This is a genomic window from Microbacterium sp. P26, from assembly GCF_023712585.1.
Lineage (GTDB): Bacteria > Actinomycetota > Actinomycetes > Actinomycetales > Microbacteriaceae > Microbacterium > Microbacterium algihabitans_A.
This window is the reverse complement of the sequence record NZ_JAMAXZ010000002.1, coordinates 57,540-114,022: the sequence shown is the minus strand read 5'-3', so window position 1 is coordinate 114,022 and position 56,483 is coordinate 57,540. Positions and strand designations below refer to the sequence as shown.

55 protein-coding genes and 1 tRNA gene (2 of these 56 cut by a window edge) are annotated in these 56,483 nt (G+C 70.6%); 31 read left to right on the top strand and 25 right to left on the bottom strand.

Going from position 1 to position 56,483, the window contains the following annotated elements; translation table 11 throughout:
* Positions 1–1,573, top strand: the 3' portion of a protein-coding gene (locus M3667_RS04135) for an FdhF/YdeP family oxidoreductase (protein WP_251505328.1). It extends 749 nt beyond the left edge of the window; only the last 1,573 of its 2,322 coding nucleotides appear in the window; its start codon lies off the left edge, out of view; the stop codon is at positions 1,571–1,573.
* A 125-nt stretch (positions 1,574–1,698) separates the two neighbouring features.
* On the opposite strand, the gene M3667_RS04130 is transcribed toward M3667_RS04135, so the two are convergent.
* Together M3667_RS04130 and M3667_RS04125 are read right to left on the bottom strand one after the other, a co-directional pair.
* Positions 1,699–1,953: a hypothetical protein gene (locus M3667_RS04130; protein ID WP_251505325.1), complete on the bottom strand. Its 255-nt coding sequence runs from the start codon at positions 1,951–1,953 to the stop codon at positions 1,699–1,701.
* Between the two features lie 308 nt (positions 1,954–2,261).
* Positions 2,262–3,257, bottom strand: a complete 996-nt coding sequence (locus M3667_RS04125; protein ID WP_251505322.1) for a glycerate kinase — start codon at positions 3,255–3,257, stop codon at positions 2,262–2,264.
* A gap of 225 nt (positions 3,258–3,482) precedes the next feature.
* On the opposite strand from M3667_RS04125, the gene purL reads away from it, so the two are divergent.
* Complete coding sequence (gene purL, locus M3667_RS04120; RefSeq protein ID WP_251505319.1) at positions 3,483–5,822, top strand: phosphoribosylformylglycinamidine synthase subunit PurL; 2,340 nt, start codon at positions 3,483–3,485, stop codon at positions 5,820–5,822.
* Positions 5,823–5,875: 53 nt separating this feature from the next.
* Positions 5,876–6,013 (top strand): hypothetical protein, encoded by a 138-nt coding sequence (locus M3667_RS04115; protein ID WP_164481587.1) that lies wholly within the window; start codon positions 5,876–5,878, stop codon positions 6,011–6,013.
* A gap of 71 nt (positions 6,014–6,084) precedes the next feature.
* Here M3667_RS04115 and M3667_RS04110 read toward each other — a convergent pair whose 3' ends face one another.
* The 3 genes from M3667_RS04110 to M3667_RS04100 all read right to left on the bottom strand — a co-directional run bounded on the left by M3667_RS04110 (position 6,085) and on the right by M3667_RS04100 (position 9,208).
* Positions 6,085–7,155, bottom strand: a complete 1,071-nt coding sequence (locus M3667_RS04110) for an epoxide hydrolase family protein (protein WP_251505316.1) — start codon at positions 7,153–7,155, stop codon at positions 6,085–6,087.
* A gap of 63 nt (positions 7,156–7,218) precedes the next feature.
* Positions 7,219–7,917 (bottom strand): TrkA family potassium uptake protein, encoded by a 699-nt coding sequence (locus M3667_RS04105; RefSeq protein WP_251505313.1) that lies wholly within the window; start codon positions 7,915–7,917, stop codon positions 7,219–7,221.
* On the bottom strand, positions 7,910–9,208 hold the full coding sequence (locus M3667_RS04100) for a potassium transporter TrkG (RefSeq protein ID WP_251505310.1): 1,299 nt from the start codon (positions 9,206–9,208) through the stop codon (positions 7,910–7,912). Before M3667_RS04100 ends, M3667_RS04105 begins: the two co-directional genes overlap by 8 nt.
* A 218-nt stretch (positions 9,209–9,426) precedes the next feature.
* On the opposite strand from M3667_RS04100, the gene M3667_RS04095 reads away from it, so the two are divergent.
* Together M3667_RS04095 and M3667_RS04090 are read left to right on the top strand one after the other, a co-directional pair.
* Positions 9,427–10,416, top strand: coding sequence for a hypothetical protein (locus M3667_RS04095; protein ID WP_251505308.1), 990 nt, complete (start codon positions 9,427–9,429; stop codon positions 10,414–10,416).
* A gap of 33 nt (positions 10,417–10,449) precedes the next feature.
* Entirely contained in the window at positions 10,450–11,223 is a 774-nt protein-coding gene (locus tag M3667_RS04090; protein ID WP_251505305.1) for a hypothetical protein, read from the top strand.
* A gap of 100 nt (positions 11,224–11,323) precedes the next feature.
* Here M3667_RS04090 and M3667_RS04085 read toward each other — a convergent pair whose 3' ends face one another.
* A complete protein-coding gene (locus M3667_RS04085) occupies positions 11,324–11,584 on the bottom strand; it encodes a DUF3253 domain-containing protein (protein ID WP_251505303.1) in 261 nt (86 codons plus the stop codon).
* Between the two features lie 47 nt (positions 11,585–11,631).
* On the opposite strand from M3667_RS04085, the gene M3667_RS04080 reads away from it, so the two are divergent.
* Entirely contained in the window at positions 11,632–12,363 is a 732-nt protein-coding gene (locus M3667_RS04080) for a DUF2071 domain-containing protein (protein WP_251505300.1), read from the top strand.
* A gap of 52 nt (positions 12,364–12,415) precedes the next feature.
* Here the strand turns inward: M3667_RS04080 and M3667_RS04075 are convergent, their stop codons facing one another.
* From M3667_RS04075 to M3667_RS04060, 4 genes are all read right to left on the bottom strand, one after another.
* Complete coding sequence (locus M3667_RS04075; RefSeq protein ID WP_251505297.1) at positions 12,416–13,321, bottom strand: glycine betaine ABC transporter substrate-binding protein; 906 nt, start codon at positions 13,319–13,321, stop codon at positions 12,416–12,418.
* Positions 13,322–13,458: 137 nt separating this feature from the next.
* Positions 13,459–14,433: a proline/glycine betaine ABC transporter permease gene (locus M3667_RS04070; RefSeq protein ID WP_251505294.1), complete on the bottom strand. Its 975-nt coding sequence runs from the start codon at positions 14,431–14,433 to the stop codon at positions 13,459–13,461.
* Positions 14,430–15,740 (bottom strand): glycine betaine/L-proline ABC transporter ATP-binding protein, encoded by a 1,311-nt coding sequence (locus M3667_RS04065; RefSeq protein ID WP_251505290.1) that lies wholly within the window; start codon positions 15,738–15,740, stop codon positions 14,430–14,432. The genes M3667_RS04070 and M3667_RS04065 overlap by 4 nt, the downstream gene beginning before the upstream one ends.
* A gap of 427 nt (positions 15,741–16,167) precedes the next feature.
* Complete coding sequence (locus M3667_RS04060; RefSeq protein WP_251505288.1) at positions 16,168–16,473, bottom strand: chorismate mutase; 306 nt, start codon at positions 16,471–16,473, stop codon at positions 16,168–16,170.
* 80 nt (positions 16,474–16,553) lie between these two features.
* Here M3667_RS04060 and M3667_RS04055 point away from each other — a divergent pair, with 80 nt between their 5' ends.
* Complete coding sequence (locus M3667_RS04055) at positions 16,554–17,678, top strand: AI-2E family transporter (RefSeq protein ID WP_251505285.1); 1,125 nt, start codon at positions 16,554–16,556, stop codon at positions 17,676–17,678.
* Between the two features lie 28 nt (positions 17,679–17,706).
* Here the strand turns inward: M3667_RS04055 and M3667_RS04050 are convergent, their stop codons facing one another.
* Together M3667_RS04050 and M3667_RS04045 are read right to left on the bottom strand one after the other, a co-directional pair.
* Complete coding sequence (locus M3667_RS04050) at positions 17,707–18,906, bottom strand: beta-propeller fold lactonase family protein (protein WP_251505282.1); 1,200 nt, start codon at positions 18,904–18,906, stop codon at positions 17,707–17,709.
* Positions 18,906–20,192: an adenylosuccinate synthase gene (locus M3667_RS04045; RefSeq protein WP_251505281.1), complete on the bottom strand. Its 1,287-nt coding sequence runs from the start codon at positions 20,190–20,192 to the stop codon at positions 18,906–18,908. Before M3667_RS04045 ends, M3667_RS04050 begins: the two co-directional genes overlap by 1 nt.
* Before the next feature lie 109 nt (positions 20,193–20,301).
* Between M3667_RS04045 and M3667_RS04040 the strand changes: the two genes are divergently transcribed.
* From M3667_RS04040 to M3667_RS04015, 6 genes are all read left to right on the top strand, one after another.
* Positions 20,302–21,000, top strand: coding sequence for a Pr6Pr family membrane protein (locus tag M3667_RS04040; protein WP_251505266.1), 699 nt, complete (start codon positions 20,302–20,304; stop codon positions 20,998–21,000).
* A gap of 35 nt (positions 21,001–21,035) precedes the next feature.
* A complete protein-coding gene (locus tag M3667_RS04035) occupies positions 21,036–21,704 on the top strand; it encodes a peptidylprolyl isomerase (protein WP_251505263.1) in 669 nt (222 codons plus the stop codon).
* Positions 21,705–21,785: 81 nt separating this feature from the next.
* Positions 21,786–23,228 (top strand): argininosuccinate synthase, encoded by a 1,443-nt coding sequence (argG, locus tag M3667_RS04030; protein WP_251505261.1) that lies wholly within the window; start codon positions 21,786–21,788, stop codon positions 23,226–23,228.
* A gap of 257 nt (positions 23,229–23,485) precedes the next feature.
* On the top strand, positions 23,486–24,091 hold the full coding sequence (locus tag M3667_RS04025; RefSeq protein ID WP_251505258.1) for a TetR/AcrR family transcriptional regulator: 606 nt from the start codon (positions 23,486–23,488) through the stop codon (positions 24,089–24,091).
* A complete protein-coding gene (locus tag M3667_RS04020; RefSeq protein ID WP_251505255.1) occupies positions 24,088–24,702 on the top strand; it encodes a hypothetical protein in 615 nt (204 codons plus the stop codon). The genes M3667_RS04025 and M3667_RS04020 overlap by 4 nt, the downstream gene beginning before the upstream one ends.
* A complete protein-coding gene (locus M3667_RS04015; RefSeq protein ID WP_251505252.1) occupies positions 24,699–26,636 on the top strand; it encodes a YhgE/Pip domain-containing protein in 1,938 nt (645 codons plus the stop codon). Before M3667_RS04020 ends, M3667_RS04015 begins: the two co-directional genes overlap by 4 nt.
* Positions 26,637–26,747: 111 nt before the next feature.
* Here the strand turns inward: M3667_RS04015 and M3667_RS04010 are convergent, their stop codons facing one another.
* Both M3667_RS04010 and M3667_RS04005 read right to left on the bottom strand, forming a co-directional pair.
* Positions 26,748–28,217, bottom strand: a complete 1,470-nt coding sequence (locus tag M3667_RS04010; RefSeq protein ID WP_251505249.1) for an ATP-binding protein — start codon at positions 28,215–28,217, stop codon at positions 26,748–26,750.
* Positions 28,214–28,948 (bottom strand): response regulator transcription factor, encoded by a 735-nt coding sequence (locus M3667_RS04005; RefSeq protein WP_251506497.1) that lies wholly within the window; start codon positions 28,946–28,948, stop codon positions 28,214–28,216. The genes M3667_RS04010 and M3667_RS04005 overlap by 4 nt, the downstream gene beginning before the upstream one ends.
* A 122-nt stretch (positions 28,949–29,070) precedes the next feature.
* Here M3667_RS04005 and M3667_RS04000 point away from each other — a divergent pair, with 122 nt between their 5' ends.
* The 3 genes from M3667_RS04000 (at position 29,071) to M3667_RS03990 (ending at position 32,029) form a co-directional block, all read left to right on the top strand.
* Positions 29,071–30,528 (top strand): ABC transporter permease, encoded by a 1,458-nt coding sequence (locus tag M3667_RS04000; protein ID WP_251505247.1) that lies wholly within the window; start codon positions 29,071–29,073, stop codon positions 30,526–30,528.
* Between the two features lie 33 nt (positions 30,529–30,561).
* Entirely contained in the window at positions 30,562–31,269 is a 708-nt protein-coding gene (locus M3667_RS03995; protein ID WP_251505245.1) for an ABC transporter ATP-binding protein, read from the top strand.
* Between the two features lie 217 nt (positions 31,270–31,486).
* Positions 31,487–32,029, top strand: a complete 543-nt coding sequence (locus M3667_RS03990) for an SRPBCC family protein (RefSeq protein ID WP_251505242.1) — start codon at positions 31,487–31,489, stop codon at positions 32,027–32,029.
* 8 nt (positions 32,030–32,037) lie between these two features.
* Here M3667_RS03990 and mnhG read toward each other — a convergent pair whose 3' ends face one another.
* The 7 genes from mnhG to M3667_RS03955 form a co-directional block, all read right to left on the bottom strand.
* Positions 32,038–32,418 (bottom strand): monovalent cation/H(+) antiporter subunit G, encoded by a 381-nt coding sequence (mnhG, locus tag M3667_RS03985; protein WP_251505239.1) that lies wholly within the window; start codon positions 32,416–32,418, stop codon positions 32,038–32,040.
* The gene (locus M3667_RS03980) at positions 32,415–32,681 is read right to left on the bottom strand and encodes a monovalent cation/H+ antiporter complex subunit F (RefSeq protein WP_144830815.1); all 267 of its coding nucleotides are present in this window, start codon (positions 32,679–32,681) and stop codon (positions 32,415–32,417) included. Before M3667_RS03980 ends, mnhG begins: the two co-directional genes overlap by 4 nt.
* The gene (locus tag M3667_RS03975; protein ID WP_251505236.1) at positions 32,678–33,292 is read right to left on the bottom strand and encodes a Na+/H+ antiporter subunit E; all 615 of its coding nucleotides are present in this window, start codon (positions 33,290–33,292) and stop codon (positions 32,678–32,680) included. Before M3667_RS03975 ends, M3667_RS03980 begins: the two co-directional genes overlap by 4 nt.
* Positions 33,292–34,845: a Na+/H+ antiporter subunit D gene (locus tag M3667_RS03970; protein WP_251505233.1), complete on the bottom strand. Its 1,554-nt coding sequence runs from the start codon at positions 34,843–34,845 to the stop codon at positions 33,292–33,294. Before M3667_RS03970 ends, M3667_RS03975 begins: the two co-directional genes overlap by 1 nt.
* Complete coding sequence (locus M3667_RS03965) at positions 34,842–35,471, bottom strand: sodium:proton antiporter (RefSeq protein WP_251505230.1); 630 nt, start codon at positions 35,469–35,471, stop codon at positions 34,842–34,844. The genes M3667_RS03970 and M3667_RS03965 overlap by 4 nt, the downstream gene beginning before the upstream one ends.
* The gene (locus M3667_RS03960; RefSeq protein ID WP_251505227.1) at positions 35,468–38,395 is read right to left on the bottom strand and encodes a Na+/H+ antiporter subunit A; all 2,928 of its coding nucleotides are present in this window, start codon (positions 38,393–38,395) and stop codon (positions 35,468–35,470) included. Before M3667_RS03960 ends, M3667_RS03965 begins: the two co-directional genes overlap by 4 nt.
* A 96-nt stretch (positions 38,396–38,491) precedes the next feature.
* Positions 38,492–39,541 carry a LacI family DNA-binding transcriptional regulator gene (locus M3667_RS03955; protein WP_251505224.1) on the bottom strand — a complete coding sequence of 350 codons (1,050 nt, stop codon included), beginning with the start codon at positions 39,539–39,541 and terminating at the stop codon, positions 38,492–38,494.
* Between the two features lie 58 nt (positions 39,542–39,599).
* Between M3667_RS03955 and M3667_RS03950 the strand changes: the two genes are divergently transcribed.
* From M3667_RS03950 to M3667_RS03930, 5 genes are all read left to right on the top strand, one after another.
* The gene (locus M3667_RS03950) at positions 39,600–40,841 is read left to right on the top strand and encodes a sugar MFS transporter (RefSeq protein WP_251505221.1); all 1,242 of its coding nucleotides are present in this window, start codon (positions 39,600–39,602) and stop codon (positions 40,839–40,841) included.
* 9 nt (positions 40,842–40,850) lie between these two features.
* The gene (nucS, locus tag M3667_RS03945; protein ID WP_251505218.1) at positions 40,851–41,549 is read left to right on the top strand and encodes an endonuclease NucS; all 699 of its coding nucleotides are present in this window, start codon (positions 40,851–40,853) and stop codon (positions 41,547–41,549) included.
* 47 nt (positions 41,550–41,596) lie between these two features.
* Positions 41,597–42,283: an HAD hydrolase-like protein gene (locus M3667_RS03940; RefSeq protein WP_251505214.1), complete on the top strand. Its 687-nt coding sequence runs from the start codon at positions 41,597–41,599 to the stop codon at positions 42,281–42,283.
* Positions 42,276–43,463: a hypothetical protein gene (locus M3667_RS03935; RefSeq protein WP_251505211.1), complete on the top strand. Its 1,188-nt coding sequence runs from the start codon at positions 42,276–42,278 to the stop codon at positions 43,461–43,463. Before M3667_RS03940 ends, M3667_RS03935 begins: the two co-directional genes overlap by 8 nt.
* 93 nt (positions 43,464–43,556) lie before the next feature.
* Positions 43,557–45,566: a DUF2156 domain-containing protein gene (locus M3667_RS03930; protein WP_308196429.1), complete on the top strand. Its 2,010-nt coding sequence runs from the start codon at positions 43,557–43,559 to the stop codon at positions 45,564–45,566.
* A gap of 95 nt (positions 45,567–45,661) precedes the next feature.
* Here M3667_RS03930 and M3667_RS03925 read toward each other — a convergent pair whose 3' ends face one another.
* Positions 45,662–45,868, bottom strand: coding sequence for a cold-shock protein (locus tag M3667_RS03925; protein ID WP_144830844.1), 207 nt, complete (start codon positions 45,866–45,868; stop codon positions 45,662–45,664).
* Between the two features lie 332 nt (positions 45,869–46,200).
* Here M3667_RS03925 and M3667_RS03920 point away from each other — a divergent pair, with 332 nt between their 5' ends.
* Genes M3667_RS03920 through M3667_RS03905 form a run of 4 tightly spaced genes read left to right on the top strand, consistent with a single transcriptional unit; the run spans position 46,201 to position 49,274 of the window.
* A complete protein-coding gene (locus tag M3667_RS03920) occupies positions 46,201–46,806 on the top strand; it encodes a GntR family transcriptional regulator (RefSeq protein ID WP_251505205.1) in 606 nt (201 codons plus the stop codon).
* Positions 46,807–46,856: 50 nt separating this feature from the next.
* On the top strand, positions 46,857–47,285 hold the full coding sequence (locus M3667_RS03915; RefSeq protein WP_251505202.1) for a hypothetical protein: 429 nt from the start codon (positions 46,857–46,859) through the stop codon (positions 47,283–47,285).
* Between the two features lie 4 nt (positions 47,286–47,289).
* Positions 47,290–48,606: a histidine kinase gene (locus M3667_RS16970; protein ID WP_251505199.1), complete on the top strand. Its 1,317-nt coding sequence runs from the start codon at positions 47,290–47,292 to the stop codon at positions 48,604–48,606.
* Positions 48,603–49,274: a response regulator transcription factor gene (locus M3667_RS03905; protein ID WP_251505196.1), complete on the top strand. Its 672-nt coding sequence runs from the start codon at positions 48,603–48,605 to the stop codon at positions 49,272–49,274. The genes M3667_RS16970 and M3667_RS03905 overlap by 4 nt, the downstream gene beginning before the upstream one ends.
* Positions 49,275–49,481: 207 nt before the next feature.
* On the opposite strand, the gene M3667_RS03900 is transcribed toward M3667_RS03905, so the two are convergent.
* On the bottom strand, positions 49,482–49,748 hold the full coding sequence (locus tag M3667_RS03900) for a GlsB/YeaQ/YmgE family stress response membrane protein (protein WP_136586355.1): 267 nt from the start codon (positions 49,746–49,748) through the stop codon (positions 49,482–49,484).
* Positions 49,749–50,040: 292 nt separating this feature from the next.
* Here M3667_RS03900 and M3667_RS03895 point away from each other — a divergent pair, with 292 nt between their 5' ends.
* A complete protein-coding gene (locus M3667_RS03895; protein ID WP_251505192.1) occupies positions 50,041–50,919 on the top strand; it encodes an SMP-30/gluconolactonase/LRE family protein in 879 nt (292 codons plus the stop codon).
* 30 nt (positions 50,920–50,949) lie between these two features.
* Here M3667_RS03895 and M3667_RS03890 read toward each other — a convergent pair whose 3' ends face one another.
* Positions 50,950–51,459 (bottom strand): hypothetical protein, encoded by a 510-nt coding sequence (locus M3667_RS03890; protein ID WP_251505189.1) that lies wholly within the window; start codon positions 51,457–51,459, stop codon positions 50,950–50,952.
* A gap of 128 nt (positions 51,460–51,587) precedes the next feature.
* On the opposite strand from M3667_RS03890, the gene M3667_RS03885 reads away from it, so the two are divergent.
* Entirely contained in the window at positions 51,588–52,151 is a 564-nt protein-coding gene (locus M3667_RS03885) for a DUF6611 family protein (protein ID WP_251505185.1), read from the top strand.
* Between the two features lie 42 nt (positions 52,152–52,193).
* Complete coding sequence (locus M3667_RS16965) at positions 52,194–53,657, top strand: family 43 glycosylhydrolase (protein WP_308196437.1); 1,464 nt, start codon at positions 52,194–52,196, stop codon at positions 53,655–53,657.
* Between the two features lie 163 nt (positions 53,658–53,820).
* Here M3667_RS16965 and M3667_RS03875 read toward each other — a convergent pair.
* A tRNA-Leu gene (locus M3667_RS03875) sits at positions 53,821–53,904 on the bottom strand.
* 152 nt (positions 53,905–54,056) lie between these two features.
* On the opposite strand from M3667_RS03875, the gene M3667_RS03870 reads away from it, so the two are divergent.
* The 3 genes in view from M3667_RS03870 to M3667_RS03860 are tightly spaced (at most 9 nt apart) and all read left to right on the top strand, a layout consistent with a single transcriptional unit that may run on beyond the window.
* Complete coding sequence (locus M3667_RS03870) at positions 54,057–54,794, top strand: DUF3662 and FHA domain-containing protein (RefSeq protein WP_251505182.1); 738 nt, start codon at positions 54,057–54,059, stop codon at positions 54,792–54,794.
* Positions 54,791–55,327: an FHA domain-containing protein gene (locus M3667_RS03865; protein WP_251505179.1), complete on the top strand. Its 537-nt coding sequence runs from the start codon at positions 54,791–54,793 to the stop codon at positions 55,325–55,327. Before M3667_RS03870 ends, M3667_RS03865 begins: the two co-directional genes overlap by 4 nt.
* Positions 55,328–55,336: 9 nt before the next feature.
* Positions 55,337–56,483: the 5' portion of a PP2C family serine/threonine-protein phosphatase gene (locus M3667_RS03860; RefSeq protein ID WP_251505176.1), read on the top strand. It continues 92 nt past the right edge of the window; only the first 1,147 of its 1,239 coding nucleotides appear in the window; the start codon lies at positions 55,337–55,339; its stop codon lies off the right edge, out of view.

Genomic DNA, 56,483 nt, shown 5'->3' with positions numbered 1-56,483 from the left:
CACCAGCCTCGCCGAGGCGATCGACCGCGGCGCACAGGTCGTGCACGTGAACCCGCTGCGCGAGGTCGCCGGCACCCGCACGATCGTGCCGCACGAGATCGTCGACATGGCGACCTTCCACTCCACCCCGACCAGCACGATGAACCTGCAGGTGCGCCCCGGCGGCGACCTCGCCCTCATCCGCGGCATGGCCAAGGTGGTCTTCGAGGCCTCGGCGACCGACCCCACCGCGATCGATCAGGCGTTCCTCGATCAGTACACGAGCGGACTCGACGAGTACCGCGCGATGGTCGAGTCGACGTCGTGGGCCGAGCTGGTCGAGCAGGCGGGTCTCACCGAGACCGAGATCCGCCAAGCGGCGTCGGTGTACCTCGCCTCGGAGCGCTGCGTCATCAGCTGGTGCCTCGGCGTCAGCCAGCACCAGCACGGCGTCGACACCGTGCGCGAGATCGTCAATCTGCTGCTGCTGCGCGGAAATGTCGGACGGAAGGGCACCGGCCCTTCGCCCGTGCGCGGCCACAGCAACGTGCAGGGCAACCGCACGTGCGGCATCAACCACAAGCCCACCGAGGACTGGCTCGCCACGCTCGACGAGGTCTGCGGCATCACCTCGCCCCGCGAGCCCGGCCTCGACACCGTGCACACGGTCGCGGCCCTGCACCGTGGCGACCTCAGGGTCTTCCTGGGCATGGGCGGCAACTTCGTGCGGGCTGCTCCCGACACCAAGCTCACCGCCGAGGGCATGGGACGCTGCGAGTTGACCGCGCACGTGAGCACGAAGCTCAACCGCAGCCACCTCACCCACGGCAAGGCGGCGCTGATCCTCCCGTGCCTCGGCCGCACCGAGCGCGACGAGCAGGAGTCCGGGCCCCAGTCGATCTCGACCGAGGATGCCATGAGCTCCGTCATGCTCTCGCTCGGCTCTCGCAAGCCCGCCTCCCCGCACCTGCTGAGCGAGCCCGAGATCATCGCGCGCATCGCCCGCGCGACGATGCCCGAGTCGGCGACGCCGTGGGAGTGGTACGTCGGCGACTACGACCGCATCCGCGACACGATGGCCAAGGCGCTGCCCGGCTTCGAGGGCTTCAACCAGTTGGTGCGCCAGCCCTACGGCTTCCGCATCCCGCAACCCGCGCGCGAGCGCGACTTCCAGACGCCGTCGGGCAAAGCCGAGTTCTCGCACGCCGAGCTGCCGAATGTCATCCCCGAAGAGGCCGACGTGCTGGTGCTGCAGACCATGCGCTCGCACGACCAGTGGAACACCACCATCTACTCGGCCGACGACCGCTACCGCGGCGTGCGCAACATCCGCGAGCTCGTGTTCATGAACCGGCGTGACATGAAGGAGCGCGGCATCGCCGAGGGCGACCTCGTCGACATCGTCGCCACCTCCCGCGACGGCTCGGTGCGCAGCGTCACGGCGTTCCGCGCGCTGGAGTACGACACCCCGCGCGGCAGCGCCGCCGGGTACTTCCCCGAGATGAACGTGCTGCTCGGCCCCGACGACTACAGCCGTCAGAGCGACCAGCCGCTGATGAAGGACATCCGGGTGCGCATCGCGAAGACGGCCTGACGCCGCGCAGACGCAACAGGATCGGAGAGTCGCGCCGGAATCGGATGGTTTCGGCGCGACGGGCCTGCGGGCTTTTCTCCGCCGTGGCCGGTGGGCGCGCGAGATCGTCTACGTCGACGGACGCCTCAGATCGACGACAACGCGCGGGCCATGAACGAGGCCCAGATCACGATGAAGAGCAGGTTGCCCGCTGTTCCGAGCGCCCCGATGACCATGGCCCATCGGGCGAACCCCGCTCCCCCTTCGGTGTTGCCGGGGCGGCCGAGCTGATTGCGCGCGATGATGCCGATCACCAGCCCGGCGATGGGCACGAGGAACGCCGCGATGAAGCCGACCAGCGCGAGCGTGCTCGTTCGCGTCGGGGGCACAGAGGAGACCATGACGCGACACTAGCGGCCGCACGCAGCCCACGACCCCACGAGTGGTCGTCGGCGTCGCCCCGCGCTGACCGGCATCACGGCGCAGTCGGCCCGATCGGGCAAAGAGGTCCGCGGTGTCGTTCGAGGCTTCCTGACCGACCGCGCCCAAGGCCTGTCCGCCCGCCTGGTGGCGGGGGCAGTTCGAGCGCAGGACAGGCAAGCGACATCCGTCGCACACGACGGTGAGACCGGACTCGACCCCGTCCTCGCCCGCCGGGGAGCGAACCCTCACCCCGCGAACCCACCCTCGTCTCGAGCCCCCGCCCCGCTCAGAGGTCGAGCTGCCAGAGGGCCTGCGTCGTCGTGACGCGCAGCGCGTCGGCGGCGTCGGCGAGCGAGCGTTCGACGCCCACGACCTCGCTCATCGAGAAGACGCGCGAGCCGACGGCATCCGGGGCGACGTCACCTGCGATGACGACCGCCGGCACCCGGTGGCGCGCGGCGACCGAGAGCACGTGCCCCGGCCCCTTGCCCGCAAGGCTCGTGGCATCGAAGGCGCCCTCCCCGGTGAGGGCGAGGTCCGACTCGGCGAGCGCTTCGCTCAGCTCGAGGGCCTCCGCGACGAAGGCCGCACCGTCGACGACCTCGGCGCCGGCCGCGAGAAGGGCGCCCGAGAGACCACCGGCGGCCCCCGACCTCGGCACGACCGAGACGTCGAGTCCGAAGCGTTCGGCCCAGTCCGCGGCATCCGCCCGCAACCGTTCCGTCAGGCGCGCGACGAGTTCGGCGTCGGCGCCCTTCTGCGGGCCGAACACCTCGGCCGCGTGCACGAACGTCGTGGTCGTGTCGGTGAGCACCGTCACCTGCCCGGGAGCGAACGGCACATGGTCGCCGAGCGCCTCGATCGCCCCGCGGCCGCCGTCGGTCGCAGCCACGCCGCCCGTGCCCACCACGATGCGGATCGACCCCGAGTCGAGCGCGAGCCCGATGAGCTCACCGACGCCCCGCGTCGTCGCGCCCCAAGGGTCGTTGCCCTCCGCTCCTCCGGCGAGGACGAGTCCGGATGCCGCTGCCGACTCGATCACGGCGGCTCGGCCGTCGAGGCGCCAGGCCGCGTGCACGGGTTCGCCGAGCGGTCCGGTCACCTCATCGTGCACGTTGGCCCCGCCGAGCGCGTCGAGCGTTCCGTCTCCGCCGTCGGCCATCGGCACGATCGCGATCTCGGCGCCGGGCCACCGATCGCGCACGGCCAGGGCCATGGCATCCGCCGCCTCTCGCGCGGTCAGCGTGCCCTTGAACTTGTCGGGGGCGATGACGATGCGCATGGGCGTCCTCTCAGCGGACTGCTGACGGCGCAGCCCCGTCCATCTTGCCCGAGCCGCCGCATCACCTCGGCGATCCGCACATCCTCAGCCCGAATGCGGTGAACCCGGCCGACTTTCCGCGGATCGCTGAGGTTGTGCCCCCCGGCTGCCGGCGGCCCCGGGCATGTCGGCGGTCCCAACTAGACTGACTGGCGTCCGGCCCCTGCGATCTTGGAGCTCAGCCGCGTGACCACCCCGAACCCCGCCGCCCGTACCGCTCTTGCGGACACCGTCGACAACGCGATCGCCACGCCCGAGAAAGAGCAGCCCTACGGCGCCCTCGGTCTCAAGAGCGACGAGTACGCGAAGATCCGCGAGATCCTGGGTCGCCGCCCCACCAGCGGCGAGCTCGCGATGTACTCGGTCATGTGGAGCGAGCACTGCTCCTACAAGTCGAGCAAGATCTACCTCCGTCAGTTCGGCCAGAAGGTCAGCGACGAGATGAAGACCCGCCTCATGGTCGGCATGGGTCAGAACGCCGGCGTCGTCGACGTGGGCGACGGCTGGGCGGTCACCTTCAAGGTCGAGTCGCACAACCACCCCAGCTACATCGAGCCCTTCCAGGGCGCGGCCACCGGTGTCGGCGGCATCGTGCGCGACATCATCTCGATGGGCGCGCGCCCGGTCGCGGTCATGGACCAGCTGCGCTTCGGCGCGATCGACCACCCCGACACCCCGCGCGTCGTCCACGGCGTGACCAGCGGTATCTCGTTCTACGGCAACTGCCTGGGCCTGCCGAACATCGGTGGTGAGACCGTGTTCGACGCGGTCTACCAGGGCAACCCGCTCGTGAACGCCCTCGCGGTGGGCGTCATGCGCCATGAAGACATCAAGCTCGCCAACGCCACCGGCGTGGGCAACAAGGTCGTGCTGTTCGGGGCCCGCACGGGTGGCGACGGCATCGGCGGCGCGAGCATCCTGGCATCCGACACCTTCGCCGACGGCGGACCCACCAAGCGCCCCGCGGTGCAGGTGGGCGACCCGTTCGCCGAGAAGGTGCTCATCGAGTGCTGCCTCGAGCTGTACCGCGACGACCTGGTCGAGGCGATCCAGGATCTCGGGGCCGCGGGCATCTCGTGCGCCACGAGCGAGCTCGCGGCCAACGGCGACAGCGGCATGAAGGTCGAGCTGTCGAAGGTGCTGCTGCGCGACCCCTCGCTGACGCCCGAAGAGATCCTCATGTCGGAGTCGCAGGAGCGCATGATGGCGATCGTCGCGCCCGAGAAGCTCGACGCGTTCCTCGCCGTCGTCGGCAAGTGGGACGTCGAGACCAGCGTGCTCGGCGAGGTCACCGGAGACGGCCGCCTCGTCATCGACTGGTACGGCGAGCGCATCGTCGACGTCGACCCCTCGACCGTCGCGGTCGACGGACCCGTCTACGAGCGTCCGGTTGCATACCCCACGTGGATCGACGCGCTCAACGACGACAGCGCCGCGAAGCTGGAACGGGCGACGGATGCCGACACCCTCCGCGACCAGTTCACGACCCTCGTCGCGAGCCCCAACCTCGCCGACACCTCCTGGATCACGAACCAGTACGACTACTACGTGCTCGGCAACACGGCGCTGAGCTTCCCCGACGACGCCGGCATGATCCGCGTCGATGAGCAGACCGGTCTCGGCTTCGCGATCGCGACCGACTGCAACGGGCGCTACAACCAGCTCGACCCCTACAACGGCGCGAAGCTCGCCCTCGCCGAGGCGTACCGCAACGTCGCCGTCACGGGTGCCGTGCCCACCGCCGTCACCGACTGCCTCAACTTCGGCAGTCCCGAGAATCCCGAGGTCATGTGGCAGTTCAGCCAGGCCGTCGAGGGCCTGAGCGACGGCTGCCTCGAGCTCGGCATCCCGGTCACGGGCGGCAACGTCTCGTTCTACAACCAGACCGGTGACCAGCCGATCCACCCGACCCCCGTCGTGGGCGTCCTGGGCATCATCGACGACGTCGCGGCCCGCATCCCCAGCGGCTGGCAGGACGCCGGCGAGAACCTCTACCTGCTCGGTGTGACCGCCGACGAGCTCGACGGCTCGCAGTGGGCCGGCACGATCCACGACCACCTCGGCGGACGCCCGCCGAAGGTCGACCTCGCCATGGAGCGCAAGCTCGCCGAGCTGCTGCAGGCCGCAGGATCCCAGTCGTTGGTCTCGAGCGCGCACGACCTGTCATCGGGCGGTCTCGCGCAGACCCTCGCCGAGGGCGTCATGCGCTTCGGCGTCGGCGCGCGCGTCTGGATCACCGAGCTCATGGAGCGCGACGGAGTGGATGCCACGGCCGCCCTCTTCAGCGAGTCGACCGGCCGCGTGCTGGTCAGCGTGCCCCGCGAAGAAGACGTGAAGTTCCGCGGACTCTGCGACGGCCGCGGCTACCCGGTGCTGCGCATCGGCGTGACCGACATCGAGCCCGGCACCGAGGCCACCCTCGAGATCCAGGACGTCTTCACCGTCCCCGTCTCGGAACTGCGCCGCCTGTCGAACGAGACGCTGCCCGCGGTCTTCGGGCCCACCGTGTCGGAGCCGGTGGCCTGAGCCCCGGGCCCCGGCCCTGCCCCGCACCCCGCAACGACGAGAGGAGACGCGCGATGACCGACGAAGACGACGACATGACCGTGTTCAGCGACAAGCGTCAGAAGCGCGTCAAGATCACCGCGTGGGTCGTGATCGGCGCGCTCGTGCTCACCGGCGGCGGTGCCACGGTGATTTCGCTGATCCTCGGCTGAGCACCGCGATCCCCGCGTGAGGGGTCATCTCCTGTCGCCTGGCGAGCGCCGCGGCGACAGAAGATGACCCCTCACGCGTTCTCGAGCAGGGCGCGGAGGTCGGCGGCGAGCATCGCGGGGTGCTCCATCGCGCCAAAGTGCCCGCCCGAGGGGAAGCGCGTGAACCGCACGGTCGGATACCAGCGCCGGGCGAACGACTCGACCCCGTGATCGAGGTCGTGGGGGAAGAGACCGAACGCCGTCGGCACGCTCACCCGGCCGGCCGGCGGGAAGCGCCGTCGGTCGAAGTACACGCGGGCGGCGCTGCCGGCCGTGCGGGTGAACCAGTGCACCGACAGGTTCTCGAGGATCAGCTCGAGGGGGATGCGTTCGAACACGTCGCCGTCGCCCCAGGCCTGGAACTTCTCGAGGTACCAGCTCGCGAGTCCCGCCGGCGAGTCGGTGAGCGCGGCGGCGAGGGTCTGCGGCTTCGTGCGCTGCTCGGCGGCGTAGGCCCCCTCCGTGACCTCCCAGGCGGCAGCGGCATCCGCCCACTCCTTCTCTTCGGCCGACAGATCGTCGTCGTCGATCGTGTGCCAGAGCGGTACGTCGGAGAGGTGCAGACCCGTCACGCGGTCGGGGGCGAGCGAGGCGATCTGGTCGGCGATGGCGGTGCCGAGGTCGCCGCCGTGCACCGCGAACGACTGCACGCCGATATCGTCGAGCGCCGCGAGCACGCGCTCGGCGTTCCAGCGCGGGCCGCCCTCGTCGCGACCCGCCGGGTCGCTGAACCCGAAGCCGGGGATGCTGGGCACGATCACGTCGAGGTCGGCGAGGTGCTCGACCACTCCGCGGAAGCGCACGAAGCTGTCGGGCCAGCCGTGGATGAGCACGATCGCCGGCGCACCGGGCGTGCCCGAGCGCCACAGGTGCACGCGGCGTCCCGGGTCGCCGACGAGCAGGTGCTGCTCGTCACGCAGCCGCTGCTCGACGCGGCCCCAGTCGAAGTCGACCCAGGCGTCGAGTACGCGGCGCAAGGCCGAGGGACGCGTGCCGCGCGACCAGTCGTCGCCCACGTCGTCGGGCCACCGGGTCGCGGCGATGCGCCGTCGCAGGTCGTCGAGCTCGTCAGCGGAGGCGCGCGGGTCGAGGCGGCTGATCATGGGGTCCACCCTGACACGGCCAGCCCGACGACGGTCGAAGTCCGATCGGGGCCGCTCGACCCGTCAGGCGAGTGCCGCGAAGCGCTCCGTCTTCTCCACCGGGCCGATCACGATGAGCAGATCGCCCTCGTGGATGACGGATGCCGCGCCCGCAGCGTGCCATTCGCCGTCGGCGCCGCGGACCTTGACGATCGTCACGCCGTGCCGGCGCCGGACCGCGGACTGCTCGAGGCTCTGACCCACGAGCTCGCTCGGCGCGACGGTCTTGGCGACGACGAGATCCCGGTCGAACTCGACGTAGTCGAGCATCGAGCCCCGCACGAGGTGCGCGACACGGCGTCCCATGTCGGCCTCGGGGTAGACGACGTGCTCGATGCCGAGCTGCTCGAGGATCAGTCCGTGCTGCTCGCTGATCGCCTTCGCCCAGATCGAGCGGGCCCCCATGCGCTTGAGCAACGAGGTCGTGAGGATGCTCGCCTGGATGTCGGAGCCGATGCCCACCACCACGCGGTCGAAGTCGGCGACGCCGAGCTGCTCCAGGGCGACCTGCTTCGTCGAGTCGGCGCGCACGACATGCGTGAGTACGCCGTTCAGCGACTGCACGATGTCTTCGTCGGTGTCGATTCCGAGCACTTCACTGCCGCTGCGGGCGAGCTCGGTCGCCAGGGCACCGCCGAAACGGCCGAGGCCGATGACCGCGATCGACGACGCGGTGCTTCCGCGCAGTCGGCGACGGCTGAAGAACGGATTCGCGTTATCCAATGATCGGACGCTCCTTCGGGAGTTCGTACATGCGCTTCTCCCGCGACAGCGCCAGGGCGGCGCCGAGCAGGACGGGGCCGAGTCGGCCGATGAACATCAGGGCGATCAGGATGAGCTGGGCCAGCCCGGGCAGGTCCGCGGTGATCCCGGTCGACAGGCCGACCGTCGCGAACGCCGACACCACCTCGAAGAAGACGCGGTCGAAACTGAAGGGGCTCAGGAGCATGATCGCGAGGGTCGAGCCGACGACGAGGGCCACCGACAGCAGGGCGACCGTGAGCGCCTCGCGGTGGGTCGAGCGCGGCAGACGCTTGCCGAACATGTTGACCGCGGTCGCGCCGCGCAGCTCCGCCAGCACGATGAAGAGCAGCACCGCGAACGTGGTGATCTTGAGTCCACCCGCGGTTCCCGCGGGCCCGCCGCCGATGAACATGAGGATGTCGGTGACGAACCAGCTCTCGGGCATCATCTGCGAGACGTCGATCGAGTTGAAGCCGGCGGTGCGCGGCATGACCGACATCGTGAAGCCGGCGAGCACGCGCCCGCCCGGGTCGAGGGCGCCGAGCGTCGCTGGGTTCGACCACTCGAGGGCCGTCAGCACGACGGCCCCGCCGACGAGGAGCACGGCGGTGCCGACGAGCACCGTGACGGTGTTCAGCGTCCAGCGCCGGGGAAAGCGGAACCGTCGCCACAGCTCCATGATCACGGGGAAGCCGAGGCCGCCGAGGATGATCGCCCCGCAGATCGGCAGGCAGATGAACGGGTCGGTCGCGAACGAGATGAGGCTGTCGCTGAACAGGGCGAAGCCGGCGTTGTTGAACGACGACACCGCGTGGAACGCCCCCAGCCACAGCGCGTGCGGCAGCGACTGGTCGTAGGCCAGCCAGAACCGACCGGCGAGCAGCAGCGCCACGACCGCCTCGGTGGCCAGGGCGATGACCGCGACGCCCAGCAGCACGCGGCGCACGTCGCCGACGGCGACGGTGTGGGTCTCGCTCACGGCGGTGAGTCGTGTGCGCAGCCCGAGCCGGCGCGCCACGAGCAGCCCGAGCAGAGTCGCGAGCGACATGACGCCGAAGCCGCCGACCTGGATCAGCACCATGATGACCACCTGACCGAACGGCGACCAGAAGTTCGGGGTGTCGACGACGATGTGCCCGGTGACGCAAAGCGCACTCGTCGCGGTGAAGAGGGCCTCCATGAAGGTCGCCGACCGCTCCTGCGTGGCTGCGGGCAGGCTCAGCAGGCCGGTTCCGATGGCGAGGACGACGCCGAACGCGAGGGTGATCACCCGGCCCGGTGTGAGCAGGACGCGGGGTCGCGTCATCGCGGCCGGCCGGCCTGTGCGTCGTCCCTGTCTCACTGCCCCACGATCTCACATCCCCGCTGACCGTCCGTTCGGAGCGGTGGCCCTCGCGTGCTCGGGCGGCGCGACGGAGACGGGACCACTCCTGCGGATTCCGGCCTGACGCCCAGCGTGGTGTCGGAGGCCCGTCGTAGCATGGGCACGTGGAACCGCTGATGGCCCTGTTGGTCGACTGGTGGTGGATCGGCCCCGCAGCGGCCGGTGCGGGCACCGTCGGCTGGATCGGCGTGCGCCGCTCACGCCATCGCGCGCTTCCCGCCGGCACCACGACCACCACCGATCGCGCCGCCCGTGCGTGGGCCTCGCGTCCGCTGGGCAAGTCGGCCGCCCGCCGGCTCGAGCTCGACGCGGCGACGCTCGACCTGCAGACCGCCCGCACGGCGGTCATGCGCGGTCGCGCCGAGATCAAGGTCGCCGACGCCGAGGTCGTGCGCGCGCAGGCCGAGCGCGCGGCATCGCGCGTCTCGAACGACCAGGTGGCGGCCGCCCGGGCACGACTCGCCGACGCGCAGCGCGACCTGCGCGCGGCGATGGCCGAGGTGCGCGCCCGCCGCGCGGGCGTGAAGGCGGCGAAGGCGATGCTCCCGGCGATCCGCTCGGGCAGCGCGCCCCTGCCCGTCGCGCGGCTGCTCGCCGAGCACGACGCGATCCTGATGCGCTGGATGACGTACGAGACCGACCCGGCCCTCGCGATCGACTACCCCCAGATGAGCGATTCGCGCTCCCCCCTGCTCGCGGAGTTCCTCCGCGCGCACGAGCGGGCGCAGTGGCTCCGGCCGGCCTCGGTGCAGACCCGCCTGGCTCCCGCCGACTTCCTCGCCTATCGCGACGCCGTGCGCCGCACCGCCCACGCCTTCGATCGCGCGGAGCGGGCCGCGCGCCGTGGCGGAGAGCAGCCGCGGCTCGAGGCCGACGACGCGTGGGGCCGCATGGCATCCGACCTCGCCGAGACGGCGCAGCGCGCCCTCGCACGGTCGATGGAGTCGGTCGGTCGGGCAGCCGCTCGCACCTGGAGTGAGCGCGGCGCCAAGCGCGCGCAGAAGAAGACTCCGGATGCCGAGGCCCCCCGGCCGCAAGACGGCTCTGTCTGGCCGCCTCCCGCACGAGACCGGCCGCGCCCGCCCGCTTCCTGAGAGAGGCCGAGAACAGCGGCGTAGCATGGCGCCGTGAACGAGTTCTGGATCTTCGCCGGGCACTACTGGTGGCTCGTGTTCCCGGTGTTCGGGATGACGATGGGCGCCATCAATGCGCGCGTGAAGCATCGCGAAGTCACTGCTCGGCGTCGCCACCGCGAGCAGCTCGAACTGCTGAAGGCGCAGGGCGGAACAATGGCCGTCTCGGCCGCCGGCGGTGCTGGCGCGGCCGCGCCGATCGCCGCGGCATCCGTCGCCCCCACCGAGAGCACGCAGAAGCGCGTCATCGCCGCTCAAGACGAGGTGACGCATCGGTGGCTCGAATACGAGCTCGATGCCGCGAAGCTCATCAGCTACCCCGCGATGAGCGACGGCCGGCAGCCCCTCACGGCCGCCTTCCTGCGCGCGAAGAAGGTCGCCGACAACCTGCGTCCCGCCGACGGCGAGATCCTCTCGCCGGATCAGCTCAAGGAGTACCGCGACGCCGTCACCGACTACGAGGTCGCCTTCGACGTGGCCGAGCGCGACGCCCGCCGCGTGAAAGACGCCGCCTTCACCGCCGACGAGCGCAAACGCCTCGACACCGCGAAGAAGCTGCTCACGGTCGCCACCGACCAAGCCGCGACCCGCAACGAGCGACAGCTCGCCTACCGCCGCGTGCGCGAAGAGCTCGACGGCCTCATTCTGCTGTCCGACGACGCCGTCGACGTGCTCGAGAAGAAGGTCGCGCTCGAGCTTCCGCGCGAGCGCACCTCGCCCCCGGCATCCGGACCCTCGCCCGAGGCGGCGCCGGGCTCCGCCGCCTGAGCGACCGCCGCACGGGGCTCATCGGGGTCGTCGGCCCCCCGGCGGCCCTCAGCAGGCATGCGAACCCGATTCACGGGGTGAATCGGAGCGGCCGCCCCTGTCAGCGCACCCGCCGAATACGCACCGGCCCCCGCGCCGTGGTCACGTCGACCACCTCGCCCTTCTGCGTGACCTCGACCTCGCCGAGCTCGACCAGCGCGTGCGCGGCGTCGCGCGCGGGCTGCATGAGGTCGCGCCACTCGTCGCCGCCGACCGCTCGCGCGGCCTCGGAGGGGCAGATGGTCTTGTCGGCGTCGCGCGCGGCGAGCAGTTCGCGAATGGATGCCACGAGGCGGGGATCCGCAGCAGATGACGAGGCCATGTGTCCAGTGTCCCCCCGCGAAAAGGGGCCGGGGCCAGACTGTCCCGGTGATCACCAAGCGCCACGCCCCCGACCTGCCCGGACGCGCCGTCATCGCGCAGCGCTGGAACCGCGCGATCTTCGTTCACTGGCGCATCGATCCGGCGGAGGTCGCCCTCCTGCTCCCGCCGGGCACGCGCCCTGATGTGCACGACGGCTCGGCGTGGGTCGGCCTCGTGCCGTTCGTGCTGAGCGAGTTCCGGTTCCTTCCGCTGCCCCCGGTGCCGTTCGTGGGCTCGTTCACCGAGATCAACGTGCGCACCTACGCCGTCGATGATGAGGGGCGTCGCGGGGTCGTGTTCCGCACGCTCGAGGCTGAGCACCTCGCCCCGGTGCTCGCGGCGCAGGCATTGTTCGGCCTGCCCTACCGCTGGGCGCGGGCGGGGGTGCGCACCGACGGCGCACGGATCGAGTACCGCTCGCGGCGCCACGGGGGTCGGCATCCGTCGACCCGGGTGCGGGCGGCCCTCGGCACCGAGACGGTCGACACTCCGCTGTCGCGCTTCCTCACCGCGCGGTGGGGGTTCCACGAGCGACACCTCGGCCGCACGATCTGGGCGGCCAACGCGCACGAGCCCTGGCCCCTGGTGACCGCCGAGCTCGAGGCGCTCGACGATGACCTCGTCGCCGACTCCGGCTTCCCGCAACTGGCCGGACGCGCGCCCGACTCGGTGCTGGCCATGCCCGCCGGTCACCCCGGTTTCATCACGCGTTTCACGGGGGCGCACGCGATCGGCTGACACGACGAAGCCCCCTCCGCGAGACGGCGGAGGGGGCTTCGGGCGGAACGCGTCAGTCGCGCTGCGTCGAGAACGCCTCGGGGTACTTCTCGAGCCACGCGTCGACGGCCTCCGCCTCGCGGCCCTCGCCGTACTCGTTGACGACGAGGTCTTCGAGCGAGCCGTACTGCTCGTCGTCGAGCTGGATGCCCTCGATGAGCTCAGCGGCATCCGGGTACTTCTCGGCGAAGCCCGCCGTGCCGAGGAAGTGCAGCGCCTCGGGGTCGCCCATCAGACCCTGGGGGTCTTCGAGGTCTTTCACGTCGTAGGCGTCGTTGGCCCAGAACGGACGCCACAGCGTGACGGCGATGTCCTTCTGCGCCGAGATGGCGTTGTCGAGCTCGGTGAGCATCGCCGCGGTCGACGAGGTGACGAGCTCGAAGTCGCCGTCGAGGCCGTAGCCGGGCAGCATGGTCTCCTGCGTCTGCTTCGTCAGACCGGCTCCCGGCTCGATGCCGTAGATGCGGCCGTCGAAGCGTGCGGCGTTGGCCTTGAGCTCTTCGATCGAGTCGATGTCGACGTAGCTGGGCACCGCGATCGTGAGCTTGGCGTTGTCGTAGTACGCGCCGAGGTCTTCGATCTTGTCGCCGTAGCGGTCCATGTACGACTTGTGCGTGAGCTCGGGCCAGGCCGAGGGGTAGATGTCGACGTCGCCCTGGGCGAGACCGGTGTACAGGGGGCCGGCCTCGGTGAGCGTCTGCATCTCGACGTTGTAGCCGAGCTTGCCCAGCTGGTCTTCGAGCAGGTACGCCGTGCTCAGGCCGTCGGTCCACGAGGGCAGGAAGCCGAGCGTGATCGTGCCCTTCTCGCCGTCGCCGCCGGTGCCGCCTTCGGCCTGGTTTCCGCTGGCGCAGCCCGCGAGGGCGAGGGCGCCCACGGCTCCGAGGGCGAGGGCTGAGGTGAGGTGTCGCTTGTTCATTGCTGTGTTCTCTTCCGTTTCGTATGTGATTCCGTAGGTGCCTCCCCGCGTGGGGGGTCGGTTCCTGTCGCCTGGCGCAGGCCTGAGCGACAGAAGATGACCCCTCACGCGGAGAAGAAGGGGGCGGATGCCGGAGCTCAGCGCCCGGCCGACACCGGGGTGCGGCGGGTCGGGGTCTGCTCGCGGTCCGCAGGCTGCGCGGCATCCGTCGACTCGGAGGCCGGAGTGGTTGCCGCACGCGCGGCGCGGCGACGGCCCAGCACACCGAGCAGCGATCCGGTGTTGTCGGCGCGGTTGCCGAGCGCGGCGGTGAGGCGGTCGAGGTACACCGCGAGCACGACGACGCTCAGGCCGGCTTCGACGCCCTTAGGCAGGTTGACGGTCGAGATCGACTCGACGACCTCCTTGCCGAGGCCGTCGGCTCCGACGATGCCGGCGACGACCGCCATCGACAGCGCCAGCATGATGACCTGGTTGATGCCGGCCATGATCGTGGGCATCGCGAGCGGCAGCTGGATGCCGCGCAGGATCTGGCCCGGGGTGGCGCCGAAAGCGTGACCCGCCTCGACGGTCTCGGAGTCGACGCCCCGGATGCCGAGCTCGGTCAGACGCACGCCGGGGGGCAGCGCGAAGATCACGGTCGACACGACACCCGGCACGACGCCGATGCTGAAGAACGTGATGGCGGGGATGAGGTAGACGAACGCGGGCATCGTCTGCATGAAGTCGAGGATCGGCTTCAGCACGGCCCGCACCGTGGAGTTGCGCGCCGACCAGATGCCGAGCGGCACCGAGATCGCCACGGCGACGACCGTCGCCACCAGCACGAGCGCGAGGGTCTGCATCGCGGTGACCCACTGGCCCATCGCAAGGATCAGGGCGAACCCGATCACGGTGCCGAGTGCGAGCTTCCACGAGCGCAGGAGCCAGGCGAGCAGAGCCGCCACCACGATGACCACGACGATGGGCGCGGCGAGCAGCACGTCGCTGAGGCCGCCGACGAGGAAGCGCACCACGAGGGCGATCACGTCGAACAGGCCCGAGAGGTTGTCGCGGAGCCAGTCGACTCCGGAATCGACCCACACGCCGACGGGAATGCGGAAGCCGTTCATCGGGCGACCTCCTGGTTCTCGGGCGACGTGGCATCCGGCGCATCGAGCACCGCGTCGATCTCGGCGGAGGGCAGGGGCTGGGGCAGCACGGTGAGCTCCTCGGTCGAGGTGGGTCCCGGGCCGAGAGCGGCGAGCAGAGTGACGCGCGGGATGACGCCGCTCAAGCGGCCCTCGGTGTCGAGCACGGCCAGCGGGAGCGGCGACTCGACCGAGGGGACGAACAGATTCATCAGCACCTCGTCTTCGTGCACGCTCTGCGGCAGCGGCTTGAGCTTCGACAGCAGCGAGCTCTCGCCGGCGCGCACGAGCGTGATCGCGTCGCGGTCGGTGATGATGCCGAGCGGCTTGCGATCGCGGTCGGTGACGTAGACGGCCGACATATAGGCGTCGCGCATCTGGCGCAGGGCCGTGCGCGGACCGGCCGAGGCCTCGACGCGCGGACGCGGACGCTCCATGACGTTGCCCGCGGTGAGCACGCGGGCACGGTCGACGTCCTGCACGAACTGCTCGACGTAGTCGTTGGCCGGGTCGGTGAGGATGTCTTCGGGCGTGCCGATCTGCACGATGCGCCCGTCGCGCATGACCGCGATGCGGTCGCCGAGGAACATGGCCTCGTTGAGGTCGTGGGTGATGAAGACGATCGTCTTCTTCAGCGTGCGCTGCAGCTCGAGCAGCTGCTCCTGCATCTCGCGGCGGATGAGCGGGTCGAGGGCGCTGAACGCCTCGTCCATCAGGAGCACGTCGGTGTCGGCGGCGAGGGCGCGGGCGATGCCGACGCGCTGCTGCATTCCCCCCGACAGCGCGGAGGGGAGCTTGTCGCCCCAGCCCTCGAGTCCCACGAGGGCGAGGATCTCGTTCGCCTTGGCGAGACGCTCGGCCTTGCCGACGCCGCGCAGTTCGAGCGGGTAGGCGACGTTGGCCGCGACCGTACGGTGCGGGAGGAGCGCGAAGTGCTGGAAGACCATCGCGAGACGATCGCGGCGCAGCGAGCGCAGACGCGACGAGCTCACGCCGGTGAGGGCATCGCCCTGCACCTCGACGGTTCCCGCGGTGGCCTCGTGCAGGCCGTTCAGCATGCGGATGATCGTGGACTTGCCGGAGCCGGACAGGCCCATGATGACGAAGATCTCGCCGGGCTGGACCTCGAAGCTGGCGTCGATCACGGCGGCGGTCCCCTGCTCGGAGACCTCGCTGCGCGAGGAACCGGCGCGGAGTTTCTCGACGGCGGCCTGGGGAGCGCGGCCGAAGACCTTGAACAGGTTCTTCGCCGCGAGGGCGGGTGTCGATAGGGCAGGCGGGTGGGTCACTGTGTGCACCTCAGCGGCCTTCGGGTGGCCGCAGCGGTCACGCCCGGGTGGCAGCCGTCGGCGCTCTCCGGGGGGCGGAGCACGTCGGCACCGAACATCGGGTCCGGTGCCCAGGCCGCCGACCGTACGCTCACCGGGTCGACTCCCCCGAGTCGTCACCGGCGACCGCGGACTGGTCGGGTGGGCGGCCCCGTCAAGGGCCTCCACCAACGTTTCATGCCATGGATCGCCTGGCAAATCCCCGGTCGGCTTGAAATAGCGGATGCCGTGTGGCACGCGCGCACGTGTGAACCGGTGCGCTCCGTCAGTGGGGGTCGACCGTCGCGGCACGAGGCCCGGGCGTGTTGCGACGCCCCTTGCGCGAAGGCCCGGGGATGTGGCATCTGGAACCCGTCGCGCCCGGCGGGAGGGCCAACCGGGCGCGGCGTCAGTCGGCGGCGGGCTGCTCTGCGGCCGAGCGGTGGTGGCGGATGACCTCGGCCACGACGAAGTTGAACCACTTCTCGGCGAAGACCGGATCGAGCTCGGCGTCTTCGGCCAGACGCATCAGACGCGCGATCTGCTGCTCTTCACGGGCGGGGTCGGATGCCGGCATGCCGTGCTTCGCCTTGAGCACGCCGACCTGCTTGGTGCAGCGGAAGCGTTCGGCCAAGAGGAAGATCAGCGCGGCGTCGATGTTGTCGATGCTGCCCCGCAGCCCCTGCAGGATGGTCGAAGCGTCGGCGTCGGTCATGTGGCCTCCCAGATCGCCTCGACCCTACCGCGCCGCGCGCGCCCCCGAGCGCGGCTCCCAGGGAGTCCTACAGTGGCACCATGAGCCGATCGACGCGCCCCGACCCCACCGCCGAAGGCGCGGACGCCGGGGCGTCCACCTCGCGCGACCGACCGATGTGGTCGGCGCTGTCACGACCCTACGCGGCGGGCTTCTTCCTCACGCTCGGCGGTCTGACCGCGTTCCTTCTCGCCCTGGCTCTCGGCCAGCTCTCGACGGTGCTCATCTACATCGCGATCGCGCTGTTCGTGGCCCTCGCGCTGGACCCCCTCGTGCGCCTCCTCGTGCGCCGCGGGCTCTCGCGCGCGTGGTCGATCGTCATCGTGTTCGGTGGCCTGGCCGTCATCCTCGCGGGGGCGCTCTGGCTGCTGATCCCGCCGGTCGTGCGGCAGGTCGAGCAGTTCGTCGGGGACATCCCCTCGTTCGTGAACGACCTGATCGACAGCGAGGCGGTGCGCTGGGTCGAGACCAACTTCGGCGACAGCCTGGGCGACATCCTCAAAGAGATCCAGAACTTCGCCACGAACCCGTCGAACATCGCCGCGATCGGCGGCGGCCTGCTGCAGGTCGGCATCGGGATCGGCGAGTTCATCTCGGGCGCGATCATCGTGCTGGTGTTGAGCCTGTATTTCCTCGCCTCGCTGCCGAAGATGAAGAACACCCTCGTGCGCCTCAGCCCCGCTCGAAGCCGCGAAACCGTCGCCGACATGACCGGGCAGATCACCGACTCGGTCGGTGGCTACCTCGCCGGCATGGTCGTGCTGGCCCTGTGCAACGCGGTGTTCGCGTTCATCGTGTTGACCATCCTGCAGCAGCCGTTCGCCGCCCTGCTCGCGGCCCTCGCCTTCGGCATCACGCTGATCCCCCTCGTCGGATCGGTGCTCTTCTGGGCGACGGCGACGCTGTTCACTCTGCTCGTGAGCCCGACGGCCGGTCTGTGGTTCGCGGTGATCTATCTGGCCTACATGCAGGTCGAGGCATACATCCTCACGCCTCGCGTCATGAACCGCACGATCTCGATCCCCGGCGCGCTCGTCGTCATCGGCGCACTCGTCGGCGGCACGCTGCTCGGACTGCTCGGCGCCCTCGTCGCGATCCCGGTGACGGCCTCGGTTCTGCTGATCATCAAGCAGATCGTCATCCCCCGCCAGGACGCGAAGAAGTAGCCCGAGCGCGACCAGAGCGCGCGCAGGCTCAGCGCCGGGGCAGCAGCCGCGTCGGCGACGGCGACGGCGTGCGGTGTCGTACGCGATCGGGGACCCCGGTGCGGGCGTCGAGCGGGAGCGAGACGATCTCGTCGGCGAGCTGACCCGCGACGAGCAGCGTGTCGTGGACCACCACGTGGTGTCGGGGCCAGTGCGTGCCGGTCTCGGCGAGCGCGAGCAGTTGCAGGGCTTCGCCGCCGCCGCGCACCGACAGCACGCCGACGGTGTCGCTGCCGCGCACGCCGGCGTACAGCGTCGTCCCGTCGCGGCCCATGCTCAGCTCTGCGGCGGTGTCGGTCTCGAGCGAACCGAGCAGCGGCTCCCCCGACACGACGCTCCAGCGTCCCTCGCGGTCGGCGCCCAGCACGAAGACCTCGCGGCTCAACTCGGTCACGACGTAGAAGAAGCCCGACGGATGCCACAGACCGTGTCGTGGTCCGCTGCCTTTCGGTAACACGACCTCTTGCATGAGACGCAGGCCCTGGGCGCCGGAGCGCCAGAACCGCACGAGGTCGAGCCCCATGTCGGTGGTGGCGATGAGGCCGCCCGGCAGGAAGGTGGCCTGGTGGGCTCGCGAGACGCGATCACCCGCGAGAGCCTCTTCCGACTCGGCATCCGTCTCGGGCACGTCGTCGTAGCCGGGCACGAGGTGCGAGAACTCCTCGCCGACCGCTTCGCGCACCGCGCGCGCGGCCGCGGCCAGATCGGGCACGACCGCCCCCGAGACGCGTGCGCCCGTCGACAGGGTCGGACCCTCGGTCGACGAGCCGTACGGGTCGACCGCCTCGGCGGCGATCTGCGGGCGGGAGGGTCGCCCGACGGCGTCGAGGTCGATGCGCACGATGCGACCGTCGCCCCAGCAGCTCGCGATGAGGAACGACGCGTCGGGAGAGACGGCCACGTGGCACACCGCGGCACCCGCGTCGACGGGCGCGCCGACCGCCGCGAGCCGCGTCTCGGACGTCCGCCGGTAGGCCTGCACCGTGCCGTCCGACTCGAGGGCCGCGTAGAGAAGGTCGTGCGTCGGGTGCGCCGCGATCCACGACGGCGAGCCGGGCGCGGCCACGGCCGTGCCGACCATGCCCAGCGGGCCACCGGCGCTCTGCGCGTCGGCCTCGCCCGCCTGCAGGACGCCGATGCCCTCGGCCGAGCCCGCGTCGGAGGCGTACGCGCCGACCCAGAAGCGCATCAGTCGATGAGGTCGTGGCGCACGATCACCTGGTCGCGGGCGGGGCCCACGCCGATGACCGAGATGCGGGTTCCGCTCATCTTCTCGAGCGCCAGCACGTAGTCCTGCGCGGTCTGCGGCAGGTCGTCGAACGTGCGGGCCGACGAGATGTCTTCGCTCCACCCGGGGAAGTTCTCGAGGATCGGCTTCGCGTGGTGGAAGTCGGTCTGGTTGACCGGGAGGTCGTCGTATCGAACGCCGTCGACGTCGTAGGCGACGCACACGGGGATCTGCTCGAGACCGCCGAGGATGTCGAGCTTGGTCAGCACGAGGTCGGTGATGCCGTTGATGCGCGTCGCGTAGCGCGTGATGGGCGCGTCGTACCAGCCGACACGGCGGGGGCGACCGGTGGTCGTGCCGAATTCGAAGCCGCGCGAGCGCAGCCAGTCGCCGCTCTCGTCGAACAGCTCGGTCGGGAAGGGTCCGGAGCCGACGCGCGTCGTGTAGGCCTTGACGATGCCCACGATGCGGTCGAGGCGGTTGGGGCCGACGCCCGAGCCGGTCGAGGCGCCGCCGGCGGTCGCCGACGACGAGGTCACGAACGGGTAGGTGCCGTGGTCGATGTCGAGCATGGTGGCCTGGCCGCCCTCGAACACCACGACGTCGCCCGCTTCGAGAGCGTCGTTGAGCAGCAGCGACGTGTCGGCGACCATGGGGCGCACGCGCTCGGCGTACGACAGCAGGTCGTCGACGACCTCGTCGGCCGTGATCGACCGGCGGTTGAAGATCTTCACCAGCAGGTGGTTCTTCTGGTCGAGGGCACCCTCGACCTTCTGACGCAGGATGTTCTCGTCGAAGAGGTCTTGAACGCGGATGCCGACGCGGTTGATCTTGTCGGCATAGGCCGGACCGATGCCGCGACCGGTGGTGCCGATCATGCGCTTGCCGAGGAAGCGCTCGGTGACCTTGTCGAGCGTGCGGTGGTACTGCGTGATGATGTGCGCGTTGGCGCTGATCTTCAGGCGGCTCGTGTCGAGGCCGCGCGCGTTGAGCGCCTCGAGCTCGTTGAAGAGCACTTCGAGGTCGACGACGACGCCGTTGCCGATCACGGGGTTGACGCCCGGAGACAGGATGCCGCTGGGGAGCAGGTGGAGCGCGTACTTCTCGTCGCCGATGACGACGGTGTGACCGGCGTTGTTGCCGCCGTTGAACTTCACCACCCAGTCGGTGCGCTCACCGAGCAGGTCGGTGGCCTTGCCCTTGCCTTCGTCGCCCCACTGGACGCCGACGATCACGATTCCGGGCATGAGTGCTCCTCGCATGTTGTCCGGCGGTACACCTCATCCTATCGAGCGGGTCCGACACGGCCCCGCGCAACCCCGGCACACCGGGCGCGCATCTCGCTAGCCTGGGCGCATGATCCGCTCTCGGGGATGGGCCACCGGCTGGAACGCGGCGCGCGTGGCGATCGCCGCGCTCATCGCCGTCGCGGTCGTGGCGCAGTTCGTCTCGACGTTCAACGAGGCCCTCGCTCGAGGTCGCGACACCGCGACGGTGGTCGCCAACTTCTTCAGCTTCTTCACGATCCTCTCGAACGTGTCGGCGGCGATCGTGCTGGTGCTGCTGGGCGTGCGGTTCTTCGCCCGGCGACGCCGCGTCGAGGTCGATCCCGCGGGGCTCGCGACCGCCCTCGCCTTCGTCTCGACGTACATGATCGTCACCGGCATCGTCTACAACCTGCTGCTGCGCGGACTCCCCCTGCAGCCCGACACCGTCGGCTGGTCGAACGAGATCCTGCACGTGTGGGGGCCGCTGTTCCTCCTGCTCGACGTGCTCCTCGGGCCCGGCCGACGCCGCTTGGCCTGGGCTGCTGCCTTCGGCGCGGCGATCTTCCCGATCGTGTGGATCGTCTACACGCTGCTGCGCGCACCGATGATCACCAACCCCACGACGGGTGCGCCGTACTGGTACCCCTACCCCTTCCTCGACCCGAACTCCGGCGGGTGGGGGAGCGTGGTGGTCTACATCATCGTGATCGCCGTCGCCATCATCGCGTTGGCCTTCGGGGTGGTCGCGATCGGGCGGGCACGCGGCATCCGGATGCCGAGCACGTAGACGACCTGACGCCTGCGACGCCTACCCTAGGACGCGTGCGTACACGACTGACGTCCGCGGCCCTGGCCGCCTCCGCCCTGCTCCTGCTCGCCGGATGCGCGTCGGGCACCTCCGGCGATGCGGCTCCCGCTCCCGCCTCGAGCGTCGCGTCGGGCGACTGCTCGTACGCGGCGTCGGGTCAGGCCGCGGCCGATGCGACCCCGCCCGCCGACGGCGCCGACCGCCCCACCGGCGACATCGCCGCCGTGCTGCAGACCTCCGCGGGCGACATCCCGATCACCCTCACGGGCGAGCGCACGCCGTGCACCGTCGAGAGCTTCGTCTCCCTCGCGCAGCAGCAGTACTTCTCGAACACCGAGTGCCACCGCCTCACCACCGAGGGCATCTTCGTGCTGCAGTGCGGCGACCCGACCGGCACCGGACGCGGCGGTCCGGGCTACCGCTTCGCCGACGAGCTCGACGGCAGCGAGACCTACCCCGCCGGCACGGTCGCGATGGCCAACGCCGGCCCCGACACCAACGGGTCGCAGTTCTTCCTCGTGTATGAGGACACCCCGCTGCCGCCGAAGTACACGGTCTTCGGCACGATGTCGCCCGAGGGCCTCGCCGTCGTGCAGAAGATCGCGCAGGCGGGAACGGCCGGCGGCGCCTCCGACGGCGCCCCGGCGAACCCGGTCACGATCACCGGCGTGACGATCGGCTGACCCCTTCTCCCCCGCCCTCGCGGGGGCGCGAGTTCTCCACCGAATCGGGTCTCGGCATCCGCCCGCTCTAGACTTGAGGGCATGTCCAAGGTCCTTCAGTCCCTTCCCGTCGGCGAGCGCGTCGGCATCGCGTTCTCGGGTGGTCTCGACACCTCGGTGGCCGTCGCGTGGATGCGCGACAAGGGCGCCGTGCCCTGCACGTACACGGGCGACCTCGGGCAGTACGACGAAGACGACATCGCCTCGATCCCGGGCCGCGCCACGCAGTACGGCGCCGAGGTCTCGCGCCTGGTCGACTGCAAGACGGCGCTGGTCGAAGAGGGCTTCGTCGCCCTCGCGTGTGGCGCGTTCCACATCCGCTCGGGCGGACGCACCTACTTCAACACCACGCCGCTGGGCCGTGCCGTCACCGGCACCCTGCTCGTGCGCGCGATGAAAGAAGACGGCGTCGACATCTGGGGCGACGGCTCCACCTACAAGGGCAACGACATCGAGCGGTTCTACCGCTACGGCCTGCTCGCCAACCCCGCGCTGCGCATCTACAAGCCCTGGCTCGACGCCGACTTCGTCACCGAGCTGGGCGGGCGCAAAGAGATGAGCGAGTGGCTCGTAGCGCACGACTTCCCCTACCGCGACAGCGTCGAGAAGGCGTATTCGACAGATGCCAACATCTGGGGCGCCACGCACGAGGCCAAGACCCTCGAGCACCTCGACGTCTCGCTCGAGATCGTCGAGCCCATCATGGGCGTGCGCTTCTGGGACCCCGAGGTCGAGATCGAGACCGAAGACGTCACCGTCGAGTTCGAGGCCGGTCGCCCCGTCGCGATCAACGGCACGCGCTTCGCCGACCCGGTCGAGCTCGTGCGCGAGGCCAACACCATCGGCGGCCGCCACGGCCTGGGCATGAGCGACCAGATCGAGAACCGCATCATCGAGGCCAAGTCGCGCGGCGTCTACGAGGCCCCGGGCATGGCCCTGCTGTTCCTCTCCTACGAGCGCCTGGTCAACAGCATCCTGAACGAAGACACCCTCGCGACGTACCACGAGCAGGGTCGTCGCCTCGGTCGCCTCATGTACGAGGGCCGTTGGCTCGAGCCGCAGTCGCTCATGCTGCGCGAGTCGATCCAGAAGTGGGTCGGGTCGACCATCACCGGGTCGGTCACCGTGCGCCTGCGCCGCGGTGAGGACTACACGATCCTGAACACCGTGGCATCCGGAATGTCGTACTCGCCCGAGAAGCTCTCGATGGAGCGCGTCGGTGACGCAGCCTTCGGCCCGGTCGACCGCATCGGCCAGCTCACCATGCGCAACCTCGACATCGCCGACTCGCGCGCGCGTCTCGAGCAGTACGCCGCGATGGGCCTGCTCGGTGGCCCCACCGGCGAGCTGGTCGGTGACGTGACCGCGGGTGGCGCGCAGGAGATCACCGAGTCGGCCTCGCCGCTCGACGCGGCCGGCGAGCGCCTCGCCGACGCGACGGATGCCGCGGGCGAAGGCGCCGCGTTCGACGCCGGCACCGACTGACGACCCCCTTCGACGAGAGCCCGCGGCGCCCCTCCAGCGCCGCGGGCTCTTTCGCGCGTCCGGCACCCCGCTCCGCGCGCTCCCACGCGCGTGAGGGGTCACGAACTGTCGCCTCCGAAGCCTCTCGGCGACAAGAACTGACCCCTCACGCGCCGGCCCTCCCTCTCACCGCGCGTGAGGCCCGCCCGCAGACAGAGTTGGACGCCGCAGGATTAACTTGCACACTAGCGTGCACTTTCGGCGTACACTGATCATCCGTGAGCACCCCTACCCGCCGTGACGCCGTCGAGAACCGCGCCGGCATCCTCAGCGCCGCCACTGCGGCCATCGGCCACGACCCGCGCGCCTCGATCGACACAATTGCCCGCCGCGCCGGCCTCTCGCGCCGCGCCCTCTACGGCCACTTCGACGACCGCAACGCGATCGTGCGCGAGGTCATCGCCGCGGGAGCCGCCCGCTTCAACGCCATCGCCGACGAGATCGACGACGCCGACTCCCGCGTGGCGCTCGCCCGCCTGGCATCCGAGCTCTGGCGCGAAGCCGCCCACGTGCAGGCCGCCGCCGCCCTCGCACTCGACGATGCGCACCTCGCCGAGACCTCCGCCGCACTCGCCCCGCTCCGCCGTCGCATCGTCGCGATCGTGCGCCGCGGACAAGACGCCGGCGAACTGCGCACGGATCTTCCCGCGCCCACCCTCGCGCGCCTGCTCGAAGAGACCGGCCGCATGGTCGTCGCTCGAGTGGACGCCGGCTCCTCGACGGCCCGCTCGATCGCGGTGTGCGCCGTGCTCGGCATCGCCGGGCTCTCGTGGACCGAAGCGCGCGCCCTGCTGGAGCAGCACCCCGACCTGGAGGCGCAATGAGAATCGTCCTGACCGCCGTCGCGAAGGGCCGCGCGCAGAGCGTGCTGCCCGAGACCACCACCGCCTTCGAGACCGGCTCGGCCACGCTCGTCGTCGCCGAGACCGAGCAGCGCCCCACGGTGCTGGGCCTCGTGGCATCCGGCCGCATGAAGATCGACAGCGGCTCCGTCACGATCGACGGACGAGCGGATGCCGGCGCCCTCCGCCGCCGCGTCGCCCTGGTCGACGCCCCTATCGTCTCGGAGCCCGAGGCGAACGTCACCGTCACCGGCGTCGTCGCCGAGGAGCTGATGTTCGCGGGGCACGCCCCCACCCCCTTCGCGGCAGCGCGGTGGCTCGAGGGCATCGGCCTCGACGCGATCGCGAGCCTTCCGATCGGCAACGTCGAGCCCGCCGCCCGCGTGCGCCTGCTGCTCGAGCTCGCCGCCCTCCGCACCGACGTCGAAGGGTTCGTGCTGGTCGCCCCCGACCGCCACGGCGGTGAGCCCCTGGACTGGTGGCGCATCGCACAGGAGTTCGCCGAGCGCGGCTACGCCGTGCTCGTGGTGGCCGGGCACGCCTCGCGCACGGCGATCGACGCCATCGACCAGACCGCGGAGGCCGCGCGATGAAGATCCCCCAGATGATCACGGCCGAACTGCGCCGTCTCACCTCCACCCGCATGTCGGTCATCGCGCTCATCGCGCTGCTGGCCGTGCCCATCCTCTACGGCGGGCTCTACCTGTGGGCCAACCAAGATCCCTACGGCAACCTCTCGAGCGTGCCGGTCGCCCTCGTGGTGAACGATCAGGGCGCCGAGGTCAACGGAGCCGAGCGCAACCTCGGCGACGAAGCGGCCGACCAGCTGCTCGACAGCGACACGTTCGAATGGCATCGCGTCTCGACCGAGCAGGCCGACCAGGGCCTGCAGCGCGGCGACTTCGACTTCGTGGTGACGCTCCCCTCCGACTTCACCGATGCCGTCGCCTCGCTCTCGAGCGACAGCCCGCGCCAGGCCGACATCGAGCTGCGCACCAACGACGCCAACAACTACCTCGCCTCGACGATCGGCACGCAGGCGGTGGCGCGCATCCAAGCCTCGGTCGCGCAGAAGGTCGTCGACGAGGCCGGGCTCACCCTGCTCGACGCCCTGCACACCATCCGCGTGCAGCTCGTAGACGCCACGACCGGCGCGACGCAACTGGTCGATGGACTCGGCACCGCGAAGAACGGATCCTCGCAGCTCGTAAGCGGCTCGACGCAGCTCGCCGACGGATCCGCTCAGCTCGCCGACGGAACGGCGCAGTTGTCGGCCGGCGCGGCGCAGCTGAAGGACGGCACCGCGCAGCTGCGCGACGGATCCGCCCGCGTCGCCGACGGCGCCCAGCAGGTCGCCGGCGGTGTGGACCGCATCGACGCCGCCGCCCGCCAGGTCGGCTCGATCGCGGGCGACGCCGCGGCCCAGCTTCCGCAGGCGCGCTCCGACATCGCGAAGGCCCTGACCGACGCCGGGCTCGACAAGGCCCGCGTCAACGAGATCCTCTCGCGCCTCGACCCCGTCGGTGATCGCCTGCAGAGCGCCAACACCCGCGTGCAGGACACCGTCGCGCAGATCAACCAGCTCGACGACGGCGCGCGCCAAGTGGCATCCGGAAGCGCCACCGTGGCCGCCGGAGCCGCCACCGCCGCAGACGGGGCCTCGGCCCTCGCCGACGGCGCGGCGTCCGCGGCATCCGGAGCCTCTCAGCTGCGCGACGGATCCGCCCAGCTTCGAGACGGCGCGACCCAGCTCGACGACGGCATCGGCCAGCTCTCCACCGGCGCCACCCAGTTGCGCGACGGGCTGGCCTCCGGCGTCGAGCAGATCCCCGACTCCGACGACGCGACCCGCCAGGCGCAGGCCGCGGCGATCTCCGACCCGGTCGCGGTCGGCACGAGCTCGGTCACCAAGGCGCAGAACTACGGCGCAGGACTCGCCCCGTTCTTCGCGGCCCTGGCCGGCTGGATCGGCATCTACGCCCTGTTCCTCATCGTCAAGCCGGTGTCGAAGCGAGCGATCACGGCTCTGCGCTCCCCCATCCGCGTGACGCTCGCGGGCTGGCTCACGCCCGCGGGCCTCGGGGCCCTGCAGATGGTCGGCCTGTTCACCGTGCTCGCGATCACGCTGCAGTTCTCGTTCGCGAATCCATGGGCAGCGCTCGGCATCCTGCTGTTCGCCTCGGCGACGTACGCGGCGATCGTGCTCGCGCTCAACGTGTGGCTCGGTTCGGTCGGTCAGTTCCTCGGTCTCGTGCTCATGGTGCTGCAGCTCGTCACGGCCGGCGGCACGTTCCCCTGGCAGACGCTGCCCGCGCCCCTCGCGGCGCTGCACCACGTGCTGCCGATGGGATACGTGGTGGATGCCATGCGGCAGGTCATGTACGGCGGAGACCTCACGCGGGTCGGGCCCGACCTGCTGGTGCTGGGCGCGTGGATGGCCGGCGGCGTACTGCTCGCGGCGATCGGCGTGACGCGCATGACGCATCACCGCACGCTGCGCGACCTGCAGCCGAGCCTGATCGGCTGAGGCGCGGTGCGCCCCCCAGGTCCCTGAGCCCACCGAGGTCCCTGAGCTTGTCGAAGGGACCGGCCCCCGCTTGCTCCCGGTGGCTTCGACACGCTCAGCCACCTCACTGCCTCACGCGGGCAGACGCACCTCGAACACCGTGCGGCCCGGCGCACTGTCGACCGTGATCGACCCCCCGTGGGCGGTCACGATCGCCTGCGCGATCGAGAGGCCGAGGCCCGTGCTGCCCTCGTCGCGGTTGCGCGCGTCGTCGGCACGGGCGAAGCGGTCGAACAGGCGCTCTGCGACGCCGGGGTCGATGCCGGGTCCGGCGTCGGTCACACTCAGCACGGCCTCGGCGCCGTCGCGCGCGAGCGAGAGGGTCACCCTGGTGCCGGGAGGGGTGTGCACCTGGGCGTTGCGCAGCAGGTTGGCGACGACCTGGCGCAGGCGATTCGCATCGCCCGTGACCGAGATGAGGTCCTCGCTCACGTCGAGCCGCCACTCGTGCGTGGTCGCCGCCGCTTGCGCATCGCTCACGGCGTCGACGGCGAGCAGTGTCAGCTCGACCTCGTCGCGGCGCAGGGGCTGTCCGGCATCCAATCGCGCCAACAGCAGCAGATCGTCGACGAGCGAGGCCATGCGCTGCGCTTCCGACTCGATCCGGTCGAACGACCGCGCCTGGGTCGGCGTCATCGGCGCGTCCTCACCGAGGGAGAGCTGGGCGTAGCCGCGGATGCTGGCCAGGGGCGTGCGCAGTTCGTGACTGGCATCCGCGATGAACCGGCGCAGCTGCTCCTCGCTGTGCTGGCGCGCGTCGAGCGAGCGCTGCACGTGAGCGAGCAGGTCGTTCAGCGACGCCCCCACCCGGCCCACCTCGGTGGCGGGGTCGGTGTCGGGCGGCGCGACGCGGTCGGCGATGTCGACGCTGCCCGCATCGAGCGAGAGCGTCGAGACCCGCTGGGCGACATCGGCCACCCGGTCGAGGGGTCGCAGGCTCCGACGCACGAAGAGCGACAGGCCCAGGATCGCGGCGACGAGCACGACGGCCCCGACCGCCGCGAGGATGACCGTCAGCGCCGAGGTCGTCGCGCTCACGTCGGCCTCGGATTCGCCGGCGAACACCGTCGTGCCGTCGCGTTGCGCTCCCGCGACGCGGAAGGTGCCGAGATCGCCGCCGAGGTCGACGCTGGTGGGGGTGCGGTCGGTGGCCACGGCGGTTGTCAGACGCGCGATCTGGTCGACGGTGAGCGCGACCTCGGTGCCGTCGGATCGCGTGTAGCCCGAGCGTGAGACGCTGCCGTCTGCCGCGATCACCGCCTGCAGCGAGCCGACGCGAGGCGCGGGCCCGGTTCCGTCCGAGCCGGAGCCGAACGAGCCGGATCCGGATGAGCCTGCGCCAGGTGGCCGCAATCCTCCGTCGGACCGCGACGAATTCGCCACGAACGACAGGCTCTCGCGCACCTGCTGGTCGAGCCGGTCGAAAGCGAACGAGCGCAGTGCCACGATCGTGGCGACGCTCATGATGACGAAGGCGAGCGCGACGAGCAGGCTCGTGCCGACGACGAGCGTGCGCCGCAGCGTCCACCGGGCGCGGGTCACGGCGCTTTGATCGTGTAGCCGACGCCGCGCACCGTGTGGATCAGCGGGTCGCCGAGGGTGTCGATCTTCTTGCGCAGGTACGAGATGTATATCTCGACGACACTGCCGTCGCCGCCGAAGTCGTAGCTCCACACTTCGTCGAGGATCTGCGCCTTGCTGAGCACGCGGCGCGGGTTCTGCATCAGGTAGCGCAGCAGTTCGAACTCCCGTGCGGTGAGTTTGATCGGGATGCCGCCGCGTTCGACCTCGTACGCGTCTTCGTCGAGCGTCAGGTCACCCACCCGCAGCCGAGGGTCGGCGTCGGCGACGGCCGCCACGTGCCGGCGGGCCATGCCGCGCAGTCGCACGACCACCTCTTCGAGGTTGAACGGCTTCGTGACGTAGTCGTCGGCCCCGGCGGAGATGCCCGCGATCCGGTCTTCCACCGCGTCCTTGGCCGTGAGGAACAGCACGGGGGCGTCGTTGCCGGCGGCGCGCACGCGCGCCAGCAGCCCCATTCCATCGAGCCCCGGCATCATGACGTCGAGCACCATCAGGTCGGGTTCGAAGTCGCGGATGACGTTCAGCGCCTCCTGGCCGCTCGCTGCCGTGCGGGTGTCCCAGCCCTCGTTCTGCAGGGCCATGCGCAGCAGCTCGCTGAGGTTGGCCTCGTCGTCGACGACGAGCGCGCGGATCGGCGAGCCGTCGGGGCGGGCGAGGGGGGCGGGGCGGGAGGTCACGGATGCCAGCATGCACTCTCCCGCGACGCGGTGCCACCGCGTCATACGTCCTTCATAGAAACCGTGAGGGGGCGGTGAGGGTGGCGTTCCTACTTTCGCTCCGACGGCCGCATCCCGCGTCCGGAAGGAGACCCATGTACGGCACGTACCTCCGGCGCGAACTCGCCGGCCGCACCAAGCAGACCGTGATCGTCGCGGTCGGACTCGCGATCGCCATCGCGCTCGTCATCGTCGTGAACGCCCTGTCGGCGGGCGTGCGCGATGCCCAGACACAGGCCCTCTCGTCGGTCTACGGCGTCGGCACCGACCTGACCGTCACCGGCGCGCAGACCCAGCCCGGCGAGGGCGGTGGAGCCCGCTTCGACTTCGGCGCGCAGGACGGCACCACCACCGACGGCACGACCACCCTGAACCAGTCGCGTCTCGTCGCGGAGCGTCAGCGCGCGACCCTCGACGCCTCGACCGTGACCACCGTCGCCGACATCGACGGCGTCGCGTCGGCGACCGGCGCCCTGTCGCTGACCAACATGACCTTCTCGGGCGAGATCCCCCAGCGCGACACGGGCACGGGCACGACCGGATCGGCCCCGACCGACGGCGGCGGCCAGCCCCCGGCGGACGGACAGGGCGGGGGCAACTTCGGGGTCGACTCCTTCAGCGTGCTCGGCGTCGACCCCGCGGCATCCGTCGGCCCCCTCTCGGCCGTCACCGTGAGCGAGGGCCGCGCCCTGACCGGTGCCGACGCGGGCAGCGACGTCGCGATCGTCGACGCGACCTACGCGGCGAGCGCGGGCCTCGCCGTGGGCGACACCGTCGAGGTCGCGGGAACCGCCGTTCAGGTCGTCGGAATCGTCGCCTCGGCCTCGGCCGACGCCGACACCGCCGCGAACGTCTACCTCCCCCTCGACGTCGCCCAGTCGCTGGCGGGCGTCGGCGACGTGGTGTCGACCGTGTACGTGCAGGCGGAGTCGTCGGATGCCATCGACGCGGTGCAGAGCCAGATCACGGCTGCGCTTCCCGACGCCACCGTCAGCTCCGAGTCGCAGCTCGCCTCCACCGTCTCGGGCTCGCTCTCGAGCGCGTCGACGATGATCTCGAACCTGGGCACCTGGCTCTCGCTGGTGGTGCTGCTGGTCGCGCTGGCGCTGGCGGTGCTCTTCACCATCTCGGGCGTCGCGCGTCGAACGCGTGAGTTCGGCACCCTGAAGGCGATCGGGTGGTCGAACGCCCGGATCGTGCGGCAGGTCGCGGGCGAGTCGCTCGCGCAGGGCCTGCTCGGCGGCGTCGCGGGTCTGATCCTCGGGCTCGGCGGCATCCTTCTCGTCAACGTGATCTCGCCGACCCTCTCGGTCGCCGCGAGCACGACGAGCGGGCCGGGCCGCGGTGCGGGAGGTCCCGGCGGCGGGGCCGGCGGCGGATTCGGACAGGCTGCGGCGCAGGCCACCGAGGTCGTGCTCCACGCTCCGGTCACCCCCATCGTCGTGCTCGCCGCGGTCGGCATCGCGGTGCTCGGCGGCGTCCTCGCCGGAGCGTTCGGCGGGTGGCGCGCCGCTCGTCTCAGCCCCGCCGCAGCCCTGCGTTCGGTCGCGTGAGCGGCATCCACCCCCCTTCAAAGGAGACAGACCATGAGCCTCACCGTTCCCACCCGCACCGCCACCGCCTACCGCCTCGAGGGCGTCACGCGCACCTACCGTCAGCGCGATCGCACCGTGCAGGCCCTTGCCGGCGTCGACCTCGAGATCGAGGCCGGGGACTTCGTCACGATCCAGGGGCCGACCGGCGGCGGCAAGTCGACCCTGCTGCAGATGCTCGGCGCGCTCGACCGCCCCTCGAGCGGCGCCGTCGTGCTGGGCGAGGTCGACATCGCCCGCGCCTCGAACGCGCAGCTCTCCCGCCTGCGCGCGGAAGAGATCGGCTTCGTGTTCCAGGGGTTCAACCTCATCCCCACCCTCACCGCCGCCGAGAACGTCGACATGGGCCTCGAGCCGCTCGGACTCGATCGTGCCGAGCGGCGACGTCGGGTGACCGAGGCGCTGACCCGCGTGGGTCTGGCCGACCGGGCCGACCACCGCCCCGGCGAGCTCTCGGGCGGTCAGCAGCAGCGCGTCGCGATCGCCCGCGCCACCGCCAAGCAGCCCCGGGTACTGCTCGCCGACGAACCGACCGGCAACCTCGACGAGGCGATGCGCGACGAGATCCTCGACGTGCTCGAGGCGCTGAACGTGGAGGGGCTGACCCTGATCGTGGTCACCCACGACTCGGCCGTCGCCCGCCGCGCCCGCCGGCGCCTGCGCCTCGACAAGGGTGTCGTGACCAACATCACACGCGACTGATCAGACCGGCCCGGGGCCCCGCCTCCCCCAGCGCGGGGCCCCGGGTCTCGCTCGTCCTGCCCCGTCCCGGTCCGGTCCCCGAGCCTGTCGAAGGGCCCCGCACCCGAGGTCCCTGAGCCTGTCGAAGAGACCGGACCCCACCGACCCCCCGGTCAAGGGGCTCTCCACCTCCGCCGCCCGCCCCCTACAGTCGAACCACGCCGACCGGAGGGATGCCATGGCCGCCCGCAACACCCGCCTCATGCGCTGCACGCCCGACGACCTGTTCGCCGTGCTCTCCGACGGCTGGCTCTACCCCGTCTGGGTCGTCGGGGCCGCGCGCATGCGCGACGTCGACGAGGAGTGGCCCCGGGAGGGGTCGCAGATCCACCACTCCCTGGGCATCTGGCCCGTCATGATCCATGACCAGACCGAGATCATCGAGTGGGACCCTCCGCGCCGCATGCGCCTCCGGCCCGAGGCGGGCATTCTGGGGCGTGGCGTGATCCGCATCGATGCCCGCCCGCACGAGTTCGGCACCGCCGTCACGATCCTCGAGGAGCCTGTGTCGGGAGCCGCGGCGATCCTGCCGTCGCTGCTGTGGAAGCCGCTGCTCATCGCCCGCAACCACGAGTGCCTGAACCGCTTGGCCTTCCTCGCCGAGGGGCGGAGAGAAGAACGAGAAGCGCGCGAACTGCACCACCGCACGACGACGCCCGACCCGGCCGGGGGCGTGCCGTCACCCGGTGCGCAGCGAGACGCGCAGAAGGCCGACGTCTGAGGGGGTCGTCAGCTTTCGGGACGCGACTGGGCTCCGGTCGAGCCCGGCTGCTCGGTGCGGTGCTGCAGCTCGTCGACGTACAGGTTCTTCTCGTCGGTGGTGCGGTTGCGATAGGCCGCGCGGCCCACCATATGCGCGGCGAGAGGCGCGGTCGCGAATTGGATGAGGATGATCGGGATGCCGAAGGCCACCGCCTCCCATGTGCGCTGCGACAGCGCGACGGCGACCACGATCAGCAGCACACCGAGCACCTGCGGCTTCGTCGAGGCGTGCAGGCGCGAGGGGACGTCGGGCCAGCGCAGCAGGCCGATGGTCGCGGTCAGGCAGAGCACCGCGCCGATCAGCACGAGGATGAGCGCGACCGTGTCGAGGACGGACTCGATGGTCATCGCGGGTTCTCCTTCCGCGCGACGAAGCGGGCGACGGCGATCGACCCGAACACGCCGATCGCGGCGATGACGAGCATCGCCGGCAGCGACCGGGTGTGGTGGTTGATCACCATGTCGGCACCCAGGATGCAGAGCACCTCGGTCAGCAGCACGTCGGCGGCGACCGCGCGGTCGAGGATCGACGGGCCGATGACCAGACGGATGAGCGCCAGCACGGCTGCGACCGCGAAGACGATGAGGATGACCACCACAAGTGCGTTCACGTCAGCGTCCTCCCATCGCGTGGCGTCTCGACGCCGTGACGGGCGTCGGCTTCGGACTCGGCGATCTTCGCGCGCAGCTCCTGCATCTCTTCCTTCGACCCGACGGCTCGCGTGATGCGGGCCTCCCACCCGAGCACGACACGGCGCTGGTGCTCGAGGTCGTTCTCGTCGCGCACGCCGATCGTGTGCAGGAAGAGCGTGCGGTTCTCGCGATCGACGTCGACGATCAACGACCCGGGGATGAGCGAGGCGGTGATCGCGGTGTGGGCCATGATCACGTCGTCATCGACGCGCAGGGGCACGGCGATGATCGCCGCCCCGGGCGGCCGCCGGAAGTCGAGCACCTGCCAGGCGACGATGAGCGACCCCTTCACGACCGCTCCGATGAAGGTGAGCACGAAGATCAGGCCGTACCAGAGGTTGATGCGGCCCGAGAGCTCGATCGGGGGCAGGCGGTAGACGCGCGTGACGAAGACCGCCATGACGAGCCCGGTGATCAGGGCGAGCCAGGTGAACTGCCCCCACAGCAGCATCCAGAGCGCGACGAGCCACACCAGCAGCGGCAACTGGTGCAGGAAGAGCGACATCTGCGCGCGACGCGTCGGGCTCATCACTCGCCCTCCGCATCCTGCAGCTGAACGAGGGTGACCCCGCCGTAGATGCGTTCACCCGCGCGGAGGCAGGCGTCGAGCAGGGGTCCGGCGAACACCGTCAGCGAGATCGTCACGACCACCATGCCCGCCGTCGCCATCGTCATGATCTTCGGGATCGTGCGGCGCTCGGTCGAGATCGTCGCGGCGGGCGCGTTGCCGAGGTACGCGATGCGCTCGGTCGTCTCGGCGGAGTCGTCGTCTTCGCGCCAGAACGACAGGTTCCAGGCTCGCATGAGGGCGTAGAGCGTGAGGATCGAGGTGACGATGCCGCCGACGATGAGCACCATCATCACGGGCGTCCCGACTTGGGCTGCAGCGTCGAAGAGGGCGTACTTGCCGATGAACCCCGAGAACGGCGGCAGACCGCCCAGGTTGATCGCCGGGATGAAGTAGAGCACGGCGAGCAACGGGGCCGCGCGCATGAGTCCCTTCACCTTCAGGATCGACGTGCTGCCCGCGCGGCGCTCGATGAGCCCCACGGCGAGGAAGAGGGTCGTCTGCACGATGATGTGGTGGACGATGTAGTAGATCGTCGCGCCCACCGCGAGCGGGGTATTGATCGCCAGGCCGAAGATCATGTAGCCGATGTGGCTCACGAGCGTGAACGACAGGATGCGCTTGAGCTCGGCCTGCGCCACGGCACCCAGGATGCCGACGATCATCGTCGCGAGCGCCACCATCATCAGCAGGAAGTTGATGTCGTTGTCGACGAAGAGCTGGGTCTCGGTGCGGATGATGGCGTAGACGCCGACCTTCGTCAGCAGGCCCGCGAAGACCGCCGTGACGGGCGCGGGAGCCGTGGGGTACGAGTCGGGCAGCCAGAACGACAGCGGGAACACCGCCGCCTTGATCGCGAAGGCCAGCAGGAGCATCAGGTGCAGGATCGTCTGCGTGTCCTGCGGCAACAGCGCCATGCGCTCGCTGATCTGCACCATGTTGACGGTGCCGAGCGCGCCGTAGACCATCGCGATCGCGGCGAGGAACAGGATCGACGACACCAGCGACACGACGATGTAGACGACGCCGGTGCGGATGCGCGACTCCGTGCCGCCGAGGGTGATCAGCACGTACGAGGCGACGAGCAGGATCTCGAAGCCCACGTAGAGGTTGAACAGGTCGCCGGCGATGAACGCGTTGAAGATGCCCGCGCCCAGGATCAGGTATGCCGGGTAGAAGATCGAGACCGGGGTGTCCTCGTCGTTGTCGGCCGCGCCCTGACCGATCGAGAACAGGAGCACCGCGAGCAGCACGATGCTCGTCACCACCACGAGCAGCGCCGCGAGCACGTCGACGTAGAGCACGATGCCGAGCGGGATCTGCCACCCGGCGATCGCGACGGCGATCGGTCCGTTCGTGTCGACCGCGACCAGCAGGATCGCACCCAGGATGAGCACCGCGCTCAGCGAGGCCACCGAGACGACGATCTGCGTCCTCTTGCGGCGGCCGAAGATGAGGTTGATCGCGGCGCCGACGAGGGGGATGCCGACGAGCAGGGGCACGAGGGCGCTCATGAGCGATCACCGTCCTGGGGGTCGCGGGGGGCGTCGCTCTCGTCGACCTCGACCGTTTCATCGCCCTCTCGGGCGATCGGATCGCTCAGACGGCCCGCCCGATCGCGCCGCACGGCGACGCGGTCCACGGGGGCGTCGTCGACGAGCTGGGAGAGGTCGCCCTGGTGCAGCACGCGGATGGGCGAGACGACGTCGCCCACGAAGTCGGTGGTCACGTCGTCGTCGTCCGATCGCGACTCCTCGTCCATCGCGTCTTCCGGCTCGTTCGCCACGCGCGTGCGCAGCGCGATGTCGTCGGCGTCGTCGACGAGGGTGTCGGCCTGGCCGAGCTGCCACGAGCGGTAGATCAGCGCGAGCAGGAACGCCGAGATCGCGAAGGTGATGACGATCGCCGTGAGCATGAGGGCCTGAGGGAGCCCGTCGGACATGTCCGCGGCATCCGTCTCCCCGTCGTAGAAGGGAGCGAGGGCCGGGCGGCCCATGACGATCAGCAGCAGCAGGTTGGCGGCGTTGCCCAGCAGCAGGAAGCCGATCAGCACGCGGGTGAGGCTGCGCTCGAGCATGGCGTAGACGCCGCACGCGAAGAGCACGGCCATGACGATGACGAGGACGAGGGAGATGCTCATGACGTCTTCACCTCGGCGTCTTCGGGGAGCTGCGATTGGCGGTCGACCTCGGCGCCGAGGCTGCGGAGCACGTCGAGCACCAGGCCGATCACGACGAGGTAGACCCCGACGTCGAAGATCGTGCTGGTGACGAACTCCCAGTGACCGATGAGGGGCAGCTCACCCTCGAAGGTGAAGCTTTGCAGGGGCGCGAACCCGAAGAACATCGGCACCATGGCGCACAGCACCGCGATCGCCATGCCCGCCCCGAGCAGCCGGCCGGCGTCGGTCGGCGCCGCGGCCCCCAACTCCCAGCGTCCGCCCGCGATGTAGCGCATGACGAGGCCGAGACCGGCGACCAGGCCGCCCGCGAAACCACCACCGGGCAGGTTGTGACCGGCGAACAGAAGGTAGAGCGACACGACCATCACCGAGTGGAAGAGCACCCGGATGATGATCTCGAGCAGGATCGAGCGGTTCTCGGGCTGCACCTTCGCCCCCGACACCAGCCAGGCGCGCGGAGCATCGGTCTCGCCCACGCGCTGCGCGCGCACGCCGCTGTCGGTCTCGACGAGGGGGCGGCGCCGACCGAGGCCCACACGCGCACGAGCGGTGCCCGATCGACGCGCGAGGTTGTCGCTGCGGTCGGTGATGAAGACGAGCGAGGCCACGCCCGTGGCCGCCAGCACGAGCACCGACAGCTCGCCCATCGTGTCCCAGCCGCGCAGGTCGACCAGCGCGACGTTCACCACGTTGCGACCGTGGCCGATCTCGTAGGCGAGGGGCGGCCACTCGAGCGAGATGGGGGCGTCCTGGCGGGCACCGGTGGCCACGATCGCCACCAGGGCCATCGTGAGACCGACACCCGCGCCGAGCACGGCCCGGGCGAGCGGGGCGACGGACGCGTTCTGCTCGCCCATGCGCGCCGGCAGCCGTCGCAGCACGAGCGCGAACACCACGAGGGTGACCGTTTCGATGAGGATCTGGGTGAGCGCCAGATCGGGGGCCCCGCTGGTGGCGAAGAGCACGACGAGACCGAGGCCGGTGACCGAGACCAGCGCGACGCCGGTGTAGCGCTTGCGGGCGCGGACCGCCAGGATTCCCGCCGCGATCATGAGCGGCGCGGCGATCAGCTGCGTGGGGGTGTGCCAGGCGTCGAGCTGCGCGCGCCATTCCGCAGAGGCGAAGAGGGCCGTGCCCTCGGCGACGACCAGCACGATGAAGATCGTGCCGACGTAGAAGGGCAGCGAGCCGCGCTGGAAGCGGGCCGTGACCCACTCCGAGGTGAAGTCCACGCCGCGCAGCGTGGCGTTGTAGACGTCGTTCGCGGTGAACGGCAGAACGCGGGCGCGCTTGTGCAGCTGCGTCTTGCGCACCAGCCAGAAGATCCCCGCGCCGAGGGCAAGAGTGCCGAGGGAGATGAACAGCGCCGGCTCGAGACCGTGCCAGAGCGCGAGGTGGTACGGGTATTCCGGAGCCTCGACCCCCGCCGTCGCCTCGGGCAGACCGTCGGCGTAGGGCGCGAGCCAGTGGTCGACGACCGGCGCGAGGAAGCCGAGGGCGAGCGACGCCGCCGCGAGCAGCACCGGTGCCGACAGGAAGCCGATGGGCGGGTCGGGCCAGTCGGTCGTGTCGACGTCGCGCTTGGTCCAGTAGGCGCCCCAGAGAAACCGGATGCCGTATGCCGCCGTGAGCGCGGAGCCCAGCACCACGCCGAAGAGCGCGACCAGACCCCACGGAGCACCGGCCTCGGCCTCGTGCAGCAGAGCCGTAAGTGCCGTCTCTTTCGCCACGAATCCGAGAGTGGGGATGACGCCCGCCATCGAGAAGATCGCGATGAACGATGCCGTCGCCATGACCGGCGCCTGGCGACCGAGACCCGAGAGCTGGCCGATGTCACGGGTGTTGAGCTGGCGGTCGATCACGCCGACCACGAGGAACAGGCACGACTTGAACAGGGCGTGGCTCAGCAGCAGGGCGACGCCGGCGAGGGCGGCGTCGCGGGTGCCGTAGCCGAGCATGACGGTGAGGAATCCGAGCTGGCTCACCGTGCCGAAGGCGAGGATGCGCTTGAGGTCGCGTTCGCGCAGGGCCTGGAACCCGCCCAGCAGCATCGTGAAGACACCGAGGGCGATGAGGGTCGGGCGCCAGAACGGCGTCTCGGCGAACCCGGGGGCGAGGCGCGCGATCAGGTAGATGCCCGCCTTCACCATCGCCGCCGCGTGCAGGTAGGCGCTGACCGGGGTGGGGGCCGCCATGGCCCCGGGGAGCCAGAAGTGGAAGGGGAAGATCGCCGACTTGCTGAGTGCACCGATGAGCAGCAGCAGCACGGCGATGTCGACGACCGTGCCCACGGGCGGGTCGGCGAGGATCGCCGACAGGCTCGAGGTGCCCGCCTGCACGACCATCAGCACGACGCCGATCAGCATGACCAGCCCGCCCAGGGTCGTCACCAGCAGGGCCTGCAGCGCGGCACGGCGACTGGCCGCACGACCGTGGTAATAGCCGATGAGCAGGTACGACAGCACGCTCGTGACTTCCCACAGCATGACGAGCACGACGATGTCGTCGGTGAGCACGAGCCCGTACATGGCACCGGCGAAGCCGAGGAGCACGGCCGAGAACTGTCCGACGCCGGCCGTCTTGCCCCGGAAATACCAGCGGCAGTAGAGCATCACCAGCGCGCCGACCCCGGTCACGACGAGCGTGAGGAGCCATCCGAGCACGTCCATGCGCATCGACAGCGAGACGTCGATCGCCGGGATCCAGCGGTATTCCTCGAACGGAATGTCGCCGCCGAACACCGAGGGGGCGACGGCGACGGCATGCGCGAACGCGAGCGCCGGAAGCGCGGCGGCGACGTAGAAGGCGCGAGGGCCGATGCGCGACACGAGCCACGGGAGAACCAGAGGAACCGCCGCGAAGGCACCGAGGAACATCAGCACGGTCGGGCCTCCTCGGGGTCGACGGGCAGGTGCCCGGGCTCTCGGGGTGTCGGACCTATTCTATGCGGCGCATGAGTCTTTCCGCGCCGCCGGCGATCATCTGGTAGGCGGTGGTGCGGTCGTCGTGCCCTCGCGGAACGTGCACGACAGGGCGAGCCCCGAGGGCTCGGCGTCTTCGAGCATCGCCGCGACCGCCTCCCCGGCGGCCCGACCTTTCGCTGTCGCGGGCTGCACGAGGGTCGTGAGCACGTGGGGCGCCAGACCGTCGACCACGACGCCGTCGAACCCGGTGACGCTGACGTCGTGCGGCACTCGCAGTCCGGCCTCCTCGGCCGCCCGGATCACTCCGGCGGCGAGCAGGTCGCTCTGCGCGATGACGGCGGTCGGTCGCCGGGTGGGATCGGCGAAGATCGTACGCCCCGCGATCGCGCCCTCGTCGATCGAGCTGGTCGCCGCGGCGAGCGCCGGGGCGTCGGGGAAGACCGCCCGCGCTCCCGCCAGGCGGTCGGCGGTGACGTCGACGCGCACCTCGGCGTCGTCGGCGATCCACCCGCGGCGGCGGGCGGTATCGGTGGGGAGGGTGACGATCACGACGTCGCGGTGGCCGAGCCCGGCGACGTGCAGAGCCGCTTCGCGCTGGGCCTCGGTGTTGTCGAGCAGAACCCGGGGGATCCCCTCGCCCGCGTCGCCCTCGACGACCACGACCGGGATGCCGCGGCCCCGGACGATCTCGAGCGAGTCGCGCATGCGCGGGCTGCAGCCGATGAGCACGGCGGCGTCGATGGGGGCGGTGTGCAGCGACGGCTCGCTCACCGTGACCCCGTCGTCGCGCAGCAGCAGGAGGGCCGCCCCGAGGCGCGAGACGCCGTCGGCGAGCCCGTCCATCATGTGCGTGGTGACCGGGTCGAGGAACGCGGTGCCGAGGTGCTGGTCGAAGACCACGCCGACGATCCCGGAGCGCCCGCGGCGCAGCGAAGCCGCTCGCGGGTCGGGGCCCGTGTAACCCAGCGACTCGGCGGCGGCCATCACGCGGGCCCTGGTCGCCTCCGAGGTGGGGGTCTTCCCGCTGAACACGACGGACGCCGTCGATGCGGAGACTCCCGCCTCGCGGGCGACATCGCTGATCGTCGCGCGTCTGGTGCTCACGGCCCGATCGTAACCTGCGCGATCCCGCGGCGCCGAATCGATTCGATAGGGTTCTTCCATGCACTCGACGCTCACCCGATCCCAGCTCGTCCGCTGGCACATCGCGATCTGCGCCATCTTCCTCGCGAGCGGGTTGAGCATCTCGACCTGGGCCTCGCGGGTGCCGGCCATCCGAGAATCCCTCGGCATCGAGAATTCCGGCGTCGGGCTGCTGCTGCTGGGAATGGGAGTGGCATCCATCATCGGCCTGTCGATCGCTCCGGCCGTCATGGCCCGCATCGGCGCCCGGAGCGGCATGCTCGTCGCCCTGCTCCTCGTCGGCGTGGGCCTGATGATCATCGGCTTCGGCGCCGACTCCCTCCAGCTCTTCGGCGTCGCCCTGGTGGGCCTGGCGTTGTTCGGCTTCGGTAACGGCGCGGTCGACGTGATGATGAACGTCGAGGGAGCGGCTCTCGAGAAGGCCACCGGCCGCACGATCATGCCTCTGCTGCACGCCTTCTTCAGCTTCGGCACCGTCATCGGCGCCGGTCTCGGCTTCGTCGCGGTGAGCCTCGGCATCCCCATCATCGCGCACAGCGTGGCGATGGGCGTGGTGATCATCGTCGTCGCGTTCGTCGCGGTGGCCAACGTTCCGCGCGCCGAGGTCGCGATGGACGCCCCGGCCGACGAGGAGCGGGCGCACTGGCGCGAGCGCCTCACGGTGTCTCTGCAGGCCTGGCGCGAGCCGCGCACCTACACGCTCGGCGTGATCATGCTCGGCATGGCCTTCGCCGAGGGCAGCGCGAACGATTGGCTGCCGTCCGCGGTGGTCTACGGTCACGGTGCCCCCGAAGAGGCCGGCCCGGCGGTCTTGGCGGTGTTCTCCGTGGCGATGACGGTCGGCCGCATCGCGGGCGGCCCGGTCGTCGACCGCCTCGGTCGCGTGCTCGTGCTGCGGGTGCTCGCCGGCACCGCCGCCGCGGGACTGCTGCTGTTCATCCTGGCGCCCTACGGACCCCTCGTCTTCGTCGGCGCCGCGTTGTGGGGCCTCGGCGCCTCGCTCGGCTTCCCGATCGGCATGTCGGCGGCCGCCGACGACCCCGCCAAGGCCGCATCGCGCGTGGCCGCGGCCGCCACGATCGGTTACGTCGCGTTCCTGTGCGGCCCTCCGATCCTCGGCTGGATCGGCGACCACATCGGCCTGCTCAACACGCTGCTCATCGTCGTCGGCCTGATCGTGGCATCCGGTCTCTTCTCCGGCGCCGCCAAGCCGCTCGCCGTCGCCGAGAAGGCGGAGGCCGAGCCCGCGCGACGCGATTAGGCTCGTCGGGTGCGTCTCGTCATCGCCCGTTGCTCCGTCGACTACACCGGCCGTCTCAACGCGCATCTCCCCCTCGCCACCCGTCTGCTCGTCCACAAGAACGACGGCAGCCTGCTGGTGCACTCCGACGGCGGCTCGTACAAGCCGCTGAACTGGATGAGCCCTCCGTGCAGCCTCACGCTCGAGCAGCCCGACGAGGTCGACGTCGAAGACGGGGTGATCGAGCGCTGGCGCGTCCTGCACGCGAAGACCGGTGACGCCCTGCTCGTGCGCATCCACGAGATCATCCACGACACCGCCCACGAGCTGGGGGTCGACCCCGGACTCATCAAGGACGGCGTCGAGGCCGACCTGCAGCGACTGCTGGCCGAGCAGGTGTCGGTCGTCGGCGAGAACCTCACGCTCGTGCGTCGCGAGTACCCGACCGCGATCGGCCCCGTCGACCTGCTGCTGCGCAATGACGACGGCAAAGGCACCGTCGCGATCGAGGTCAAGCGCCGCGGCGACATCGACGGCGTCGAGCAGCTCACCCGCTACCTCGAGCTGCTCAACCGCGACCCGCTCCTGGCGCCGGTGACCGGGGTGTTCGCGGCTCAGGAGATCAAGCCCCAAGCGCGCGTGCTCGCCACCGACCGCGGCATCCGGTGCCTCACCCTCGACTACGACGAGATGAAGGGCGTGCAGTCGGGCGCCCCGCGTCTGTTCTGACCGCGCCGCGTCGAGCCGGGCGGATGCCGCGCCGGTAGCGTTGACGCATGTCTGCACGCTCTCCCTTCTCCTGCGTCCTGTGGGACGTCGACGGAACGCTCGTCGACGCATCGGAGGGCATCCTCCGCCGATTGACCACCACGCTCGATCACTTCGGGCGCACGCCTCCGACGCGCGGCGAGCTGTCGAAGTGGATCGGTCCGCCCATGCGGGAGTCGTTCCAGGTCAACACCGGCATGACCCTCGCGCAGGCGGATGAGGCCGTGGTGTTCTACCGCGCGCTCAACAAGAGCGAGGGCTATACGGGCAGCGCTCAGCTGTATCCCGGTGTCGCCGAGCTCGTGCACGACGTGCACGCCGCGGGGGTTCCGCAGTCGACGGCGAGTTCGAAGCCCGAGGTGCAGGTGGTCGCGCTGATGGACCACTTCGGGCTGGCCTCCGATCTCGAGGCGATGGTGGGGGCGAGCCTCGATGAGCGCGCGCTGAGCGCCAAGTCCGACATCGTGCGCGAGGCGCTGCGTCGGCTCGAGGCAGCGGGCGCCGACACCTCGCGTCCCGTGCTCATCGGCGATCGGCATCACGACGTCGAGGGCGGGGCGGATGCCGGGGTGCCGGTCATCTTCGTCCGGTGGGGCTTCAGCTGGCCCCACGAGGCCGACGGTGCCCAGGCGGCCGTCGACGACGTCGACCAGCTGCGCGCCCTGCTCCTCGTCGACGATGACAGCGGTGTCTGACATCGACGGGGCGGTGCCGGCCCTCGTCGCCCTGATTCTCACGGTGGTCGCCGCGGCGATCGTCGTGTTCGTCGTGCGCACGATCCGTCGGTCGGCGAAGACCCGCGCGGCGGCCGATGCGGCGGTCGCCGAGGCCGCCGACGCCCTGCTGCGTCTCGATGACGCCGTCGTCGAGCTCGACGTGGCTTTCGAGGCGGCGGATGCCGACGACTCCCGCGATGCGCCCACCGAGCTGCGCCGTGCCCGCACGTCGGCGCACCGCGCCCGCGACCGCGGCTTCGTCGACGTCTCGGATCTCGACGATGCGTCGCTGATCCCCGCGACGCGGCGCGATCTCGCCCGTCGCACCCGGGCCGGTCTCGAGGGACAGCTCGCCCGCACGTCCGACACGCGGGCGCGGCTCGCGGAGTGGGTCCGTGCGAACCGTTCGACCGACGGGTTGGCGGCTGCGGCGCGCGAGCGTCGCGAGGCGGTCGTCGCGGCGGCGGGTGACCCCGAGCCGCTGCTCGATGCGCTCCGACACCGCTTCGATCGCTCCGACTGGGCCGAGGCCGAGGCGTCGGCCGCGGCAGCGGCGGCGGCGCTCTCCGAGGCGGACGACGCCCTCTCCGGAGCCATCGATGACGACGCTCTGCTGCGCGCAACGCGGGCGATCCGCCGGGCGGCGCGCCACCTGCGCGCTGTCGAGGACGCTCACCGCATCGCCTTCCAGGCCGCCGAGAACACCGACGCCGAACTGGCCGCCGCGCGCGCCGAGCTCGACGACGCCGTGCAGATCGCCACGACGCGGAGCGGGCAGTGCGCCCCCGACGCTCTCGAGCGTCTCCGCGCCGCGCGTGCGGACCTCGACGAGGCAGCCGCCGAGGCGGATCGCCGGCCGCGCGAGGCGATCGTGGCCGTCGCCCGCGCGCGCGAACTGCGCGACGACATGGTCGGCGACGCGGTGAGCCCGCGTCTGCGGCTCGAGGCCGCACGCGCCGCTCTGCCGGGCACGCTGGCATGCGCGCGCGCCGCCCTCGCTCAGGCCGACACCCGCGACGAGGTGCGACCGATCGCCGATCGTCTGCGGCTCGAACACGCGCGCCGCGAGCTCGCCGCCTCGCGCGCGGCCACCGACGCGGGCCGGGCTCTGGCCGACGCTCGGGCCGCCTGGCACGCGGTTCCGCCCCCGCAGAACTGATCCCCGACCGCAGCTCACGAGTGCCCTATCGTGAGCGGCATGGGGAAGAACACGACGCCGAGCCGTGCTCTGCGAGCAGCGAGGCGCATCCCGGTGTCCCTGGGACTCGCCGCGTCACTGCTCGTCACCGGTCTGCTCACCGGGAGTCTCTGGCAGCCATTCACGGCATCCGATCTCTTTCCCGCCGTCGCCTACGGGGTGCCGGCATTGCAGGCCGGTCGCTGGTGGACGCCGGTCACGGGAACGTTCTTCGTCGATTCGCCCTGGCTGTTCCTCGCCGGCCTCCCCGCCCTCGCCGGGATCGGCTACCTCGAATACCGCCGCGGCAGCCGGGTCGCCGCCGCGACCTTCGGGGTGGGTCAGCTCTTCGCGGTCCTCGCCGCGGCCCTGCTGCTGTGGGGCGGCTCGCTGCTGCCGTGGACGTGGGCGCAGCAGCAGGCGGATGTGCTCTCGGTCGGTCCGTCGGCCGGACTCTTCGCGTGCATCGCCGCCTCCGTCGCCCTGCTGCCGTCGCCGTGGCGCCTGCGGGCGTGGACGGTCCTGCTCGCGGGCCTGTCGGTGGCCCTCTTCTACTACGGCTCGCTCCCCGACGTCGAAAGGCTGCTGGCGGTCGGGCTCGTGCTCGCGGTGACGAGGTCGCTGCGACCGCAGCGGGTGAACGTGCGCGAGCAGCGGCTTCTCGCCTTCGTCGTGCTGTGCGCGCTCGGCGCGATCGAGATCCTCGGCTACCTCGCCCCGATGACCGGCCCGTTCGGCTCCTCGGCCGCGACCTCGGGATCGTGGATCGACGTGGCCGTCAACACCGTGATCGTGCTCGTCGTGGCCACCGCTCTCCGCCGCGGTCGTCGATGGGCGTGGATCATCGTGATCGTCTACGTGGCGCTGAATGCCGTGCTGGTGCTGCTGCTGATCGCCGTGCTGCTGCTGGCGGGGCTCCCGGGCGTCGAGGCCGACCTCGATGCCGACGTCACGAGCGTGCTGGCCTCGTCGGCGCTGTGGATCGTGGCGGGGGCGTATTTCGTGCTCGTGCGCGGTGCGTTCCGGGCTCGTCCGCGCGCCCAGCTCGGCACCTCACCCGCGCCCACGGCACAGGAGGTGAAGACCGCCTTGCACGCCGACGGCGGCGGCACCCTGTCGTGGATGACGACGTGGGAGGGCATGTCGTACGCCCGGTTCGGCAGCGGGATCGTCGCCTACCAACGCCGCTCCGGCGTCGCCCTGGCCCTGGCCGACCCGATCGGCCCCGCCGCGGAGCGCGCGCAGACGGTGCGGGCGTTCATCCAGGCCGCCGAGGCCGCGGGCCTCGCACCCTGTTTCTTCAGCGCCGGTGAGGCCACGAACGCCGCCGTCCCCGACGGGTGGCGCAGCATCGTCGTCGCCGACGACACCGTGGTCGACCTCCCCGGGCTGCAGTTCACCGGAAAGGCATGGTCGGCGGTGCGCACCTCGCTCAACCGCGCGCAGCGCGAGGGCATGACGTTCCGCCTGTCGCGCCTGTCCGACGAGAGCTGGGGCGTCCGGCAGCAGTTGCGCGCGATCTCCGACAGCTGGGTCGGCGAGAAGGACCTGCCCGAGATGGGCTTCACGCTCGGCACCCTGCACGAGGCCGCCGATCCCGAGGTGCGCCTCGCGCTGGCCGTCTCGCCGGCGGGCGACGTCGACGGATTCCTCTCGTGGCTGCCGGTCTACGGCGAGGGCGCGATCACGGGCTGGACGCTCGATCTCATGCGCCGCCGCGAGGGCGGCTTCGGCCCCGTCATGGAGTACCTGATCGGCGCGTCGGCGCAGCAATTCTCGAACGAGGGCGCGGCCGTCATGTCGCTGTCCGGGGCCCCGCTCGCACACGAGTACCCCGCGGATGCCGGCGTCATCGCCGACCTGCAGGAGCGCATGGCCACGATGCTCGAGCCCGTCTACGGCTTCGCGTCTCTGCACCGCTTCAAGCAGAAGTTCCACCCGCGCTACGAGACGATGTATCTGCTCTACCGCGACGAGGCCGATCTCACGCGCATCGGCGCCGCCCTCACGCGCGCGTTCCTGCCGCACGCGACGCTGCGACAGTTCGCGGCCGCCGGCGTCGATCTCGTGCGACAGGAGCACTGACGAATCCCGGATGCCGTGGCATCCGGAATCGTGAGATGCCCCGACCGGCGCGAGGCGCACGGTCGGGGCGGATCCGACCGAGGGCCGGACACGGATCAGAGGGGGCGGATGTTCTCCGCCTGCAGACCCTTGGGGCCCTGCGCGACCTCGAACTCGACGCGCTGGTTCTCTTCGAGCGAGCGGTAACCGCCCGACTGGATCGCGCTGTAGTGCGCGAAGACGTCCTGACCCCCGTCATCGGGAGCGATGAAACCGAAGCCCTTCTCCGAGTTGAACCACTTGACCGTGCCCTGCGTGCTCATCGTGTTGCCGTTTTCCGCTTCAGCCGGCGCCGAGCGCGCCGGTCAGTGAGCCCAAAGTAACGGCCGGGCCGCATCGGCTCAAAGGTCCGTGACATAAACGTTGCGGGACGTCTTCGGGAGGCCACCGGCGGGCCGAAAGACCCCTGAGCCCATACGACGCCCGGGCTGAGCAGAGCTCGAAGCCCGGGCGTCGACGGATCCCCCCGGATATGTCACGCGAGGCGTGACGGTGATGACAATACCGGCGCCGGAGCCCGTTCGCGACACGAAAACGAAGAATCAGCGAGTTATTGCCGTGTTCTGTGATAACCGGGAGTCGTAAAATTCGCCTGATGGACGATCGTCGGCGTGCTTCCGCCCTCGTCGACGAGGCTTACCGAGCCCTCGGCGAGGCGATCGTCGACGGTCGCCTCCAGCCGGGAGACCGTCTGCGCGACGTCGAACTGGCCGCATTGATGGGGATCTCCCGCACCCCGGTGCGCGAGGCCCTGCAGAAACTCGAGCGCATCGGCATGGTCGAGGTCGCCGCCAACCGCTACACCCGGGTGTCGGAGGTGAGCGACCGCGCCCGCGGAGACATGCGCGAGTACGCCGCACACACGATCGCGGCCGTCATGCACATCGCCCTCCCCCGCTGCAGCGACGAGGAGGTGCAGAGCATCGTCTCGCACGTCGATGGGCTGCGCGACGCGGAGGACTCCCCCTCGTACGTCTTGGCCGCGCTCGCCCTGCACACCCACCTCGTAGCCGTTTCGCGCAACGTCGTCTTCCGCAAGCAGCTCGAGCAGACCGATCTGGTGCTCCGCCGCAATCTCGAGGGCTGGTACACCTCATCCGACACGCGGTCGGTGCTGTTCGAGCACCTCCGCGATCAGATCGCACGCCGCGACACCAACGGTGCGACGTGGACCTTCCTGTCTCTGCACGGATTCGCCTGAGCACGCAAGACGCCCCGAGCCCGCCGGAGCCTCGCGATAGCGTGACGCGCATGCCCCACATCGAGTTGCGCGACCTCGCCCCCGACACCACCGACGCGGCTTTCGAGGCCGTCCGCTCGAGCTCGTCGGCGTGGTCGCGCGCGCGATTCGACGACCGCGCGGCGTTCAACGCCTGGCTGGCCGACGACGCCGTTTCGGCCCACGCCATCGTGCAGGACGACGGCGTGGTGGGCGTGGCCGCCGCCATGGACGTCGACGGCGACCGAGAGGTTCTGCTCGCCGTCCGTCCGGACGCCGACCCCGAGGCGCCGACCGAGGCGCTGCGCATGGTCACGGTGCACGAGGCCGAGCGACCGCTCTACGCGTGCGTCGCGGCCGACGACGAACCGAGCCACGATGTGCTCGCACGGCTCGGTTTCGTCGAGCACGGGCGCGACGGAGCCGACGTGGTGTACGTGCTTCCGCCGACGTTAGAGTGACGCGGTGGGGACGACAGACGACCATCACGACCGGGGGGCGGTCGAGACCGCGGCCGACACCGCGGGGTTCACCAGCATCCTGAGTCGTCCTCGCGCGATGGTCGTCTTCGCCTTCATCGTCTTCGTGGTCACCACGCTGCAGTCGATCTCCGATCCGCTCGCGGGGGCGATGCAGGGCGACGTCGTGTGGGACTACCCGATCCCCCTCGGCGTCGTGACGGCTCTCGTCGTGCTCGGCTGTGCCGTGCAGAGCGGCTTCCTGCTCCTCGCGACCCGCCTCCCCCTGGTCGCGGTCGTCGGCACCATCGCCTGCTACCTCGCACTCGTCGTCGGGCTCGAGGTTCCGCGCTGGCTCGGCGGGCTTCCCCCCGTCGTCGCCGTAGCGGTGTTCTTCCTCGCGGCGAGCCGGCGCCCGGCGATCGCAACGGCCTGGAGCGCGGTCACGATCGGTGCCACGGTCGGCGTCCTCTCCCTATGGTCGCTGTCGACGGGTGCTCCCCTCGGGGTGACCGGCAGCTTCGTGCTCAGCACCGGACTCGCCTTCGCCGCGCCCGTGGGCGGCGCCGCCGCGCTGGGCATCTGGTGGGCTCGGCGCATGCGCGGTCTGCATCGCGCCCGCGCCGCGGTCGCCGCCGCCGCGGCCCGCCACGAGACCGAGCTCGAGCACGCGAAGACCCTCGAGCGCGCCCGCATCGCGCAAGAACTGCACGACGTCGCCGGCCAGCACCTCGCGGGGCTGTTGTCGCTGGCCGATGCGGCCGTCGACATCGAGGTCCTCGACGCCGAGCAGGCGTCGGCCCTCATCGCCGAGATGCGCGCCGAGGGGCGCTTCGCCTCGGCCAGCCTCTACGCGGCCCTGCGCGACCTGCGCGCCGAGAACGACGCCCGCGCCGAGCCGACCCTCGACCTGCGTTCGCTCGACGAGCTCGTGCAGTACTGGGCGTCGCGCGGCATGGATGTCACGCGCCGGGTCGACGGAGCCGTCGACGACCTGCCGGCGATGGTGTCGACGACCGCGTACCGGGTGGTGCAGGAGGCCCTCACGAACGCCTGCAAGCACGCGGCCGGCGCCCCCGTCACCGTCGAGGTCCGCGTCACCGACTCGTCGATCCGAGTGGTGGTGGCCAACGCCGAGGCCCCGGCCCCCGAGGTCGACTCGACGCCCGACGGACTCGGATGGGGTGTGGCGGGCATGGCCGAGCGCGTCGACTTGCTGCACGGCACCTTCGCCGCGGGTCCCGTCTCCTCCGGTGGCTGGGCGGTCGTCATGGAGGCCCCGCTGAGCGTGCACGCCACCCAGACCCCGGTGCCGACGCCGTGAGCGACACCGACATCCGCGTCCTGATCGTCGACGACAACCGCACCGTGCGCCGCGGCATCCGTCTGCGGCTCGAGAACGCCGCCGGCATCCGCGTGGCCGGGGAGGCCTCGAACGGGCGCGACGCGGCCGTCCTCGCGCGGGCGGAGCGGGCCGACGTCGTGCTCATGGATCTGCACATGCCGGGGATGAGCGGTATCGAGGCCACGCGCCTCATCACGAGCGAAGCGAACGAGACCTGCCGCGTGGTGCTGCTGACGAGCGAGGTGTCCGACGCCTTCGTCGTCGAGGCGCTCGAGGCCGGCGCGAGCGGCTATCTGCTGAAGGGCCACGACAGCGATCAGCTGCTGCCCGTCATCCGTGGCGCGGCCGCGGGGACCGCGACCATCTCACCCCGGGTCGCGCCTCGCCTCATCCGCGAGCTGCGCGAGGCCAGACCGCAGCCGGCCGAGCCCGAGCAGTTGGCGTTGCTGACGGCCGCCGAACTGCGGGTCGTGTCGCTGCTGAGCAGCGGGCTCACCTCGAACGACGAGATCGCCCGGCATGTCACCGTGTCGGTGAACACGGTGCGCAGCCAGACGGCATCCGCGCTGCGAAAGCTCGATCTCGACGACCGCACGCAGTTGGCGCTGTGGGGGGCACGAAACGGCCTGATCCGGCGCGAGAAGTAGTCCGATTGGACGAAAACCGCCCACGCCGGTCGCGCGCGGCGGGGAGCGACGAGCCCCGCATACGAGACTGCTGGCACGGCGGACGGCTTCTCCGCCATATCGGGCGTGCGGGGCTGGGATCGGGGGCGGCCCCGCACGACCGGATCCCGCCGGAGACGCGAAAAGGCCCGGGGCACGGTCCACCGCCCCGGGCCTTTCGCGTGCAGGTCAGCGCGCGGTGCGGCGTCCCACGATGAGGCCGTAGATCAGCAGGACGATGATCGACCCACCGATCGCGAGCAGCCACGTCTGGATCGAGAAGAAGTCCTGCAGCGGGGCGTTGAAGAGCAGGCCACCCAGGAACCCGCCGAGCAGAGCGCCGACGACGCCGAGCAGGAGCGTGATGAGCCAGCCGCCACCCTGCTTACCGGGGAGGATGAGCTTGGCGATGGCGCCGGCGATGAGGCCGAGGAGAAGAAATCCGAAGAATCCCATGATGTGTTCCTTTCGCGAGTGTGAACCGATGCCCGCTCAAGGCGAAGCTCTCGTAGTACTCAGCTTCCTCCCAGATACAGCGTAAGCAGGGTGGGTTGCCTCTCGCCGGAATCCGTGATTCATCCGCCACAGGCGTTCGGCGCGGCCGGCGACGCGCCTCTCTCGCAGGACGTGGGACGGGATGCCATCTCCCTTAGGGCACGCGCATGCCCCTCCCTGCGGTGGCCTCGGATTCCTGCCGGATACTATTCCCGTCCGTGCTCCCCGCCAGCGAAGAGAAGGGACCGACCCCATGACCCGTGCCGACCTGGTGAAGGACGAGGGCCGCGTCGAAAGACTGTGGACCGGCGCGACCTGGAGCGAAGGACCGCTCTGGATCCCGACCACCCGACGGCTGCGGTGGAGTGACATCCCGGGCGATCGCATCCTCGAGTGGGACGCCGCGAGCGCGGCGACGATCGTCCACCGCGAGGGGGTCGAGTTCACGAACGGCCGCGTCCTCGATCACGACGGCACCGTCGTGCAGTGCTCCCACGGGCGTCGGCGCCTCGAGCGCGAGCACCCCGACGGATCGGTCGACGAGATCGTCTCGCGGTGGGAGGGGAGGAAGCTGAACTCCCCCAACGACGTCGCGGTCGCCCCCGACGGGTCGCTCTGGTTCAGCGATCCCGACTACGGCATCCGTCAGGACGACGAGGGCCACCCGGGCGAGCGCGAGTACGGCGGGCGATTCGTCTTCCGCTGGTCCGCGACCGATGGCATCCGCCCCGTCATCGCCGACATCGTGCAGCCCAACGGTCTCGCGTTCTCACCCGACGGATCGACCGTTTACGTCACCGACACCGCCATCGGCCTCGACGACGGGCCCGGTCACTGGATCCGCGCGTACGACGTGGTCGACGCCGGAGCGGGGGCCGAGAATGGCCGGCACTTCGCCACCATCGATGACGGAATGCCCGACGGCATCGTCGTCGACGAAGAAGGCCGGGTCTGGTCGTCCGCGGGCGACGGAGTGCACGTCTTCGCTCCGGATGCCGCGGAGCTGCTGTTCCTTCCGGTTCCCGAAACGGTGGCCAACCTCTGCTTCGGCGGTGACGACGGCACCGACCTCTTCATCACGGCGACGACCAGCCTCTATCGCGTACGCACGACGACCCGCGCGGCCTCCTGATTCCCGAGGTCGCGTTCGACGATCCGTGCGTCAGAGGTGCTGACGCACCAGTGCTCGGCGCAACCCGTCGGTGCGCACGTCGTCCCAGAGGGCTGCGCCCGCTCCGTCCGGGATGCCCGCCGCAGCGTCGCACAAGTGCGAACGGACGGTCGCGGCGTCGAGAGGTGTGGGACACACGACCACGGCGAGCGCGATGGAGTGCCCTCGCCGCCGCTCGGCACTCTGCAGCACCGTCTCGGCGGCCGCTTCGAGTCGTGGTCGCGCGTACTCCGCGTCTCGGGCGCATGCCACAGACACGGCCACCAGCACCCTTCGGTAGTCAGGGCCGGAGCTGAGCCGCTCGTCGAGCAGAGCGAGCTGCTCGTGCGCAGCGCGCCGCAGATGGCGCCCGCGAGGGGTGGACCGCAGGTCGACGCCGTACAGCAGGGTCGACGGTGCCGCTCCGATGCCCGCGTCGATTCCGTCCCACGCGAGACAGCCACGGTCGCCGTCGACGCGAACACCTGAGGTGAAACGGGTGATGAGGGTCAGTGCACTCATCCTCCTGTCCTACGCGAACACACGTCGGAACGCTCGCGTCCTCACGGAATCCCTACGGTCGACACCGCCTCGCTGACGGTCTGCTGACGCGAAGACCCTGCGACCGCCCCTGACGAGGAGCCGGGCGTATGGCTCTTGCGAGGATCGACGCGCGCATGATCCATGCGGCCGACGATGAGCGCATGCGTTTCAACGATCGGGACTTCCCCCTGCGCGTGGAGGGGCCGTGGGGCTCCTACGAGCGGCGGTTCAGCGGCCACGGGCTGGTCGCCGAGCACCTCCGCATCCTCCCGCCCGACGGCGATGATCGCTCGCGCCTCGCCTGGCAGATGTCGGGCATCTGGCCGTATGTCGGCTTCTTCCTCGGCATCGCCGCCGCCGTCACCGCCCATCACGCCACATCCGTCGAGGCGAGCACGGCCATCGGCGCAACCGTGTGGCTCGTCCCCTGGGCCTGGATGACCTGGCGTGCCCGTCCCTACGCCCGCCGCGTGCGCGACCAGTGGCGCCTGCACGACGCCTCGACCTGGCTCATCGAGCCGTCGGCTCTGCGTGATTCCGCGCGCAGATTGGATGCCGCCGGCACGGCCTCTTCTGCCACGCTGAAGCTCGTATGGTGCGAGGAGTACGACGCGTCGAGTGATGCGAGCGCGCGCGACACGAAACCATTACAGATGAACCATTTCCGGTAGCTCGCCCCCACCGATCGAGCCGCGACGTCGAAGGAGACCGTCATCAGCGCCACCCCGATCCTCCCCGGCTTCCATCCCGACCCCTCGATCTGCCGCGTCGGCGACGACTACTACCTCATCACCTCGACCTTCGAGTACCTCCCGGGCGTTCCGGTTCATCACAGCCGTGACCTCACGTCGTGGACCGTGATCGGGCACGTCTTCGCCGACCGCGACCACCTCTCCTTCCCGTCGTCGGCGGGGAGCGCCGGCATCTTCGCTCCGACGATTCGCCACCACGAGGGCCGATTCTGGGTGATCACGACCGACATCAACACCGTGGGCGACGGGCAGCTGCTGACCTCCGCCGCCACCCCCGAGGGGCCCTGGAGTCCGCCTCTTCGCGTGTCCGGCGCCATCGGCATCGACCCCGATCTCTTCTGGGATGCCGACGGCACCTGCTACCTGACCTGGGCCACGGGCCGCGCCGACGCCCCGATCCTGCAGGCGTCCGTCGACCTCGAGACCGGCGATCTGCTCTCCGAGCCCGCTCTCCTCTCCACCGGGAGCGGCCTCGCGCACCCCGAGGGACCGCACCTCCTGCGCCGCGGCGACTGGTACTACCTGCTCCTCGCCGAGGGCGGAACGGAGCGAGGGCACGCGGTCACCATCGCCCGGTCCCGCACCGCGACCGGACCATTCGTGTTCCACCCCGGCGGTCCGATCCTCAGCCACCGCAGCTCGACCGATCCCGTGCAGAACACCGGTCACGCCGACCTCGTCGAGACTGCCGACGGATGGAGCATGGTCTACCTCGGGGTCCGTCCCGTCGGACCCGGCCCGGGCTTCCACCTCAACGGCCGCGAGACCTTCCTGGCGAAGGTGTCGTGGGTGGACGACTGGCCCGTCGTCGACGAGAATCTGGACATCTCCCCGGTGTCGACCTCGTTCACCGACGACTTCTCCGCCGATCGTCTGGACCTGCGCTGGATCGCCCCCGGGCGCCACCCCGGTGACTTCACGAGCGTGTCGCCGCGCGGAGTCGTCATCGATCAACCGTCCGACGAGCGGTATCGCTCGCTCCTGGCGACGAGAGTGCGCGATCAGCAGTGGGAGGCGCGAGCAGACGTCGAACCCGGTGACGCTCGCCTCGTCCTGCGCATGGACGAGGACCACTGGGTCGCCGTCGAGTGTCGAGACGGCCAGGCGGTCGCCCGCGCCACAGTCGGACCCTTCGCGCAGGACCTCGGCGCGATCCCGCTCCCGGCGACGACGCCCGTGACGCTCTCGCTGCGCTCCACCCTGCCCATCCCCGGACCGCACGGCGGTGTGCCCGTCGCCGACGACCTGCAGTTCGGCATCGTCACCGACGACGGGTTCGTCGAGATCGCCCGCATGGACGGTCGATACGTGTCGACGGAGGTCGCCGGCGGGTTCACGGGCCGCGTCATCGGCGTCGAGCCCATGCCCGCCACGGGTCGACCGGCGGTGCTGCGGTCGTTCTCGTACGAGGCGATAGCAGGCTGAGTGCGCGAGGGGGGACTTTCCCTGGTGCCCCTCCACACACCGCTACGCGGCGCGCGGAGCCTCTCGGGCGCCAGGGGCCCAACCCCTCACGGGTCCATAGCCCTCCCGCTCCCGCACGAAACGAAGAAGGCCCCGGGATGAACCCGGGGCCTTCTTCCTTCTGTGCGCGAGGGGGGACTTGAACCCCCACGCCCTTGCGGGCACTGGCACCTGAAGCCAGCGCGTCTACCTATTCCGCCACTCGCGCGAGATGCGGCACGGATGCCGCGAACTCAACTTCCCGAGAATATCACGGCCCCGACTGGGTCACGAATCGCGGGCCCCGATGACCGCTTCCATCACCTGTCCAGCCGTGCTGACTACGATGTGCCTACTGGTCTGCCTGCCTGAAGGAGTCTCGTGGGGCTACTCGACAGTTTCGAGAAGGGTCTCGAACGCGCCGTCAACGGTGCGTTCGCGAAGACCTTCCGCAGCGGCATCCAGCCGGTGGAGATCGCATCCGCTCTGCGCAGCGAGCTCGACAAGAAGGCTGTGGTCGTCACGCGCGATCGCATCCTCGCGCCCAATACGTTCTCGGTGCGCCTGTCGCCCGCCGATGACGAGAAGATGAGCGCCCTCGGATCCACCCTCGTGCACGAGCTCGACACCCTGGTGAAGAAGCACGCGCGCACCCAGGGGTATTCGTTCGCCGGCCCCGTCGCCATCACGATCGAGCGCGACTCCACCCTGTCCACCGGAACGCTGCGGGTCGACTCGCAGACGACCGAGGGCCAGGTCGCGTGGCGCGGTGTCGTCGACATCGACGGCAAGCGGCATCCGCTCACCGGAGCCCGCACGGTGATCGGCCGCGGAAGCGACGCCGACATCACGATCCCCGACGCCGGCACCAGCCGCAAGCACGTCGAGATCCTCTGGGACGGCGAGCGCGCGATGGTCCGCGACCTCGGCTCCACCAACGGCACCACTCTCAACGGCCGCAAGGTGTCGGAGGCGGCTCTGCCCCCCGATTCCACGATCTCGATCGGCCGTACCAATATCGTGTTCCGTGTGGTCGCTCAGGCGCAGCCGCCGCGACGCGCGTCGGCCTCCGACGCCACGCGCATCTTCGACGTCCGGGAACGAGGACCCCTGTCATGAGTCCGTTGACTCTTCTTCTTCTGCAGGGCGGCTTCCTCGTCCTGCTGTGGTTCTTCGTGTTCGGCGTGGTCTATTCGCTGCGCGCCGACCTGTTCGGGGTCAAGGTGCGCAAGCTCCCCGAGCCCGTGGCATCCGCCCCCGCCGCCCCCGCTCCCACGGCGGCACCCGACGCGGTCACGACCCAGGTCAAGCGCCCCGCAGCCCCCGCTCCGGCTCCGGTCGGCGGCCTGGCCACCACCTCGGCGGTGTCGCGCATCGTCATCACGAGTGGCCCCAAGGCCGGCCTCGAGCTGCCGCTCGGCTCCGAGCCGCTCACGATCGGTCGCTCGAGCGAGTCGGGCCTGGTCATCCGCGACGACTACACCTCCAGCCACCACGCTCGTCTCGTGCTGTGGGGAGACCAGTGGATGCTGCAAGACCTCGACTCCACGAACGGCACGTCCCACGACGGCGTGCGCGTCGCCTCGCCCGTGCAGGTGAAGGTGGGCGCGCCCATCAAGGTCGGCGCGACGACGTTCGAGTTGAGGAAGTAACCCTCCCCCATGGTCTTCCAGGGCTCGAGCGCCGCCATCTCCCATACGGGAAAGGTGCGCTCCAACAATCAGGATTCCGGTTACGCCGGGTCCAACCTCTTCGTGGTCGCCGACGGCATGGGCGGCCACGCGGGCGGTGACGTCGCGTCGAGCATCGCCATCGGTCGTCTCACCGAGCTCGACCAGCCGTTCCGCACGCCGTCCGAGGCCGAGCACGCCATCCGCGACGCCCTCGCCGACACCGCGGCGGAGCTGATCGACACCGTCGCCCGCCGTCCCGAGCTCGCGGGCATGGGCACCACGGTCAGCGCTCTCGTCATGGTCGACGACTACGCGGTGATCGGCCACATCGGCGACTCGCGCATCTACCTCTACCGCGACGACACCCTCACCCAGATCACGGCCGATCACACCTTCGTGCAGCGCCTGGTCGACTCCGGTCGCATCACCCCCGAAGAGGCGCGGTACCACCCGCGGCGCTCGGTGCTCATGCGCGTGCTCGGCGACATGGATCCCGACCCCGAGGTCGACAGCTTCATCATGCCGACGCAGGACGGCGACCGCTGGCTGCTGTGCTCCGACGGCCTCTCGGGTGTCGTCGACGACACGCACACCGCCAAGACGCTCGCGCTCGGCATGCCCCCGGCGCGCACCGCCGACGCCCTGCTCAAGCAGGCGCTCGACGGTGGTGCCCCCGACAATGTCACGGTCGTGCTGGTCGACGTGGGCGGACAGCACCCCGTGTTCATCGGTACGCCGACCATCGTCGGCTCGGCCTCGAACCCCAGCGGCGTGGTCGTGCCCGCCGCGCGTCCGGGCCGCTCGAACTGGCTGCACCACGCGCGCCAGGTCGCCAACGAGCCCACGCACTTCGAGCCCGCCGCCGAGTTCCTCGAGGAGCTCATCGAAGAAGACCGTCGCCGCGCGCGTCGGCGTCGCCTCGGCTGGCTCGCCGCCCTGCTCGTGGTACTCGCCGCCATCGGCCTGGGCCTGTGGGCGGGATACAACTGGACGCAGACGCGGTACTACGTCGGCGCCGACGACAACTCTGTCGTGATCTACCGCGGCATCCAGCAGTCCATCGGACCGCTCTCGCTGTCGACCGTCTACGAAGACACCAACATCGTGCTCGCCGACCTCTCGGAGTTCGACCGCG

Coding starts and splice junctions, on each gene's coding strand:
- M3667_RS04130 (WP_251505325.1), bottom strand. CDS start 1,953: ATGGTCTCCTCTGTGCCCCCGACGCGAACGAGCACGCTCGCGCTGGTC.
- M3667_RS04125 (WP_251505322.1), bottom strand. CDS start 3,257: ATGCGCATCGTCATCGCCCCCGACAAGTTCAAGGGCACGCTGACCGCG.
- M3667_RS04115 (WP_164481587.1), top strand. CDS start 5,876: ATGACCGACGAAGACGACGACATGACCGTGTTCAGCGACAAGCGTCAG.
- M3667_RS04110 (WP_251505316.1), bottom strand. CDS start 7,155: ATGATCAGCCGCCTCGACCCGCGCGCCTCCGCTGACGAGCTCGACGAC.
- M3667_RS04085 (WP_251505303.1), bottom strand. CDS start 11,584: ATGGCCTCGTCATCTGCTGCGGATCCCCGCCTCGTGGCATCCATTCGC.
- M3667_RS04075 (WP_251505297.1), bottom strand. CDS start 13,321: ATGAACAAGCGACACCTCACCTCAGCCCTCGCCCTCGGAGCCGTGGGC.
- M3667_RS04070 (WP_251505294.1), bottom strand. CDS start 14,433: ATGAACGGCTTCCGCATTCCCGTCGGCGTGTGGGTCGATTCCGGAGTC.
- M3667_RS04060 (WP_251505288.1), bottom strand. CDS start 16,473: ATGACCGACGCCGACGCTTCGACCATCCTGCAGGGGCTGCGGGGCAGC.
- M3667_RS04055 (WP_251505285.1), top strand. CDS start 16,554: ATGAGCCGATCGACGCGCCCCGACCCCACCGCCGAAGGCGCGGACGCC.
- M3667_RS04050 (WP_251505282.1), bottom strand. CDS start 18,906: ATGCGCTTCTGGGTCGGCGCGTACGCCTCCGACGCGGGCTCGGCCGAG.
- M3667_RS04045 (WP_251505281.1), bottom strand. CDS start 20,192: ATGCCCGGAATCGTGATCGTCGGCGTCCAGTGGGGCGACGAAGGCAAG.
- M3667_RS04040 (WP_251505266.1), top strand. CDS start 20,302: ATGATCCGCTCTCGGGGATGGGCCACCGGCTGGAACGCGGCGCGCGTG.
- argG (WP_251505261.1), top strand. CDS start 21,786: ATGTCCAAGGTCCTTCAGTCCCTTCCCGTCGGCGAGCGCGTCGGCATC.
- M3667_RS04020 (WP_251505255.1), top strand. CDS start 24,088: ATGAGAATCGTCCTGACCGCCGTCGCGAAGGGCCGCGCGCAGAGCGTG.
- M3667_RS04015 (WP_251505252.1), top strand. CDS start 24,699: ATGAAGATCCCCCAGATGATCACGGCCGAACTGCGCCGTCTCACCTCC.
- M3667_RS04005 (WP_251506497.1), bottom strand. CDS start 28,948: ATGCTGGCATCCGTGACCTCCCGCCCCGCCCCCCTCGCCCGCCCCGAC.
- M3667_RS04000 (WP_251505247.1), top strand. CDS start 29,071: ATGTACGGCACGTACCTCCGGCGCGAACTCGCCGGCCGCACCAAGCAG.
- M3667_RS03995 (WP_251505245.1), top strand. CDS start 30,562: ATGAGCCTCACCGTTCCCACCCGCACCGCCACCGCCTACCGCCTCGAG.
- M3667_RS03990 (WP_251505242.1), top strand. CDS start 31,487: ATGGCCGCCCGCAACACCCGCCTCATGCGCTGCACGCCCGACGACCTG.
- mnhG (WP_251505239.1), bottom strand. CDS start 32,418: ATGACCATCGAGTCCGTCCTCGACACGGTCGCGCTCATCCTCGTGCTG.
- M3667_RS03975 (WP_251505236.1), bottom strand. CDS start 33,292: ATGAGCCCGACGCGTCGCGCGCAGATGTCGCTCTTCCTGCACCAGTTG.
- M3667_RS03970 (WP_251505233.1), bottom strand. CDS start 34,845: ATGAGCGCCCTCGTGCCCCTGCTCGTCGGCATCCCCCTCGTCGGCGCC.
- M3667_RS03965 (WP_251505230.1), bottom strand. CDS start 35,471: ATGAGCATCTCCCTCGTCCTCGTCATCGTCATGGCCGTGCTCTTCGCG.
- M3667_RS03950 (WP_251505221.1), top strand. CDS start 39,600: ATGCACTCGACGCTCACCCGATCCCAGCTCGTCCGCTGGCACATCGCG.
- M3667_RS03940 (WP_251505214.1), top strand. CDS start 41,597: ATGTCTGCACGCTCTCCCTTCTCCTGCGTCCTGTGGGACGTCGACGGA.
- M3667_RS03925 (WP_144830844.1), bottom strand. CDS start 45,868: ATGAGCACGCAGGGCACGGTCAAGTGGTTCAACTCGGAGAAGGGCTTC.
- M3667_RS03920 (WP_251505205.1), top strand. CDS start 46,201: ATGGACGATCGTCGGCGTGCTTCCGCCCTCGTCGACGAGGCTTACCGA.
- M3667_RS03915 (WP_251505202.1), top strand. CDS start 46,857: ATGCCCCACATCGAGTTGCGCGACCTCGCCCCCGACACCACCGACGCG.
- M3667_RS03900 (WP_136586355.1), bottom strand. CDS start 49,748: ATGGGATTCTTCGGATTTCTTCTCCTCGGCCTCATCGCCGGCGCCATC.
- M3667_RS03895 (WP_251505192.1), top strand. CDS start 50,041: ATGACCCGTGCCGACCTGGTGAAGGACGAGGGCCGCGTCGAAAGACTG.
- M3667_RS03890 (WP_251505189.1), bottom strand. CDS start 51,459: ATGAGTGCACTGACCCTCATCACCCGTTTCACCTCAGGTGTTCGCGTC.
- M3667_RS03885 (WP_251505185.1), top strand. CDS start 51,588: ATGGCTCTTGCGAGGATCGACGCGCGCATGATCCATGCGGCCGACGAT.
- M3667_RS03865 (WP_251505179.1), top strand. CDS start 54,791: ATGAGTCCGTTGACTCTTCTTCTTCTGCAGGGCGGCTTCCTCGTCCTG.